A 47,513-nucleotide genomic window follows, 5' to 3' on the forward strand; every position below is an offset into this window, starting at 1 on the left:
ACGGTAGGGTCGCCCGCATGGGTTTTCCCGAAGAGACCACCCACGAAAGCACCCCCCGCCGCGGCAGGCGCGCCGCCGAGGAACCCCCGGCGCCCCGTGGCAAGCGCGGCGCTGAGGAGCCCCCGGCGCCCCGTGGCAGGCGCGCCGCCGAGGAACCCCCAGTGCCCAGTGGTAAGGGTGCCGCTGAGGAGCCCTCGGCGCCCCGCAGCGGCATGTGGAGTCCCTATGACGAGGGCAGCAGGCGCTTCCGAGGGCCGCTGTTGTTCGCCATCGGCGGCGTCGCGGTGCTCGCCCTGCTCGGCGGTGGCCTCTTCGTGATGTGGAACATGGACAGCCCCGCCCCCGCCTCGTCCGACGCGGCCCGCCGTACGTCCGCGCCTCTCCCTTCGGGGCCGCAGGGCAAGTACGGCTATGCCGCGTCGAGAGACATGGACTCGGAGCCGCTCACGCTCAAGGAGGTCTTCCCGACCAAGAAGATCGACGTCTCCGGGCGGTCGTACGTGATGACGATCACCGCCAAGGACAAGAAGTGCAGCGATGCCGTCCTCGGCGACAAGCTGCAGAAGGCGCTCAAGAAGGGCAAGTGCACCCAGCTGCTGCGCGCCAGCTTCCGCGACAAGGACGGCAAGGTCATCGGCACGATCGGGGTCGCCAACCTCGGCTCCGGCAAGGACTCTTCCAAGGTGGCAGCCGCCGGGAGCAAGTCGGACTACGTCAAGCCGCTGCCGGGCAAGGACTCGGTGACCAAGCTGCTCGGGCAGGGCAGCGGGGGCGCGCAGGTGCGCACCCACGGGCACTACGCGGTCATGTACTGGATCCAGAAGAAGGACGGCACCAAGCCCGACAAGAAGGGCTTTAAGGCCCTTTATCAGGCTGTGGACGACATCACCCAGGCGACCGTTTTCAAGGCATTGGACGCACGGTCGCTGACCGGCAACCCGGCAGGGTGAAAACGGTCATCCATCGCCTTAGGGGTATCAATGGGATGGCCGATCCGGCCGGGAACGCCCATACCGGCATGACGATCTCCTGACTCTCGCTAGGCTCCCCCTTATGCGTGGCCAGGAACCCGGGTCTGAGCACGAGCGTAGGGACGACGACGGCTCGGCCGCACCGGCGACGCCGCCGCCGAGCTTCGGTCAGCTCGTGGAGCCCGTCATCGGCAGCGACGGGGCGTCTGCGGAGCCTCCTCATCCCATTCCCGTCTACCCGGGGCCGCCGCCGGGCCTGCCGGATCTGCCGGTGTTCCCCGGCGCCCAGTCGTGGGAGGTGACCGGCGGCGACGCCGCGCCCTACGACTGGTTCTCCGAGCCCGGCCCGGCCGACTGGCAACCCCCTCAGCCATCTCCCGGCTCCGACTCGCCCGGCGGATCCCAGGGTGCTCGGCCGTCTCCCTCCGACTCGCCCGGCGGGTCCCAGGGCGCTCGGCCGTCTCCCGGCTCCGGCTTCGGCGGGTCGCAGGTCGCTCTGCCGTCCGACGGGTCCCACGCCCGGCCGCTGGACGTTCCTCCAAGCGGCTGGGAGCCCAGTGCCGACGCCTGGCAATCCCCGGGCACGGAGGCCCCTTCCGGCTGGTCCGTGGTGCCCGGCGCCCCACCGTGGGAGCCGCCGCCCGCCTTCACGGCCGCGGCGGCGGACATGAACGTCTGGCCCGCCCCCACCCCCGACGCCGTCATGCCCCCGTGGCCCGCGGCCACCGGCGAGCTCGCCCCTGACGACACCCCGTCCCCCCACGACGCCCCGTCCTTCAACGACGACCTTTCCCCCCACGACGACCACGACATCCTCGCTCCCAACGCGCCCTCAACGCGATCGCCGGAGCCCTCGGCGCGCTCGTCGGAGCCCGTTGCCTTCGACGCGAACCGAACCCTCCCGGACGACCGCGCCGCCGAGCCCGGCGACGTCCCCGTCTGGCCGCTCCACCAGGCCCCCCAGGACCAGGACCGCATCCCCGACCTCCCCTTCGGCCCCGAGGTCTGGGCCAAGAAATCCCCCAAACCCACCCTCCCGGCCGACCCCACCACCCCTGCCCACCTCACTGCGCAGGGCGAGCCCACCACACCCGCGCAGGCCGCATCCCCGGGCGAAGCCACCACGCCTGCCCACCTCACCACGCAGGGCGAGCCCACCACGCCTTCGCACGCCGTATACCCGGGCGAAGCCACCACGCCTGCCCGCCTCGCTGCGCAGGGCGAGGCCACCACGCCCGCGCGTTTCCATGCACAGGGCGGCGAGCCCGGCGCACCTGCGCACCTCGGTGCGAACGACCAAGCGGGGACCGCCAACTCTGCCTCCCTCGCAAGCACGGCCGCCGACCCCGCGCAGGCCAACCCGGCATCCGCCCAAGCGGGCTCGACCGCTGGTCCCACGGCCCCACCCCAGGCGGCCCCCACCCAAGCCCTCTCGGCGCCCGGCTCGGACGCCCTGGCCTCCGAACAGACCACCCCGGCACCAGGCCACCCCGCGCCCGGCGCAGCCACCTCAGCTCCCGGCCAGGCCACCCCGATGCCGGCCACTCAGGCATCCGACCAGGCCGCCCCAATACCCGGCCAGGTCACTCCCCCGCCTGATCAGGCAACCCCGACGCCCAGCCAGGGCACTCCCGTGCGCGGCCAGGACACTCCGATACCCGGCCAGGGCACTCTTCCACCCGACCAGGCCACCTCGACACCCGCCCAGGGCGCTCACTCGCCGAGCCAGGCCACCCCGATCCCCGGTCGGGACGCTCCCCTGCCGGGCCAGGCCGCCCCCACGCCCAGTCAGGGCGCTTCCATGCCGAGCCAAGGCACCCCAGCGCCCGGCCAGAACGCTCCCCTGCCGGGCCAGGCCACCCCAACGCCCGGCCAGAACGCTTCCTCGCCGAGCCAAGGCACCCCAACGCCCGGCCAGAACGCCCCCTTGCCAGGCCAGGCCACCCCAACGCCCGGTCAGGACGCTCCCTTGCCAGGCCAGGGCACCTCGATGCCCGGTCACGGGCAGGCTCCTGCGCCTGGTGACGGTGCCAAGCCTGGGGAAGCCTTCGCCCGTCCGGGCGCTACGCCGGCGCTGCCCGCCGTACCGGGCCAACCTTCACCGCATGGACCGGGTCAGCCCTCGCCCGCCGTACCGGCTCAAGCCTCACAGACCGGACCCGGGCAGCCCGCCGGACCTGGGCAGAACTTGCCTGCCGTACCGGTTCAAGCTGCGGGCGGGCGGCCCTTCGCTCCCTTCGGCGGGGTGGACGGTCCGACGCCGCCGAACGGCGCGCCCGCCTACCAGCCGGACCAGGGCTTCGTGCTCCCGAAGGCGGCGGTCAAGCCGCCAGGCAAGAGCAAGAAGGCGCTGTTCGCGGTGCTGGGCGTGCTGGTGCTCACGGGCGTGGCGACCGGCGGCTTCTTCGCCTACCGCTCGATGAAGGCCGCCTCGCCCACGCGACCGACGGCCGCCAGCGCCCATCCCACCACGCAGCAACCTTCCGCGGAGCCCACCACGGCCCAGCCCACGGTGACCCCGTCCACGGACGCGGCCGGGACCATGCTCAACTCCGTGCAGACGGACCCGAAGAAGCTGTCGCTCACGGAGGCGTTCCCGCAGAAGAAGATGTCCCTGGCCGGGACCTCGTTCGCGCGCGTCAGCACGGACATGCAGAACAACTGCGACAAGGCCGCCACGGGTCCCTTCGCCGACGCCCTCAAGGCCCAGAAGTGCACCCGCGTCCTGCGAGCCACCTACGTGGACGCCAAGCGCCTCTACGCCGTGACGACCGGCATCGCCGTTCTCCCCACCAAGGACGCCGCCCTCCAGGCGGACCAGGCCAAGAACCTCTCCAAGAACCTGTGGTTCAGAGCCCTCCCTGGCGCCGCGGGCTCGGGCGCCGACCGCGTCGGCATCGCCGGCGGCTACGCTGCCGGGCTGGTCTGGGGCCGCTACATCGTCTTCAGCTACGCCACGTACGCCGACGGCCACACCCCCGCTCCCAAGGAGAAGACCCTCGGCAAGGTAAGCGGCGCCTTCCGCGACCAAACCTCCAAGGTCCTGGAACACCGCCTAACCCACCACTAACCCCGCCCAAGCACCGCCGCGGTGGGGTGTGGGGCGGTGGGAGGGGGCGGCCGGGGTGCTACGAGGACGTCGGGCGTGACGGTGGGTCAGTGGCATCGACTCGCCAGGGGCGCCGGGCACGGGTCGTCAGCCGAAGTGCAGTGGGCGGCCGGTGGCGGCGGCTTGCCGTACGAGAACAAGAAGCCGGTGGGTTGTCGTACGAGGGCGGAGTGGCGGACGGCGAGGAGGGCGGCCCGCAAAGGTGGGAGCTGGCTAGAGGGTGCGGAGGCGGCGGGTGGAGTGGGCTCGGGTGGCGAGGTGTTCGGGGGCCGGGTAGGTGACCTCCTCGAGGCAGAGGCCGTGGGCGGGGGCCACGTGGACGCCGGAGTCCCTGACCGCGCGTGACAGCACCTCGCCGGGCCACTCCACGGGGCGGCGCCCGTCGCCGGCCGCCAGGAGGCTGCCCACCAGGGCGCGCACCATCGAGTGGCAGAACGCGTCCGCCACGACCGTGGCGACCAGGATCCCGGACGGCTCGCGGACCCAGTCGAGGCGCTGCAGTTCCCTGATCGTCGTCGCGCCCTCGCGCTTCTTGCAGAAGGCCGCGAAGTCGTGCTCCCCCAGCAGGTGTACGGCTGCCGCGTTGAGGGCGTCCAGAGCGAGCGGCCGGTTGTGCCAGATCACCTCGTGGCGCCGCAACGGGTCCACGCCACCGGGGGCGTCGCTGACCCGGTAGGCGTACCGGCGCGACAGCGCGGAGAAACGCGCGTCAAAGCCCTCAGGAGCCACGGAGACCCGATAAATCCGTACGTCTGGGCCCAGGACCCCGGCCATCCTTCGCAACAGCGCAGAAAGCCACTCATCCACGCCCAGACCCATCTCACCGGACGAGTCAGGCGAGGCGGAGGTACGGCGGGTGAGGGTGGAGAGGGCTTCGAGGGTGACGTCGACGTGGGCGACCTGCCCGCGCGCGTGCACTCCCGCGTCAGTACGCCCCGCGACCGTGAGCTCCGGCGGCTCGATCCGCAGGATCTTGCCCAGCGCCAGCTCGATCTCCCCCTGGACGGTGCGCCGCTCCGGCTGGCGGGCCCACCCGGAGAAGTCCGTGCCGTCGTATCCGAGGTCAAGGCGGAGCCGTACCACGATCACCCTCCAGCGAAATGGGGACGGGCCCGGTGCCCCCGCGAGGGAGCCCGGGCCCGTCCGGTGTGGCCTGACGAATCAGGCCTCGTCCTTCTTCTCAGCCTCGCCGGCGGCCTCAGCGGCCGGAGCCTCTTCGGCGGCAGCCTCAGCGGCGGGAGCCTCGTCAGCGACCTCGGCGGTCTCCACAACCGGAGCCTCAGCGGCCGGAGCGGGCTTGCGGGACACGGTGACCGCGTTCAGCGGCTCGCTCACCAGCTCGATGACCGCCATCGGGGCGTTGTCGCCCTTGCGGTTGCCGACCTTGGTGATGCGGGTGTAGCCACCGGGACGCTCGGCGAACGTCGACGCGATCTCGGTGAACAGGTGGTGGACAACGCCCTTGTCGCGGACCACGGTGAGCACCTGGCGACGGTTGTGGATGTCGCCCTTCTTGGCCTTGGTGATCAGCCGCTCCGCGAGGGGGCGGAGCCGCTTGGCCTTGGTCACCGTGGTGCGGAGCTTGCCGTGGCGGAACAGGTCGGTGGCGAGGTTGGCCAGGATCAGCCGCTCGTGCGCCGGGCTGCCGCCAAGACGAGCGCCCTTGGTGGGCTTGGGCATGTGAGTCTCCTTGTGGGTTAACCCGCCCCGGCCGTACCAGGTACCGGGGTCGGGCTGGGGACCGTACAGCCCCCATCAGCAAAAATCAGTACTGCTCGGTCTCGACGTACGCGCTGTCGTCGTCGTCGTAACCGGCGCCGGCCACCGCGCTCGGGTCGAACCCGGGCGGGGAGTCCTTGAGCGCCAGCGTCATCTCGTGCAGCTTCTGCTTGACCTCTTCGATCGACTTGGCGCCGAAGTTCCTTATGTCGAGCAGGTCCTGCTCGCTGCGGGCGACGAGCTCACCCACGGTGTGGATGCCCTCGCGCTTGAGGCAGTTGTAGGAGCGGACCGTGAGGTTGAGCTCCTCGATCGGCAGCGCCAGGTCGGCGGCCAGGGCGGCGTCGGTCGGCGACGGGCCGATGTCGATGCCCTCGGCCTCGACGTTGAGCTCGCGCGCCAGGCCGAACAGCTCGACCAGCGTCTTACCGGCGGAGGCCACCGCGTCGCGGGGCTTCATGGCCGGCTTGGTCTCGACGTCCAGGATCAGACGGTCGAAGTCGGTGCGCTGCTCGACACGGGTCGCCTCGACCTTGTAGGTGACCTTGAGCACCGGGGAGTAGATCGAGTCGATCGGAATACGACCGATCTCCTGGCCCGGCTGCTTGTTCTGCGCGGCGGAGACGTAGCCGCGACCGCGCTCGACGGTCAGCTCCATCTCCAGCTTGGCCTTGCCGTTGAGCGTGGCGATGCGCAGCTCGGGGTTGTGCACCTCGACACCGGCCGGAGGCGCGATGTCGGCGGCGGTGACCTCACCGGGGCCCTGCTTGCGCAGGTACATCACGACCGGCTCGTCGTGCTCGGAGGAGACGACCAGCTCCTTGAGGTTCAGGATGATGTCGGTGACATCCTCCTTGACCCCGGGAACGGTCGAGAACTCGTGCAGCACGCCCTCGATGCGGATCGATGTCACGGCCGCGCCCGGGATGGACGACAGCAGCGTGCGCCGCAGCGAGTTGCCGATGGTGTAGCCGAAGCCCGGCTCCAGCGGCTCGATGACGAAGCGGGACCGGGTCTCGTCGATCGACTCTTCGAGAAGAGTCGGACGCTGAGCGATCAGCATGGTGTGGGTTCTCCCCTTTTCGTGTGGCGACCGCTATATGACGCCACTCCGATAAACCAGTCTAGGTGCTGTACGGCATGCACCACCGGACAGCACCTAACCCCCGGCCGGAAAAGCCGGGGGTCAGAGGCGGGGCAGCTTACTTCGAGTAGTACTCGACGATGAGCTGCTCCTGGACCTGGGTGTCGATCTGCTGCCGGACGGGCAGCTGGTGCACCAGGACGCGGAGCTTCTCGGGCACGACGCCCAGCCAGGCCGGAACCGTGCGCTCGCCGGCGGTGGCGCGGGCCACCTCGTAAGGCAGCAGGTTGCGCTTGGTCTCGCGGACCTCGATGATGTCGTGCTCGCGAACGCGGTACGACGGGATGTCGACCTTCTTGCCGTTCACCGTGATGTGGCCGTGGCGCACCTGCTGGCGAGCGGCGTCACGCGACTGGGCGAACCCGGCGCGGTAGACGACGTTGTCGAGGCGGCTCTCCAGGATCTGGAGCAGCACCTCGCCCGACTTGCCGGTCTTGCCCGCGGCTTCCTCGTAGTAGTTACGGAACTGCTTCTCGAGGACGCCGTAGATCCGGCGGGTCTTCTGCTTCTCACGAAGCTGAAGCTGGTACTCGGACTCCTTGGGACGTCCGCGACCGTGCTCACCCGGCGGGTAAGGACGGATCTCGATGGGGCACTTCGCGGACTCGCACTTGCTGCCCTTGAGGAAGAGCTTGGTCTTCTCGCGACGGCAAAGCTTGCAGTCCGCACCCGTGTAACGAGCCATTTCTCAATCTCTCCTGGGTGTCAGACGCGGCGGCGCTTCGGCGGACGGCAGCCGTTGTGCGGAACCGGGGTCACGTCCTGGATGGAGCCGACCTCGAGCCCGGTCGCCTGAAGCGAACGGATCGCGGTCTCACGGCCGGAGCCGGGGCCCTTCACGAAGACGTCGACCTTGCGCATGCCGTGCTCCATGGCACGACGTGCGGCGTTCTCGGCAGCCATCTGAGCGGCGAACGGGGTGGACTTGCGGGAGCCCTTGAAACCCACGTGGCCGGCGCTGGCCCAGGAGATCACGTTCCCGCTCGGGTCGGTGATCGAAACGATCGTGTTGTTGAACGTGCTCTTGATGTGGGCGTGCCCGTGAGCGACGTTCTTCTTTTCCTTGCGGCGCACCTTCTTCGGTGCGCCCTGACGGCTCTTAGGAGGCATTGCTTGCCATTACTCCTGAGGTCTTCGGTCCAGCGGCTGCGCGGACTACTTCTTACCGGGCTTCTTCTTGCCGGCGACGGTCTTCTTCTTGCCCTTGCGGGTGCGCGCGTTGGTCTGCGTGCGCTGACCGTGCACGGGCAGGCCCTTGCGGTGCCGGATGCCCTGGTAGCAACCGATTTCGATCTTGCGACGAATGTCGGCCTGGACCTCGCGGCGCAGGTCACCCTCGATCTTGAAGTTCGCCTCGATGTAGTCACGCATCGGGACGAGCTCAGTGTCGGAGAGCTGGTGCACACGCAGGTCGCCGCTGACGCCCGTAGCCTCGAGGATTTCCTGGGCGCGGGTGCGGCCGATTCCGTAGATGTAGGTGAGAGCGATCTCCAGCCGCTTTTCGCGGGGGAGGTCGACGCCAACCAGGCGAGCCATGGTCGGGCATTCTCCTTCTCTGTGGCGGAGGTCTTACGCCGCACGACCCCTCCCCATGCCCGGGGTGAGGGCCCCGGCCTCCGACCGGGGGTCTCCTGGGTGGTCCGGCATGCCGTACGGCTGCCGCCTGCCCAGGTGTGGGCGCTTCCTGTTACAGGCTTCTCATGCGTCGAGCCCGCAACCCGATATGGTGCGGACTCGGAGAAGCCTTACGTAGCGACTAGCCCTGACGCTGCTTGTGGCGCAGGTTGTCGCAGATCACCATGACGCGACCGTGCCGGCGAATCACCTTGCACTTGTCGCAGATCTTCTTGACGCTCGGCTTTACCTTCATTGTCCTTTTGTCCTCAGACGCTTACTTGTATCGGTAGACGATCCGCCCACGACTGAGGTCGTAGGGGCTCAGCTCCACGACAACCCTGTCGTCAGGCAGGATCCGGATGTAGTGCATCCGCATCCGTCCGCTGATGTGGGCCAGGACCTTATGGCCGTTGTCGAGCTGCACCCGGAACATGGCGTTCGGGAGCGACTCGACCACAGTGCCCTCGATCTCGATGGCGCCGTCTTTCTTGGCCAAAATCCCTCGCGTTTCACTGATCGGTCGTCTGAGGTTTCGGTCCACTAAGCAGCCGCGACCTCACGCTTCGAAGAGAGCGGCGATCCGCAAGACCGCCGACGCGTGATAGTCATAGTGAGCCGACTAAGGAGTGTACGACACCTGAGCCGCAAATGCGAAACGCACGTGCCAGGTGTCCTGACACAACCACGTTAAAGGGTACCTCATGCGGGCGGTCACCGTGCCCGCCCAGCGCCATCGGCCGCCGACACGCGGCGCTGGGCGGGCACGAGCCAGTCGTCCGGGCGGGCTAGCGACGCCGCCTGCGGACCACGACAACTCCGGTACCGGCCACGATGAGCAGGACGGCCATCGCTCCAGCGAGCCACGGCATTCGCGCCGTGGCCGTCAAAGCCAGGCAGGCCAGCATCGTCCCCCCATTACGCCGGTTCCATCGTTAATGATCAGCTACCCTGCCCCATCCGCGCCAACTACCCCAGGCGGTAAAGAGTGCGTCTTTTGCCCGCGGCCCGCCGTACCAGGACAGACATCACGAAGGCCCGCCGAAGCGGGCCTTCGTTGCCGGAGCGGGGGATCAGTAGATGCGGAATGAGGCGCCGCAGTAGCTGGTGGGGCTGCCCCAGCAGGTGTAGGTGAAGATCTTCTTGATGCCGCTGCCGGACCAGGTCTCGCTGTAGGAGCCGTCCCACTTGCGGTAGAACTTGTGCCAGCTGCCGCCCGAGTAGTACTTGAACCAGACGTAGCCGTACTTCGGCGTGAACTCCTTGCCGTACCACTTGGTGTAGACGCGGCCGTGCGACTCCCACGTGTAGCCGTAGTCGTAGGCCTTGTGGTTGCTGGAGTAGTACTTGCCCCAGTTGTGGACCGAGGTCTGGCTGGCGGTGGACGCCTGCGCGGCGGGGGCCGCGACGGCCAGGCCGGTGAGGGCGACGGATCCGGCGAGGGCAGCGGCTGCAAGGACCTTGCGCATTGGATTCCTCCGGTGAGTGGTGTTCTCAACACCGCTCACGCTAGGAAGGATCGTTCATCCCTTCTGCGCAGGAATGCACACAGTGCAGTAGTGCACATTCAGGGCCTGCGATGGCCCGACCCGAAGATCGTGCTCATCAGCAGGATCGCGCCCCACGGGCCCATCACCCACAGCGGCCAGGGGTAGATCAGGTGGCCGCTGGTGACGCTGACGATCAGCCAGATCACCCAGTTCACGGCGCCGGCCGCGGCCCAGGCACCCCAGGCCGCCCGCATGCCGGTGTGCATCCCCTGCTTGGACTGCGGCGTGGGCGTGATCTTGGCCGGGCGCGCCCGCAGGTCGACGTCGGGCAGGTCGGCGGTGAGCTTGGCGAGGTCGCCGTAGGTCTTGCTCTGGTAGAGCTGCTCGAGCCGCTCGTTGAACTCGTCCATGTTGATGCGGCCCTGTGCGGTGTGTTCCCGCAGTACGGCCGCCACGCGGTCGCGGTCGGCGTCGGAGGCACGCATCTCGGGACTCTGCGCCATGTTCACCACTCCCGGGGGGACTAGTTCTGGAGGTGCGCCAGGCGTTCCTTGCCCCCGTCGAGGGCTGTCAGCACCCAAGGACCATTATGTGTCACGGCGACGCTGTGTTCGAAGTGCGCGGAGGCCTTCCCGTCGATCGTGACCACGGTCCAGTCGTCCGACAGGACGCGGGTGCGCTCGCTGCCCAGGTTGACCATCGGCTCGATGGCCAGGCACATGCCCACCTCGAGCACCGGACCCTTGCCGGGCCGGCCGTGGTTGGCGATCCACGGGTCCATGTGCATCTCGGTGCCGATGCCGTGGCCGCCGTACTCCGGCGGGATACCGAACCTGCCTTGCGACTTGACGTACTTCTCGACCTCGTAGCCGATGTCGGAAAGGTGGCGGCCGACGGTGAGGGCGGAGATGCCCGCCCACATGGCGTCCTCGGTGATCCGCATCAGCTCGGTCAGGCGCGGCTCCACCTCGCCCACGGGGACGGTGACGGCCGAATCGCCGTGCCAGCCCTCCAGGATCGCGCCGCAGTCGATGGAGATGACGTCGCCCTCGCGCAGCTTGCGGGCGTTGGTCGGGATGCCATGCACGACCTCGTGGTTGACCGAGGCGCAGATGGTGGCGGGAAAGCCCTGGTAGCCCTTGAACGACGGGATCGCACCCGCGTCCCTGATGGCCTTCTCGGCGATGACGTCCAGATCGAGCGGTGTCATGCCGGGCTCGACGGAGCTTCTCAGCAACTCCAGCGTGCGCCCGACGACCAGACCGGCCGCCCGCATCTTCTCCAGCTGCTCGGGCGTCTTGATCTGGATTCCATGCCGGTTCTTCTTGAACAACTTCGGCACCCCCCGGGGTGTGTCAACGGGCGGACGTGGGAGGTCAATTCCCCCCACAATAGCCCCAGGGAACTTAGCCCATGAAAGGGCGAATGGCCTCCATTGCCCGCTGTGTCACTTCTTCGACCGGACCAGTGGCGTCGACGCCGACGAGGATGCCCTCGTCCGCGTAGAAGGAGATCAGCGGCGACGTCTGCTCCTGGTAGACCTCCAGGCGGTGCCTGACGGTGTCCTCCTTGTCGTCGTCACGCTGGAACAGCGTGCCGCCGCAGGCGTCGCATCGGTCGTCCTTCTTGTCGTCGAACTCCACGTGCCAGATCCGGCCGCACTGGCTGCAGGTACGGCGGCCCGCCAGCCTCCTGACCACCTCGTCGTCGTCGACGACCAGCTCGAGCACGAGATCGAGCGCCTGTCCCCAGTCCTTGAGCATGTCGCGCAGGATCTCGGCCTGCGGCACGTTCCTGGGGAACCCGTCGAGCAGGAAACCGTCCTGCGCGTCGTCCTCGGAGAGGCGGTCACGGACCATGGCGATCGTGACCTCGTCGGGCACGAGATCGCCACGGTCCATGTAGGTCTTGGCGAGCTTGCCGAGCTCCGTGCCTCCGGAGACGTTGGCACGGAAGATGTCACCTGTCGAGATCTTCGGGATGGACAGGTTCGACGCTATGTACTGGGCCTGTGTCCCCTTGCCCGCACCGGGGGGCCCAACCAGAACCAGCCTCACTAGCGCAGGAAGCCTTCGTAGTTACGCTGCTGGAGCTGGCTCTCGATCTGCTTGACCGTGTCCAGGCCGACACCAACCATGATCAGAATGCTCGTCCCTCCGAACGGGAAGTTCTGGCTAGCCCCGGCAATCGCCAGCGCGACGATCGGGATCATGGCGATCAGACCCAGATAGAGCGCGCCAGGCGCGGTCAGGCGAGTGAGCACGTAGTTCAGGTACTCAGCCGTCGGCCGGCCCGGGCGGATGCCCGGAATGAACCCACCGTACTTCTTCATGTTGTCCGCCACTTCAGTGGGGTTGAAGGTAATGGACACGTAGAAGTAGGTGAAGAACACGATCAGCAGGAAGAACGTGACCATGTAGGTCGGGTGGTCGCCCTTGGTCAGGTTCGCCGAGATCCACTGCACGATCGCGTTCGGGTTCTCCGCCTTCGCGAACAGCGAGGTCAGCAGCTGCGGAAGGTACAGCAGCGAGGAGGCGAAGATGACCGGGATGATGCCCGCCTGGTTGACCTTCAGCGGGATGTAGGTGGCGGTGCCGCCGTACATCCTGCGCCCGACCATCCGCTTGGCGTACTGGACCGGGATGCGGCGCTGCGCCTGCTCGACGAAGACGACCGCTGCGATCATGAAGATGCCGACCACCATCACGACGGCGAAGGTGAACTTGTTCGCCGAGAAGATGTTGGACAGCTCGGAGGGGAAGACCGCGATGACCTGAGTGAAGATCAGAATCGACATGCCGTTGCCGACGCCGCGGTCGGTGATCAGCTCGCCCAGCCACATGATGACCGAGGTGCCGGCCGTCATGATGACGACCATCGTCACGATCATGAAGATGTTGTCAGGCTCGAGCAGAACGTCCTGCTGGCAGTTCGGGAACAGCTGCCCAGAGCGGGCCAGGGCGATGAAGGCCGTCGACTGCAGAATGCCCAGACCGATGGTCAGATAACGGGTGTACTGCGTGATCTTCGTCTGTCCGGCCTGGCCCTCCTTCTTGAGTGCCTCAAGGCGCGGGATGACCACGACGAGCAGCTGCAAAATAATGCTCGCGGTGATGTACGGCATGATGCCCAGCGCGAACACCGACAGCTTCAGCAGCGCGCCGCCGCTGAACAGCTGGACCATCCCATAGATGTTGCCGGTGGTGGCGTCGTTGCGGGCCTGTGCGAAACAGGCCGCCAGGTTCTGGACGTGGACGCCCGGAGTCGGAAGAACCGAGCCGAGACGGAACAGCGCGATGATGCCCAGGGTGAAGAGCAACTTCTTGCGCAGGTCCGGCGTCCGGAACGCCCGGGTAAACGCGGTCAGCACGGTCCCTCCTGCGCGCCTCTACGGCGGGATAGGTATGCGATGGTGCGGGGATCTGCCATCTGAAGTCTCAGGTCGTACGTGGCGAACTCTAACGCACTACAGGCGTGGGGGCCCATCGACGGAACCCCCACGCCTCGTCATAGCGGTGCTACAGCTCGGTAACGGACCCACCGGCAGCCGCGATCTTCTCCTTCGCGGAGGACGAGAAGGCATGCGCCGTCACGTTCACCGCGACCGAGATCTCACCGGTACCGAGGACCTTCACCAGCTGGTTCTTGCGGACAGCACCCTTGGCGACCAGCGACTCGACGGTGACCTCGCCACCCTCGGGGAACAGCTCGCCGAGCCTGTCCAGGTTGACGACCTGGTAGGTCGTCTTGAACAGCGCGTTGGAGAAGCCCTTGAGCTTCGGCAGACGCCTCTGCAGCGGCACCTGGCCACCCTCGAAACCGAGGTGGACCGTGGTACGGGCGTGCGTGCCCTTGGTACCGCGACCGGCGGTCTTACCCTTGGACGCCTCGCCGCGACCCTTGCGGATCTTGGACTTGTTGGCACCCGGGGCAGGACGCAGGTCGTGAATCTTGAGCGGAGCCTTGTCAGTCATGACTAGTCGACCTCTTCCACCTCGACGAGGTGCGTCACCACGGAGACCATGCCACGAATCTCGGGCCGGTCCTCCTTGACGACGACGTCGCCGATTCGCTTCAGGCCAAGCGAACGCAGCGAGTCACGCTGGTTCTGCTTGCCACCGATCTTCGAGCGAACCTGAGTGATCTTCAGGCGTGCCATGACTAGCTCACCGCCTTCGCGGCCGCCGCCTCGGCGAGACCCTCGCGCTGAGCCTTCAGCATCCGGGCCGGGGCGACGTCCTCGATCGGCAGGCCACGGCGGGCGGCGATCTCCTCGGGACGCGAGAGCCCCTTCAGAGCCGCCACGGTGGCGTGCACGATGTTGATCGGGTTGTCCGAACCGAGCGACTTGGACAGCACGTCGTGGATGCCCGCGCACTCCAGGACCGCGCGCACCGGGCCACCGGCGATGACGCCGGTACCGGCCGAGGCGGGACGCAGGAAGACGACGCCGGCCGCCTCCTCACCCTGCACGGTGTGCGGGATGGTGCCCTGGATCCGCGGGACCTTGAAGAAGTGCTTCTTGGCCTCTTCGACACCCTTGGCGATGGCCGCGGGGACTTCCTTGGCCTTGCCGTAGCCGACGCCGACCAGGCCGTTGCCGTCACCGACGACGACGAGGGCGGTGAAGCTGAAGCGACGACCACCCTTCACGACCTTGGCCACTCGGTTGATCTTCACTACGCGCTCGATGTACGAGACGCCCTTGTCGGCGGCGCCACCGCGGCGATCGTCACGACGGTCCCGCCGCTCGCCACCGGTGCCGCCACCGCGACGCGGAGCTGCAGCCATCAGTGGTTCCTCATCTCAACAGTTGCCATCAGAACTCGAGCCCGCCTTCGCGGGCGCTGTCCGCCAGAGCCGCGATGCGGCCGGCGTAGCGGTTTCCGCCACGGTCGAAGACGACCGAGGAGATCCCGGCTTCCTTGGCCCGCTGAGCGAGGAGCTCGCCGACCTTCTTGGCCTTCGCGGTCTTGTCGCCCTCCGCGGAACGCAGCATGGCGTCCATGGTGGAGGCGCTGACCAGGGTGTGGCCCTTGGCGTCGTCCACGATCTGGACGAACAGGTGCTTGGTCGAACGGTTGACGACGAGGCGCGGACGCTCCGCCGTGCCGACGACCTTCTTGCGCACGCGGGTGTGTCGGCGGGCCCGCGAGACGGCGCGGGCGGCCGTGTGCTTGCCGAACGCAGTCTTCGGAGCCATGCCTACTTACCAGCCTTTCCGACCTTGCGGCGGATCTGTTCGCCCTGGTACCGCACGCCCTTGCCCTTGTACGGGTCGGGCTTGCGCAGCTTGCGGATGTTCGCCGCGACCTCGCCGACCTTCTGCTTGTCGATGCCGTCCACGTGGAACAGGGTCGGCTTCTCGACGCGGAAGGTGACGCCCTCAGGGGCGTCGATGATGACCGGGTGGCTGAAGCCCAGCGAGAACTCCAGCTGCGACGGGCCCTTGGCCGCGACGCGATAACCGACACCGACGATCTCCAGGGACTTGGAGTAGCCCTGCGTCACGCCCTGCACCATGTTGGCGATGAGCGTGCGGGACAGGCCGTGCAGCGCACGCACCTTGTTCTCGTCGTTGGGACGCGAGACCGCGATGGCCCCGTCGTCGTCGCGCACCACCGAGATGGGCTCGGCGACCGTGTGAGAAAGCGTGCCCTTCGGGCCCTTGACCTGGACATCCTGGCCGGTGATCGTGATGTCTACGCCACTGGGCACAGGGATGGGCAGCCGTCCGATTCTCGACATGCTGTGTTCCTCCCCTCTACCAGACGTAGGCGAGGACTTCCCCGCCCACACCACGCTTGCCGGCCTGCTTGTCGGTCATGAGACCGGCGGACGTCGAGATGATCGCGACGCCCAGCCCGCCCAGGACTCGAGGCAGATTGTCCTTCTTCGCATAAACCCGCAGACCGGGCTTGGAAACCCGGCGCAGGCCCGCGAGCGAACGCTCACGGGTCGGCCCGAACTTGAGCTCCACCACGAGGTTCTTTCCAACCTTGGCGTCTTCGACGGTCCAAGACTGGATGTAACCCTCCTGCTGGAGGATCTCGGCGATGTGCGCCTTGATCTTCGAATACGGCATCGTCACGCTCTCGTGGTACGCCGAGTTCGCATTTCGCAGACGCGTCAGCATGTCTGCGATCGGGTCGGTCATCGTCATGGCCAGTGGCCTTCCTCGCCGCGGTTTCCAGTCGGTGAAGACGAGCTCTACCGGTGGACCTACGGCGTGGTCAGGGGCGCTCTACGAGAGCGCCCTCGTTTGACATTTCTAGATGTACGGCTGGCGGAGGCGACACGCAGGCCGCCTCCTTAGGGTATCTACCAGCTCGACTTGGTGATGCCAGGCAGCTCGCCCCGGTGCGCCATCTCGCGGAAGCACACGCGGCACAGGCCGAACTTCCTGTAGACGGCGCGCGGACGGCCACAGCGCGTGCAACGCGTGTACGCCCGGACCTCGAACTTCGGCTTGCGCCCCGCCTTGGCGATCAGCGACTTCTTCGCCATGATCAGGCCTCCTTGAAGGGGAAGCCGAGAAGCTTGAGCAGCGCCCGGCCCTGGTCGTCGTTCTTCGCGGTGGTCACGATCGTGATGTCCATGCCCCGCGGCCGGTCGACCTTGTCCTGGTCGACCTCGTGGAACATGACCTGCTCGGTCAGACCGAAGGTGTAGTTGCCGTTGCCGTCGAACTGCTTGGGCGACAGACCGCGGAAGTCCCGGATACGGGGCAGCGCGAGCGCCAGCAGACGGTCGAGGAACTCCCACATGCGGTCGCCGCGCAGCGTCACGTGCGCGCCGATCGGCATGCCCTCACGCAGCTTGAACTGCGCGATGGACTTGCGTGCCCGGACGACGGCCGGCTTCTGGCCGGTGATCACGGTCAGGTCGCGGACAGCGCCCTCGATGAGCTTGGAGTCGCGGGCCGCCTCGCCGACACCCATGTTGACCTTGATCTTCACCAGGCCGGGGATCTGCATGACGTTCTCGATGCCGAAGTCCTTGCGAAGCTGCGCCGCGATCTCCTCGCGGTACTTCGTCTTCAGGCGCGGCGTCGGGCGCTCGGTCTCAGTGGTCGTGGCGGTCATCAGCTGTCCTCACCCTCCGCAGCGTCGGCCTTCTTCTCGTCGGCCTTCTTCTCGGCGGGCTTCTCGTCCTTGAGCTTCTTCACGTTGGAGACGTGAATGGGAGCCTCCATGGTCTGCACACCGCCGGTCTTGGCGCCGCGCGGACCCTGGTGGGTCTCCTTGGAGTGCTTCTTGATCATGTTGACGCCCTCGACCACCACGCGGTCCTCCCGCGGGTAGGTGGCGATCACGTGACCCTTGGCACCCTTGTCCTTGCCGGCGATGACCTGGACCATGTCACCCTTGCGCACGTGCGACTTCGACATCACAGCACCTCCGGAGCGAGCGAGATGATGCGCATGAACTTCTTGTCGCGCAGCTCACGGCCGACCGGGCCGAAGATACGAGTGCCGCGAGGGTCACCGCTGTCCTTGATGATGACGGCGGCGTTCTCGTCGAAGCGGATGTAGGAGCCGTCCGGACGGCGGCGCTCCTTCACCGTGCGGACGATGACGGCCTTGACCACGTCGCCCTTCTTGACGCCGGTGCTACCGGGCAGGGCGTCCTTGACAGTGGCGACGATGACGTCGCCGATTCCCGCGTAGCGCCGACCCGAGCCACCGAGCACACGGATGCAAAGGATCTCCTTGGCACCCGTGTTGTCGGCGACTTTGAGTCGCGACTCCTGCTGGATCACAGTTACTCCTGTTAGTCGCGCCAGTTCTCATTACTTCTGAGCTTGGCGGAACCTATCTGGTCTTGTTCCCACGGAAACAACCCTGGGGTCGCACCGCAGGCGACGTGAGGGTCTCCCACGTCCTTGGACACCGTCATGGGGGCTGTCTCCAGCCCCCACGAGGCGCGGTATATCCGAGAAGGGCTACTTGGCCTTCTCGAGGATCTCCACGACCCTCCACCGCTTGGTGGCGGAGAGCGGGCGGGTCTCCATCAGGAGCACGCGGTCGCCCACGCCACAGGCGTTGGCCTCGTCGTGCGCCTTGTACTTGGTCGTACGGCGGATGACCTTGCCGTACAGACGGTGCTTGACGCGGTCCTCGACGGCGACGACGACGGTCTTGTCCATCTTGTCGCTGACGACCAGGCCCTCGCGGACCTTGCGGAAGTTCCGCGCGTCTTCGGTTGTCTCGGTGGTCTCGGTCTCAGCCATCGCTCGTCTCCTTCTCGACCGTGACGATGCCCAGCTCGCGCTCGCGCATCACGGTGTAGATACGGGCGATCTCGCGGCGGACGGCACGAAGCCGCCCGTGGCTCTCCAACTGACCGGTCGCTGACTGGAAGCGGAGGTTGAACAGCTCCTCCTTGGCTTCCTTGAGCTTCTGGACCAGGGTGTCCTGGTCCTCCACTCGCAGCTCGCCGGCGGTCAGGCCCTTAGCCATCACGCCTCACCCACTTCACGCTTTACGATCTTGCACTTCATCGGGAGCTTGTGGATCGCCCTGGTGAGCGCCTCGCGCGCGATCGGCTCGGCGACACCGGACAGCTCGAACATCACCCGACCGGGCTTGACGTTCGCGATCCACCACTCCGGCGAACCCTTACCGGAACCCATGCGGGTCTCGGCGGGCTTCTTGGTGAGGGGGCGGTCCGGGTAAATGTTGATCCACACCTTGCCGCCACGCTTGATGTGGCGGGTCATGGCGATACGAGCCGACTCGATCTGGCGGTTGGTCACGTAAGCGTGCTCAATCGCCTGAATGCCGAACTCACCGAACACGACCCTGGTGCCGCCCTTGGCGGCGCCGCTGCGGTCGGGCCGGTGCTGCTTGCGGTGCTTGACCCTGCGCGGGATCAGCATGGTCAGCTCCCTTCAGCACCCGGCTGCGCAGCCGGGCCGGTCTCGGGGGCAGCCTGCGCGGCCGCCTCAGTCCTGGGCGCGCGGTCGCCACGGCCGCCACCACCGCGACGGGCGCCACCGGCGCCACCACCGCGACGGGGACGGTCGCCGCCACCACCGCGACGGTCGTCACGCTCGCGACGCTGGCCGGCGCGGGCGCCGGCGGCGGCCGCCTCGCGCTCGGCGCGGCTGGTCGGAGCCTCACCCTTGTAGATCCACACCTTCACGCCGATCCGGCCGAAGGTGGTCCGGGCCTCGTAGAAGCCATAGTCGATGTCCGCGCGGAGCGTGTGCAGGGGCACACGGCCTTCGCGGTAGAACTCCGACCGGGACATCTCGGCGCCGCCCAGACGACCCGCGCACTGGACACGGATGCCCTTGGCGCCGGACTTCATGGCCGACTGCATCGCCTTGCGCATGGCACGGCGGAACGAGACACGGCTGGACAGCTGCTCGGCGACGCCCTGGGCGACGAGCTGCGCGTCGATCTCGGGGTTCTTGACCTCGAGGATGTTCAGCTGAACCTGCTTCTTGGTCAGCTTCTCGAGGTCGCCACGGATACGGTCCGCCTCGGCGCCGCGGCGGCCGATCACGATGCCGGGACGCGCGGTGTGGATGTCCACCTGCACGCGGTCCGTCGTGCGCTCGATCTCGACCTTGGAGATGCCGGCCCGCTCCATGCCCTTCTGCAGCATGCGACGGATCGCGACGTCCTCCGCGACGTACGACTTGTAAAGCTTGTCGGCGTACCACCGGCTCTTGAAGTCGGTCGTGATGCCGAGGCGGAACCCGTGCGGGTTAACCTTCTGGCCCACTAGCGGGTCCTTCCCTTCGGCTCGCGGGATTCCACGATCACAGTGATGTGGCTCGTCCGCTTGTTGATCCGGTAGGCGCGACCCTGGGCACGCGGGCGGAACCGCTTCAGCGTCGGGCCCTCATCGACCCACGCGCGGCTCACGAAGAGCGTCTGCGGGTCGAGATCGAAGTTGTGCTCGGCGTTCGCCATCGCGGACGAGAGCACCTTGTAGATCGGCTCGCTCGCCGCCTGGGGAGCGAACTGCAGCACGGCCTGCGCCTCCGAAGCGGGCAGCCCGCGAATAAGGTCCACCACGCGGCGGGCCTTGAGGGGCGTGACACGGACGAACCGCGCCTGAGCCCTGGCTTCCATCGCTTTCTCCTACTTCCGGGACGCTACCGCCGGCTGCGGCGGTCTTCCTTGACGTGGCTGCGGAACGTACGCGTCGGGGCGAACTCCCCGAGCTTGTGACCGATCATCGACTCGGTGACGAACACCGGGACGTGCTTGCGGCCGTCGTGCACGGCGATCGTGTGCCCGAGCATGTCGGGAATGATCATGGATCGACGCGACCACGTCTTGATGACGTTCTTGGTGCCCTTCTCGTTCTGAACATCCACCTTCTTCTGAAGGTGATCGTCCACGAAGGGGCCCTTCTTAAGACTACGTGGCATTGTGGCTGCTCCTACCGCTTCTTCCTCTTGGACCGACGGCGGATGATCAGCCTGTCACTGGCCTTGTTCGCCTGACGGGTACGGCCCTCGGGCTTGCCCTTGGGGTTGACCGGGTGGCGACCACCGGAGGTCTTACCCTCACCACCACCGTGCGGGTGGTCGACGGGGTTCATCGCGACACCGCGGACGGTCGGGCGCTTGCCCTTCCACCGCATACGGCCGGCCTTACCCCAGTTGATGTTGGCCTGCTCGGCGTTGCCCACCTGGCCGACCGAAGCGCGGCAGCGGACGTCCACCATGCGCATCTCGCCCGAGGGCATACGCAGCGTGGCGTACTGGCCCTCCTTGGCGAGCAGCTGGATCTGCGCGCCCGCGGAACGGCCCAGCTTGGCGCCACCGCCCGGCCGCAGCTCCACCGCGTGGATGAAGGTACCGGTCGGGATGTTGCGCAGCGGCAGGCAGTTGCCCGGCTTGATGTCGGCCGAGGGGCCGTTCTCGATCCGGTCACCCTGCTTGAGGCCGGTCGGCGCGATGATGTAGCGCTTCTCGCCGTCGGCGTAGTGCAGCAGAGCGATGTTGGCGGTGCGGTTGGGGTCGTACTCGATGTGTGCGACCTTGGCCGGAATGCCGTCCTTGTCATGCCTACGGAAGTCGATGATCCGGTAGGCGCGCTTGTGACCGCCGCCTTGGTGGCGTGCGGTGACCCGGCCGTGTACGTTCCGGCCGCCCTTGCTGTGAAGGGGCGCAAGCAGCGACTTCTCGGGCGTGCTGCGGGTGATCTCGGAGAAGTCCGAGACACTCGAGCCGCGGCGACCCGGGGTCGTCGGCTTGTACTTACGGATGCCCATCTTTTTCGTTCATCCTTTGTCGGTTACATGGGACAGCCCGCCGCACTGACGTGCGGCGGTTTCCCTTACTAGCTATGTACGGCGAGCGTTCAGCCGATCTGACCGAAGATGTCGATCCGGTCACCCTCGACCAGGCTCACGATCGCGCGCTTGGTGTCGGGCCGCTTGCCGAACCCGGTGCGGGTCCGCTTGCGCTTCCCCTGCCGGTTGATCGTGTTCACGCTGGTGACCTTGACCCCGAAGATCTGCTCGACCGCGATCTTGATCTGGGTCTTGTTCGCGGTCGTCTTCACCAGGAACGTGTACTTGTTGTGCTCGTCGATCAGGCCGTAGCTCTTCTCGGAGACCACCGGCTTGACGATGATGTCGCGCGGGTCGGCGACCCTCTCGAGCCTGCCCAGAGTCTCAGTCATCAGGCTTCCTTCCCGCTCTGGCTCAACCTGGCGACAACCTGGTCGTACGCCTCCTGGGTGAAGACCACGTCGTCGTGGACGAGCACGTCGTAGGTGTTCAGCTGCCCGGAGTCCAGCAGGTGGACCTCGGGAGCGTTGCGCAGGCTCAGCCAGGTCAGCTCGTCGGCCTCGTCGACCACGATGAGGACGCTCTTGGCCTGAGTGATCTTACGCAGTGCCTCGAGCGCGGCCTTGGTCTTCGGCGTCTCGCCGGTGACCAGCCCGCTCACCACGTGCACGCGACCGCCGGTCGCCCGGTCGGACAGGGCGCCACGCAGCGCGGCGACCTTCATCTTCTTGGGCGTCCGCTGCGAGTAGTCGCGCGGGACCGGACCGTGGACGACGCCACCGCCGGCGAACTGCGGCGCACGGGTCGAGCCCTGACGGGCGCGGCCGGTGCCCTTCTGGCGGTAAGGCTTCTTACCGCCACCGCTGACCTCACCACGGGTCTTGGCCTTGTGGGTGCCCTGCCGGCGAGCGGCGAGCTGGGCCACGACCACCTGGTGGATCAGCGGAACGTTGACCTTGGCGCCGAAGATGTCTTCGGGCAGGTCTACAGTGCCGGCCTTGGCGCCGCTGGCGTCGAGGACGTCAATAGTGGTGCTCACTTGGCAGCCCCCTTCTTGGCAGCGGTGCGAACGAGGACCAGGCTTCCGTTGGCGCCGGGGATCGCACCCTTGATCAGGATGAGGCCCTTCTCGGCGTCCACGGAGTGAACCTTCAGGCTCTGCACGGTGGTGCGGACGTTACCCATCCGACCAGCCATACGCAGACCCTTGAAAACGCGGCCCGGGGTGGCGCAGCCACCGATGGAACCCGGCGAGCGGTGCTTGCGCTGCGTACCGTGCGACGCGCTCAGACCCTTGAAGCCGTGACGCTTCATGACACCGGCGAAGCCCTTGCCCTTGCTCTTGCCCGTCACGTCGACGAACTGGCCGGCCTCGAAGGTGTCGGCCAGCAGCTCCTGGCCCAGGGTGTAGTCGCTCGCGTCGTCGGTGCGGATCTCCGCGAAGTAACGGCGCGGGGTGATGTCGTGCTTGCGCAGGTAGTCGCCGAGCGGCTTGTTGACCTTCCTGGGGTCGACCTGCCCGAAGCCGAGCTGGATGGCGGAGTAGCCGTCCTTGTCGGCGGTGCGGACGCGGGTCACCACGCACGGACCGGCCTCGACCACGGTCACCGGTACCATCCGGTTGTCCGCGTCGAAGACCTGGGTCATGCCGAGCTTCTTGCCCAGGACGCCCTTGATCGTCTTAGCCATGTCAGTGCGTTCCCTCAGAGCTTGATCGAAATGTCGACGCCCGCGGGGAGGTCGAGCCGCATGAGCGAGTCGACGGTCTTGGGCGTCGGGTCGATGATGTCAATCAGCCGCTTGTGCGTGCGCATCTCGAAGTGCTCGCGGCTGTCCTTGTACTTGTGCGGCGAGCGGATGACGCAGTACACGTTCTTCTCGGTCGGCAGCGGCACCGGGCCCGCGACCTTCGCGCCAGTCCGCGTCACCGTCTCGACGATCTTCTTGGCCGAGCTGTCGATGACCTCGTGGTCATAGGCCTTAAGCCGGATGCGGATCTTCTGTCCCGCCATAGTGGCCTCGGTGTCCTTCGCTGTCGTCTGAAAAAGTATCGTGCGGCAGGTTGCCGCTGAATTGACCCCACGTGACAGACGTTGGTGATCTGCCGTTTGATTCCGTGATCCGGCAGTTTCTTCGGTCACTGGCCGAAGCCACTGCTGGATCACGGCTGTTTCGTGGAGCCGCGGGGCGGAAGCCGTACGGACTCCTGCCCCGGTCACGCGATGGCGGTCGGTCCCTGGTCTCCCGGGGGCCGACCGCCCCGCGGTCGTGCTACTTGAGGATCTTCACGACGCGACCGGCGCCGACGGTGCGGCCACCCTCGCGGATCGCGAACTTGAGGCCTTCCTCCATGGCGATGGGCTGGATCAGCTCAACGCGCATTTCGGTGTTGTCGCCCGGCATGACCATCTCGGTGCCCTCGGGGAGGTTCACAACACCGGTCACGTCAGTCGTACGGAAGTAGAACTGAGGACGGTAGTTGTTGAAGAACGGCGTGTGACGGCCGCCCTCGTCCTTGGACAGGATGTAGACCTGGCCGGTGAACTCGGTGTGCGGGGTGGTCGTGCCCGGCTTGATGATGCACTGGCCGCGCTCGACGTCGTCGCGCTTGATGCCGCGGAGCAGCAGCGCGGCGTTGTCGCCCGCGTGACCCTCGTCGAGCATCTTGTTGAACATCTCGATGCTGGTGACGGTGGTGGTCGTCTTCTCCGGCTTGATGCCGATGATGTCGACCTGCTCGTTGACCTTGACGATGCCGCGCTCGATACGACCGGTGACGACGGTGCCGCGACCGGTGATCGAGAAGACGTCCTCGACCGGCATGAGGAACGGCTTCTCCGTGTCACGCGGCGGCTCGGGCACGTTCTCGTCGACGGCGTTCATCAGCTCGATGATGCTGTCGGCCCACTTCTCGTCGCCCTCGAGAGCCTTGAGAGCGGATACGCGGACGACGGGCAGGTCGTCACCGGGGAACTCCTGAGCCGAGAGCAGCTCGCGGACCTCGAGCTCGACGAGCTCCAGGATCTCCTCGTCGTCGACCATGTCGGCCTTGTTGAGGGCCACGACGATGTAGGGGACGCCGACCTGGCGGGCCAGGAGGACGTGCTCCTTCGTCTGCGGCATCGGGCCGTCGGTGGCGGCGACCACGAGGATGGCGCCGTCCATCTGAGCAGCACCGGTGATCATGTTCTTCACGTAGTCGGCGTGACCGGGGCAGTCCACGTGGGCGTAGTGCCGCTTCTCGGTCTGGTACTCGACGTGCGCGATGGAGATCGTAATACCGCGAGCCTTCTCCTCGGGCGCCTTGTCGATCTTGTCGAACGGCGTAGCCTGGTTCAGCTCGGGGAAACGGTCGTGAAGCACCTTGGTGATCGCCGCGGTCAGCGTGGTCTTGCCGTGGTCGATGTGCCCAATGGTGCCGATGTTCATGTGCGGCTTATTCCGCTCGAACTTGGCCTTGCCCACTGGTTCTCTCCTTGAGAATCTGACTGACTTTCGTCTACACACTCGGGCCCGGGAGTTCCCGAACCCCTAGCGGTGGTACGGCTCGCGCCGTGCCACCAGAGTCGCGGCGGTTTCCCGCCGCAGGGGTCCCGGAGCATCTGCACCCCGAAACCCTTCGGCAGCGGGGCGACGATCTCTCGTCGCCCCCGCCATAGGGGTCCCGGAGTTATTCGCCCCGAACCTTCGCGACGATCTCCTTGGCGATGCCGGGCGGCACCTCCGCGTAGGAGTCGAACTGCATGTTGTAGCTCGCCCGCCCCTGCGTCTTGCTACGCAGGTCGCCCACGTAGCCGAACATCTCCTGCAGTGGCACGAGAGCCGTGATGACCCGGGCGCCGGAGCGCTCGTCCATCGACTGGATCTGTCCGCGGCGACTGTTGAGGTCACCGATGACGTCACCCATGTAATCCTCGGGCGTGGTGACCTCAACGGACATCATCGGCTCGAGAAGCACTGCGTCCGCCTTGCGCGCGGCCTCCTTGAAGGCCATCGAGCCGGCGATCTTGAAGGCCATTTCCGAGGAGTCGACGTCGTGCGCGGCACCGTCGGTCAGCGTCACCTTCACGCCCACCATCGGGTAGCCGGCCAGCACGCCGAACTCGGCGGCCTCCTGAGCGCCCGCGTCCACCGACGGGATGTACTCCCTGGGGATGCGGCCACCCGTGACCTTGTTCGCGAACTCGTAGCCGTCGTTGCCCTCGCCCAGCGGCTCCAGGTTGATGATGACCCGCGCGAACTGACCGGAACCACCGGTCTGCTTCTTGTGGGTGTAGTCGACCTTCTCCACCGTGCGGCGGATGGTCTCGCGGTAGGCGACCTGCGGACGACCGACGTTGGCCTCGACCTTGAACTCGCGGCGCATCCGGTCGACCAGGATCTCCAGGTGGAGCTCACCCATGCCCCAGATGACCGTCTGACCGGTCTCCTCGTCGCGCCGGACCTGGAAGGACGGGTCCTCCTCGGCCAGCCGCTGGATGGCGGTGCTGAGCTTCTCCTGGTCGCCCTTGGTCTTGGGCTCGATCGCGACGTTGATGACCGGGGCAGGGAACGTCATCGACTCGAGGATCACCTGGTTCGCCGGGTCAGACAGGGTGTCACCCGTGGTGGTGTCCTTGAGACCCATGACGGCGACGATCTGACCAGCGGTCGCGGACGGGCGCTCCTCGCGCTTGTTCGCGTGCATCTGGTAGATCTTGCCGATCCGCTCCTTCTTCCCCTTCACGGAGTTGACGACCGACGAACCGGCCTCGAGCGATCCCGAGTAGATGCGCAGGTAGGTCAGCTTGCCCAGGTGCGGGTCGCTCATGATCTTGAAGGCCAGCGCGGCGAACGGCTCGTCCGGGTCCGCGTGACGCTCGATGGTCGCCTCCTCGTTGCCGACCGCGTGGCCCTTGAAGGCCGGGATGTCGATCGGCGCGGGGAGGTAGGCCACGATCGCGTCGAGCAGGGGCTGCACGCCCTTGTTCTTGAACGCGGTGCCGGTCAGAACCGGGTTGATGGCGCCCGAGATGGTCGCGCGCCGGATGGCGGCCACCAGCTGCTCCTCGGTCGGCTCCTGAGCCTCGAGGTAGAGCTCCATCAGCTCGTCGTCGTTCTCGGAGACGGTCTCGACCAGCTTGTCGCGCCACTCGCGAGCGGCTTCCGCGTGGTCGGCCGGGATGTCGACGGTGTCGTACATCTCGCCCTTGGCCGCGTCCTCGCTCCAGAGCAGGCCCTTCATCTTCACCAGGTCGATGACGCCCTTGAAGCCGGCCTCGACGCCCCAGGGAAGCTGGATGACGGCCGGGGTGGCGTCCAGGCGGGACACCATCATGTCGACGCAGCGGTGGAACTCCGCGCCGACCCGGTCCATCTTGTTCACGAAGCAGATGCGGGGCACGTTGTAGCGGTCAGCCTGCCGCCAGACCGTCTCCGACTGCGGCTCGACACCCGCGACACCGTCGAACACGGTGACCGCACCGTCGAGGACGCGCAGGTTGCGCTCGACCTCGATGGTGAAGTCGACGTGGCCCGGGGTGTCGATCAGGTTGATCGTGTGACCGTCCCACTCGCAGGTCGTCGCGGCGGACGTGATCGTGATGCCGCGCTCCTGCTCCTGCTCCATCCAGTCCATGGTGGCAGCGCCATCGTGGACCTCACCGATCTTGTAGTTGATACCGGTGTAGAACAGGATGCGCTCGGTCGTCGTGGTCTTGCCCGCATCGATATGGGCGATGATCCCAATGTTGCGGACCTTGGCCAGGTCTAGAGCGGTCGTTGCGGCCACTTCTCTCGCGTCCTCGTCGTCTCGTCGAACCCGCCGGGTTACCAGCGGTAGTGGGCGAAGGCCTTGTTGGACTCGGCCATCTTGTGGGTGTCCTCGCGCTTCTTGACGCTCGCGCCGAGGCCGTTGCTGGCGTCGAGGAGCTCGTTCATGAGGCGCTCGGTCATGGTCTTCTCGCGGCGGGCGCGCGAATACTGCACCAGCCAGCGCAGGGCCAGCGTGGTGCTGCGCGCGGCGCGCACCTCGACGGGCACCTGGTAGGTCGCGCCACCGACGCGGCGGCTGCGGACCTCGAGGGTCGGCTTGACGTTGTCAAGCGCACGCTTGAGGGTGACGACCGGGTCGTTGCCCGTCTTGTCCCTGCAGCCCTCGAGGGCGCCGTACACGATCGACTGCGCGATGGAGCGCTTGCCGTCCAGGAGCACCTTGTTGATCAGTGCGGTGACAAGCGGCGAGTTGTAGACCGGGTCAGACATGAGCTGACGGCGGCCGGGAGAACCCTTACGAGGCATAGTTAGCTCTTCTCCCTCTTCGCGCCGTACTTGCTGCGGGCCTGCTTGCGGTTGCGGACACCCTGGGTGTCGAGCGAGCCGCGGATGATCTTGTAGCGAACACCCGGCAGGTCCTTCACACGACCGCCGCGAACCAGCACGATCGAGTGCTCCTGCAGGTTGTGACCCACACCCGGAATGTAGGCCGTGACCTCGATGCCGTTGGTGAGGCGCACACGGGCGACCTTACGCAGTGCCGAGTTGGGCTTCTTCGGGGTCGTGGTATAGACGCGCTGGCACACGCCGCGTCGCTGCGGATTCCCCTTGAGGGCAGGAGTCTTGGTCTTTGCGACCTTGTCCTGCCGGCCCTTGCGGACCAACTGCTGAATAGTGGGCACTGCCACTCCGTCCTTGGCCGGTCTTACGTCAGTTGTTGCATTTTGCAGGTTCTGCCGGTGTCATGACCTGCGGTTTTCCCCTGTCTCCGCGCCCCCGCGCTCGGGCGTGTCGCGCTCTTCGCACAGACACATCCGCAGGGACAATCGAGCCAGGGAGTCGTCCCGCGCTCCAATATGAGCGCACGGCCGAAAGCCCGTCAGGGACGGGCGCGAGTCACAAGACTACCCAGGCCCGCGCGACACGTCAAAGAGACCCGTGTCACTACGGCCGGTGCAGCCGCGGCTCAGGCTTACTGCTCCCGCATAAGGATATCCGCTCTCGGGAGTGTTTCCACGAGATTGCCGAGGAACCGCGGAAGGCGGGTGGCGTGGATGTCCGTCATGGGAAGGGGTGAGGGTGCGGATTGGGGGCGGCGGGGAGCCGGGACAGGCCGGCCGTCCTGCGGTGGTGGTGGCCGAAGGTCATCGGGATCGCGCCGGGGACGAGGACCTTGACGCAGGAGAAGTCGCGCGCCCGGTGTTCCGGCGTGGTCTGGTCGACGACCACGACGTCGGGGAACCTGGCGAGGATCTCGGGCAGGTCCTCGGTGATGTACGGCATGTCGGGCAGCGCCCGGGTCGCGGTGCCCTCGGTGAGGAAGGACAGCCGGTCGAAGGCGGCGTCGGCGCCGTAGAGGGTGGAGTGATCGTGCATGGTCTCCACCAGATCCGGATTTTTCACCATCTGGAGTGCTCTGTCGGCGTCGTCCGGGTAGCGGCGGATCAGGTCGGCCAGCAGCGGGCCGAGCTCGCTGAGCGCCCCCATCACCGCCTTCTCCGGATCCAGGTGCGCCCCGGCCGCGCACACCATCCTCGGCCTGGCCGGGTCGTCGTCCATCCGCACCGCCAGCGCCCACACCGACGCGATCCCGTATTCGGTGGTCGTGTCGTACAGCTCGACCCGGTAGCCGGTCTCCGCGGTGATCGCCGCCGCCTGGACCGGGATCATCCGATCCCGTGCCGTCGACAGGTCGATCCTGGGCGCGGGCCGCCTGCCGTACCAGGTCATCAGGAACGCGTCGCGCTCGACGGTCTCCAGCAGGCCGTACAGGATCGCCTCCGCCTGGCTGCCGCCCAGCGCGCAGCCGTTGGAGATCTCGTAGACGAACGGCTTCTCCCGGCCTCGCACGTGGTAGTACGCCAGGCTCTCCGGCACCAGGATCGGCGCCCGCCGGGCGAAGGAGTATCCCCACACCCACTCGCACGGCACGTCCTCGGCGAAGGGGCGGAAGGCGAACCCCTCCCTGTCATAGGACTCGTGCACGCCCAGCACGCGCGGGTCGAGCGCGTCGGGAGCCAGGTCGCGGTAGGCGGCCCTGACCGTGGTGCGCCTGCCGCCCGGCTCGACGCCTCCCCACCGTTCGAGCGCCTCCAGCATGGCGGTGACCTCGCTGGACCGGTAGCCGCGGGTGCGTCCCACGCCCGGCTCGGTCCCGCCCTCGAATCGCAGCGGCAGCATCGCGCCCGCGATCACCAGGCCCCCGAGCGTGTCCCTGACCAGCGGTCTGATGAGCCCGCACTCCCCGTCCACGTAGGTGTCGAGCAGGGCCTGGTGCTCCTCCAGCACGTTCCGCACCCGGTAGCCGGAGCCCCAGCGCGTCGGCCCGAGCTCGATCGGCTCCGGCGCGTCGTCGGGCAGGTCACCGCAGTCAGGGCAGAGCGGCTCGGGCAGGAAGGCGTGCCGCTCGACGGCGAGCGTCCGCAGGTCCACGTACCAGACGGCGTCCCCGGGGTCGGCGATCAGGTGCCCGGTGAGCGCCGCGATCGTGCGCGCGCCCAGCTCGTCCAGGTACGGCGAGGCCGCCTTGGCCAGCTCCCGCCCGTGCACCGCCAGGATGGCCTCGCGCGCCTCGGTATCCGTCCTGGCCCTGTGCCGCCGGGTCTCGAAGCAGGTCACGCAGCCCGGCCTGCCGGGACGTTCGAGCGGGCCTACGACGGCGGTGCCGTGCTCGACCCTGACCGGCAGCCACGGCCGTCCGGTGCGCCTGGCGCGCTCGTGGTCGGAGTCGTCCCAGCCGTCGGCGGCCACCACCAGCACCGGCTGCTCACCTATCTCCTTGGCCAGCAGGCCGTTCCCCCAAGCCTCAGGCATCAGCGGTTCCCGTGGTGGGCCCCGTGGTGGGCTCTGCGACAACGCGGATGACGTGCGGCATCAGGGCATGCACCTCCGGATCGTGGTCGAGCGTGACTACCGCGGGCCGCCTGCCCGCGCGGGCCAGCGCGGCCACCAGGCGGGACGCCTCCACCCGTGCCGTCCCCAGCGGCGTCTCCCCGCCGACCTGGACCTCCAGGTCGGGCACCGGGACGTCCTGAGGGATGCCCTGGAGCGCGCGCAGGATCCCCTCCAGCACCGCCTCGGCGGCCTCGGCCGGTGTCGTGCCCGCCGCGCAGGTCACCAGGCGTCCGTCCAGGGTTCCCGCCAGGATGGGCACGCCCGTCTCGCCGGAGGCGTCCACGATCCCGTACGGCCGGCCGTACGACTCCAGGAGCGTCAGCGACCGAGAGGGCCCGGGCACGGCGACGGCGGGCAGCGCCCGGTCGAAGCGGGCAAGCCCGGCGCAGAGGGACAGCAGGCCCGCGAGCAGGGCGTCGGGCGTGGAGTAGGCGGCCGCCGCGCCGGGCGGGAGCCTCCGCTGAGGGGTCAGGGCGAAGACGCGGTCGGCGGGCACGAGCACGGTGGAGCCGTCGACGAGGTCACGGCCCCGCACGCGCCCGTCGCTGAGGCGGCGCGGGTCGAGGGCGAGCAGCGCGTGGGCGGTCAGCGCCCGCAGGGCGGCGCGGTAGCGGGAGGTGGCGAAGTCGGGGCCGACGCCGAGCACCTGGATCCGGTCGCCGCCGAGCAGGCCCATCGGATCGGCCACGGTCGCGGCGGAGACGTGCAGGGGAAGCTGGCCGTAGGGGCCCTCGTCGAGGGCGGTGAAGACGCCGGTCCTGTCGTCCATGAGGCTCGCGGCCCGGCGGGAGAACTCCTCCTCGCCCAGCGGCTCGCCCGGCGCGCCCTCGCCGGGCGGTTGGGTGGCCGGGTGCGGCAGGTAGGCGTGGCTGTGGGTGCTCAGCGTGGCCAGGTCGAGCGCGCGCAGCACCCGCGAGCCTCCTGGCGTGCCGGTGAACCCGCGGCCGAGGTCGGCCACGACCTGTCCGGCGATCACGGTGGCGGCGACCTGCGAAACGTGGGGGTCTGCCGGGGGCTCGGGCGGGCGCATGGCCTGCAGCCGCCGCCAGCCGGGGGCGAGCGGTCCCGCGCCCCACCACACCTCGCCCTCGCCGACCAGCACGTGCGTGGCGGGAACACCCGCCGCGTCGAGGCGCTCCGCGGCCCGCAGTCCCGCCTGGTCGGCTGCGGCCACGTGCACGACGACCTCGCCGACGATCGAGCTCGACGGGCCGCGCCAGACGTCGAACCCGAGCCTGCGCATGGCCTCGGCCAGCGCGTCCGTCAGGGCGGCGCAGCGCTCGTCGTCGGCCAGCAGCGCGCCGACGGTGCCCTTTCTGATCCGCAGCGGCGCGGGGGTGGAGGCGTCCTCGACGATCCCCCGCTCGCGCAGCGCCGTGATCAGCCCGGTCACGAAGGCGCGCCGGTCGTCCGGCATCCCCGCGGTCAGCTCGTCCAGGGTGGTGGCGCCGTCGAGGTGGGCGGCCAGCCGGTCCACCCACTGGTGGATCGAGCGCCCGTTCAGCTGCACCACGCCCTCCTCGGTCAGGAAGGCCACCCCCGCAGGTGTGGGGGCGTAGCGGACGTCGTCGGGCAGTCTCGGCTTGAACGTCATGTTTCCACGCTTCCGATCATGAATTCGCCGACCGCGCACTCGCGCAGCGGGTCGCGTCCCGTGGCCTCGGCGAACGCGACCGAGTCGCCGCCGCCCAGCCCGCACGCCGCCAGCCCCATCGCGGTGGCCACCAGGTAGAGCGTCTGATAGAGCACGCCGACGTGTTTGAGCATGAGCGCGTACCCCATGCCCTCGTACTTCCACAGGATCCGTCCGGCCCTGGCGGAGATCGCGAGCAGGACCTGGGGGCGGCGGCCGGTCGCCGCGCCGTGGCCGGCGACGGTCAGCAGCCTGCGCACCGCCGGGTGGCCGGCTTCGCGCACCTGTCTGAGCACGTGGTCGTGGGCGTCGTAGTGGTACATGCCCGGCGCTATCCCCGCGGCGTGCCTGATCACGGGGTAGATCTCCAGCTCGTACACCGAGCCGCCGGAGGGGTAGGGCTTGCTGGTGTACTCCACCCCGTCGGCCGTCCACTGCTCCCTGACCCGGGCCGCGCGGTAGAGCAGCTCTCCCAGCTGCGCCAGGCCGACGGGCCGCTCGTCGTCGCACTCCCTGCGCGAGCGCCGCCCCTCCAGGACGTCGGTGAGTGCCGGATCCTTCAGCTCCGCCAAGTCCGGGCGCGGCAGCTCCACGACGATCCCCTGGTAGGGCTCGGGCCTGGCCGGTTCGGGCTCGAAGCGCCCCTGGGCCCAGAACGTCCCCCCGAAGCCGTCACCGAGGTATCCGCGGAACCCGACGCGGCTGCGGTCGTGGAACTCCAGCTCCTGCGGGCTCCACTGCGCCGACCGCAGCTCTCCCTCCTCACTCCCCTCCGGTACGGCCAGCCCGGCCCAGACCAGGTCGCCCAGGAGCTCGCCACCGGGCTCGACCACGTCAGGCAGGAGGGAGTGATCGTGGATCCACAGGTCGCACCAGGCCAGCGGGGACCGCACGACGACCCCGCCCGCCTCCCTGCGCAGCGCGGCGAACTTCGACAACACCCATCGGCCCGAGATCTCGGGACGCGGGGGCGGCGCCTTGAGCGGGTCAAGCGTGTAGCGGGGCCGGTCGTCCCGGGTGATGGTGATCTTGAGCCAGCCGCCCGCGAGCAGCCGGTCCACCAGTGGGCCGCTCGCGTTCCTCGGCCCTGAGGCCAGCTCGCGCAGCAGACCGAACTCCTCCTCGCCCAGCTCCCCCAGCGACTCGGCGTGCGGCCAGGCGAACAGCCGCGCCCCGCTGTCCAGCCGCGCCAGGTGGACGCCCGCCCGCAGGTGGTACAGCGTCATCGGGCCACCGCCTCCAGCACGTCGTCGGCGGCGCACGCGGCCAGGTAGCAGACCAGGAAGCGCCGGTCGGGCGTCAGGCCCAGCCTGGTCAGGTGCAGGTAGGTGCAGTTGAGTACGAGCCGGTAGGCCGCGAAGCCCGGCGAGTCGCGCAGCTCCAGCCACCCCGCGTCGTCCTCGAGGGCGCGGTGGAACCCGGACACCTCCGTGAGCGCCGACAGCCCGGGGGCGGCCGCGGCCGTGCCGTACTCCAGCGTGATCCTGCCCTGGTCGATGAGCGCGCGGCCGCGCTCGCGCAGCGGCGTCATCAGGTCGACCCACTCGCGGGTGCCCGCCGGCCAGGCTCCGCCGGTGATCGCGGTGACCCTGGCGGTCAGCGCGTCCCTGTTGGCCAGGTACTGGGCCTGCCAGCGGGCGCGGACGTCGCCCTGCCGGGCCAGGTAGGCCTCGGCGTGCGAGCGCAGCGATCTGCGCGAGGCCGCCAGGCCGCTCTCGGAGAGCCGGTGCGCGGTGGCGACCACCAGGTCGAAGGCCAGAGACGGCAGTGGCGCGCCCGCCCTGACCCGCTCGAGCGCGTCGAAGGCGGCGGGGGTGGCGGCGGCGTAGCAGTCCGCGAGGAGGTCGCCGAGGTCGTCTCGCGGCTCGACAGGTTCCTCGGTGACGGTGTTGTCGGGCTGCCAGGGCGTCAGCGGGCCCTGCTCGTCCTCGAGCTCGGCCAGTCGCCGGTGCAGCGGCAGCAGCGCCTCGGAGTCGGCGCCCGCTGACGGATGTTCCTTGATGTAGCGGCGGATCTTCTCGGCGACCGGTCCCGCCGGGCCGTCGACGTACACCCGCAGGTGCGGCCCCCGCACCCAGTGCCTGACGAAGTAGGCCCGCCCGCCCTCGATCGCGGGCCGCACCCCGTCCAGGATCAGCGGGTCCATCGGCCCGCCGTGGTAGTCCACCCGCAGCCGTGTCCAGCTCATGCCCGCACCGCCCGCCGTCCCATGGCGCGCAGCCGCGCCTCCTCGTGCACCCGGATGCCGAGCCGGTTGGCCAGCAGGTGCGCGCACAGGTCGACCGTCCTGGCCACCCGCTCCTGTTCGAACCCGGCCCGCTCCAGCTCCCCCGCCAGCTTCCGCACCGACGCGTGCCACCCGCCGACCACCCCGCCGGACGTCCCCTGCGCGACGACCTTCCTGGCGTGTACGGCCAGCGATGCCAGCCGCTCGTCCGCCGGCGCGACGGGTCCCGGCTCGGGTCCGGTGACCTCCCAGGCGGCCAGCAGCATGGTCAGCCAGGCGGTGTCCCGCCTGCCGTGCGGGAGCCTGGCGGCCAGGAGTTCGAGCGCGATCCTGCTCGACTCGTGGAAGTGCCCTTCGACGGCCTCGAGCGAGGCGCCCGTGCCGTACCTGTCGTGTTCGGGGCGGTAGGGGATGAGCTGAACGGAGTCGTTGGGGAACATCCCGCGGGCGTAGTCGGGCACGCCCTCCCTGGCGGCCAGGGTCTCGGCCAGCCTGGCGTACTCCTCGGGGTCGATGACCGCCTCGGACGGGTGGTCGCGCAGCCAGGACTCGGCCTGTTTGACCACCACCTCGGCGGCCGTGTCGCGCACCCTGATGCGCAGGTGCGGCCCGCCCTCCCAGTACCGCAGGAAGAATCCGGTCTCGCCGAGCAGTGGCCCGGCCAGCTCGACGATCATGTCGTCGAGGGAGCCCTGGGAGAACACGTGGGCGCTGACCCAGCTCATCGGCCCACCTCGACCAGGTACTCGGTCACCCGGTCCGCGACGTCCAACGGGTCCGGCAGCGCCTCCTCGAACAGGGCGAACGCGCATCCGCGCGCCTGCCGTTCGAAGACCTTGACCAGGAACAGGTCGCCCAGGTCCAGGTACAGGGGTTTGCGCGCCTTGTCCTGTCCTGCGCCGGTCTGCTCGGGCCAGGCCCGGACGAACGTCCGCTCAGGGATCCCGTGCTCGCGGAACCATCCGGTCAGCCGCAGCAGGAACGCCGCGTCGCCCTCACCCTTGGCCCGCACCGGCAGGTCGGCGGCCGGTGACAGCCAGCGCCTGCGCTGCACCACCACCCGCCCGGCCTCGACGCGCGGGTAGCGGGTGACCGTGGCGGGCACCCCGTCCATCGTGACCAGCGGGGGCGAGCTTGGGTGCAGCAGGAAGCCGGGGCCGAAGACGCGCTCGATGAAGCGGGCGGCGGGGGGCAGCTGGAACTCGGCCGCCATGCCCAGGTGGAGCGGGACGACCCTGAGGCCGAGCCGGTCCGACCAGAGCGCCGGCAGCCCGCTGGAGGGGTCGATGACGACGTGCAGGTCGCGCAGGGCCAGACGGTTTTCGCTCCGCCCCGAGCCCGGGGAGTGCGGGTAGTCGATCTGGTAGCGGGTGCTCGGTGGGCGGTCGTTGAGCGTGGAGCCGAGCGACCCGGTCAGCTCGGCGTAGACGGCGCCCTCGGGGTCCTCCAGCAGGGGCGGCGCCGCGGCCACGCCGGCCGCGCGCTCGATCAGGTGGTCGAGCCTGCGCAGCGCGCGCCCGTGCCCGCCGTGGATCACGTTGAGCACCAGGTCGTCGTCGGCGACCTGGACGTAGCAGGCCGACGAGCGCGGGGTGGCGATCCAGGCAGGCCGCTCGGCCAGCTGGGCCTCAAGTGCCTCGATCGGGACGCGGCAGGTGCCGGTGGCGTCCTCGGCCGACAGCGCCAGGGCCCTGGCCTCCGCTCTGAACCTGTCGAGCTCGCGTACCAGGGGCAGCGACGACCCGGCCAGCGGCTGGGTCCACGTCGCCGCCAGGAACGCGCTCAGTTCGGGGTCGCCTGCGGCCACGGCCTCCTGCACGTGGCGGTGGAGGGTGAGGAACGGGACCTTGGGCGCCGTGCCGTACCTCTTGTGGAGCAGGTCCGCGACGGCCAGCCGCATCGGGGACTTGGCGTCGAAGACGGCCAGCCAGCGGCGCACGACGTCCAGGTCGTGCAGGCGCTCATGCCACACGTCCCGGCTCAGGGTGGCCATCGGGGCGGCGGAGACGGCGACCTCGTGGAGTTCGCCGGGGATCCCGGCCAGGAGCGCGCGGAACCGTGCCGGATCAGTGGCGCGCTGCGCGCCGGCCAGGTGGGCGTGCCTGGGCTCGTCTGGATGCGGCTCGAGCAGGCCCGCGCGGAGCAGGGCGCCGGCGAAGCGGGCGACCGAGGCGTGGTCGGCGCCGAGCGCGGCGGCCAGGTCGTCGAGCGAGGTCCATTCGGCGCCCTCGACCGCGCGCAGGCACGCGCGGACCGCGTCGGTGAGCCCGAGGCCGACCAGCGGCTCGCCGGGCGGCGGGCCGACGAACTCGACGCGATCGCCGATGACGGTGGCCGACGGGTTCAGCCTGACCAGCGCAGGCAGCGTCTCGGGCCGCGGGTGTCCGGCGGGTTCCAGTACCGGCATCAGCTCGGTGTCGCGCACGGACTCGCTGTCGCCCCAGACCGCCGGTCCCGTGCCGGTGAACATGCTGTAGGGGCTGGTCTTGGCGGCGGCCCGCGCGACGTACTTGGCCAGCCGGATCAGCTTCTGCGGCTTGGGCCTGCGCGCGGGGTCGGCGATCCACCGATCCAGCTCTGCCGCCAGCTCGGGCCCAGCCAGCGCCAGCCCTCTGCGGAAGCCGGGATCGGCCGCGATTGCGCGCAGCTCGCCCTCCTTGGCCGCGCTCTCCCGCTCCACCAGGTCGGGCAGCCGCGCCAGTTCGTGCCCGTGCGCGGCCATCGTCCGCGTCCATACCTCGATCCGGTCCGCGATCCCCTCCGGCAGTGCGGCGCTGACCGCGGCGTTCCACTCCTTGGGGGTACGGCCGGCGTGCAGCGCCCTGCGTAACCCGATCACCACCGGCCGCAGCGCGGACCCGTCCAGCTCGCCCACGACACCGGTCAGCTCCTCGGCCAGGCGCTCACCCTCGACCGCCAGCCGACCGGCCTCCGCGAGCAGCCGCAGCACCAGGGCATGGGACTCCTCCCAGCGCAGCGACCGCAGGGCGGCGGCCGGCAGACCGCAGCGCCTGACCGCGACCTCGGGCGCGGCGGTGAGCTGCTCGATGACCGTCATGGATCTCCTCGCGTCGGTACCGCGCGGGCGCCGCCGAGGCGGCGCCCGCGCTCATGGATCAGGCGCTGCAGGAGCAGCAGATGTAGCAGAAGCAGTTACAGGAGGCGCCGACCTCCGTCATGCCGTGACCGGCGGTCAGGGACTCGACCGCGGTGCCGGCCTCCGGGAGTTCGAACACGTCCATGGGCAGGTCGTTGAGGTCCATACGGACACTCCTTCCGGGGTTAATGGCTGGTTGACCATTTCAGCACAATGGCGCGCAACTGCCATCGCAGACATAAACGCACCCTTGCGACATGGCCGACGCTAGGTGTAAATATGGAAACCGGTCAAGATTCGGAAACTCGCTGACTAAATTTGAAATTTAGTCAGCCAGGAGGGGAGGCCCGAATATTCCAAGTGTCAACAAAACTGGATATGGGGGGAATGGCCAGCCCACGTGGGGTGACAGGCCGAGCCGAGCCCTCGTGTCACGCGGAACGGACGTTGACAAGCACCAGCTCTCACGGGGAAGGAGCTCGCCGGCCATGAGCCCTGTCTCGACACGGGGACCCGCTCGCACCAGCGATGACCGGGTCAGGCGCACCATGGATGTGACGCGGAGCCTGCTGCTGCGCTCCGGATACAAGCGCACCACCATGGACGAGATCGCCCGCCGCGCCGACGTCGGCAAGGGAACGATCTATCTCAGCTGGGACACCAAAGACGACCTGATCAGAACACTTGTCACGCACGAAATCGTATCGGTTTGCGAAGAGATCGGGCGCCTGGTTCGGCTGCGCCCCGCCGTCAGCCGCGTGTCGGAATTCTGCGGGGAGATCTTCACTCTGGTCTTCAAATATCCGCTCTTCCGTGCCCTTTACACCTATGACAAGGAAACGATCGGCCGGGTCTGTGAAGATCCGACACTCGAATTCCACCCCTACAGAATCACCGGCTTTTCGCCATTCAATGAATATCTCCGCATGCTGTCCGAGCACGAGCTCTGGGATCACCGCAGCGACTTCTCGCTCGACGCCGTGATGTCCGGATTCGTGAAGTCCCATCTGCACGCGGAGATCGTCGACCCCCGCCCGTGCCTGGACGCGCGCGCCGCCGACCTGGCGCACGTCATCAGGAGTTCCATGGAGCCGGACGCGTGGCCGGCCGAATCCCACGCCGACCGCACCGCCGCGATCTTCACGCAAGCCGCCGAGAAATACCGGGCAAAACTCATTCCGACTCTGCCTGCGAGGAACCCATGACGAACGACGGCCCCACCATGACGATGCCCGCGGACGCGCGCCCGCGAATCAGGGACGGCGGCGGAGAACTCCTGCAGTGGCTCGGCAAGATGCGGAACGAACAGCCCGTCTGGCGGGATTCCTATGGGATCTTCCACGTTTTTCGGCATGCCGACGTACAGCGCGTTATGTCCGACTACGCCACATTTTCTTCGGACATCAACAGGTTGCGTCCGGGCGGGGATCCCTTCAGCGCCGGGAGCCTGATGCTCACCGACCCGCCGGAGCACCGCAAACTACGCAAGCTCATCAGCCAGGCCTTCACCCCCAAGATGTCCTCGGACATGGTCCCCCGCATCCGCGAGCTGACCCTCCAGCTGCTCGACGAGATCGACGGGGACGAGTTCGACCTCGTCGAGAAGCTCGCCCACCCGCTGCCCGTCATGGTGATCGCCGAGCTGCTCGGCATCCCCATCCACGACCGCGAGCTGTTCCGTGGCTGGGCCGACAGGCTCGTCGCCCTGCACGTCGACGACCCCACCGACATCGAGATCGGGCGGATGGTCGGCCACGCCATGCGCGAGATGGGCGAGTACGTCATGACCCACGTGCGCGAGCGCCGCGTCACCCCGCGCGATGACCTGGTCAGCCAGCTCATCGCGGCAGAGGTCGACGGCGACAGGCTCACCGACGCCGAGATCGTCAACTCGGCGTGCCTGCTGCTGCTCGCCGGGCAGATCACCAGCACGATGGCGCTGGGGAACGCGTTCCTGTGCTTCAGGGACGCGCCCGGCGTGGAGCAGGCCGTACGCCAGGATCCCGAGCTGCTCGGGCCGGCCTTCGAGGAGGTGCTCAGGCTGCGGCCGCCGCTGACGCAGGCGGCCAGGCTGCCGACGGCCGACGTGGAGGTCGCCGGGGTCACGCTGCCCGCGGGGTCCATGGTGATCAACTGGCTGCTGTCGGCCAACTACGACGAGCGCCAGTTCCCCGACCCCTTCACCCTGGATCTGACCAGGCAGCCCAACCGGCAGTACGCCTTCGGCCACGGCATCCACTTCTGCCTCGGGGCGCCGCTGGCCAGGGTGGAGGGCAAGGTCGCGCTCGAGCTGATCTTCGAAAGGTTCGCCGAGGTCACCGTGGACCCCAGCGCGAAGCTGGAGTTCTACGAGGACCCCATGTTCGGCGTCAAGAGCCTGCCGGTGCGTGTCCGGTGATCCCTTCGCGTGCTGACGGTGGGCGGGCGCTGTTCGGCTGGCTCCGCGAGATGCGGGACTCCCAACCGGTCTGGGTGGACTCCTTTGGGATGTACCACGTCTTCCGATATGACGACGTGCGCGCGGTGCTGGGCGACCACCAGCGGTTCTCCTCCGACAGGACCCGGCTGATGCCGGAGGCCGACGGGTTCGGCAAGGGCGGCATCACCATGATCGACCCGCCCGAGCATCGGCGTCAGCGCAAGCTGATCACCGCCGCGTTCACACCGCAGTCGATCGCGGCGCTGGAGCCGCGCGTCGGGCAGATCGCCGACGAGCTGCTCGACGCCCTGCCCGGCCCGGACTTCGACCTGGTGGCCGAGCTGGCCTACCCGCTGCCCGTCATCGTGATCGCCGAACTGCTCGGCGTGCCCGCCTCCGACCGCGACCTGTTCCGCGCCTGGTCCGACCGGCTGATGTCGCTGCAGGTGGCCGACTACGCCGATCCCGGGCTGGCGCGCACGGTCGCCGAGGCCATGGCCGAGATGAACGACTACCTGCGCGAGCACTGCGCGCGGCGCCGCCGGGACCCGCGCGATGACCTGCTCACCCGCCTGGTCCAGGCCGAGGTCGACGGCGAGCGGCTGGACCCCGAACAGGTGGTCAACACCGCGAGCCTGATCCTGCTCGCCGGGCATGTCACCAGCACGGTGATGATCGGCAACACCGTGCTGTGCCTGGCCGGCGAGCCCGAGGCCGAGCGCAAGGTCAGGGCCGACCCGACGCTGATCCCGCAGGCGCTGGAGGAGAGCATGCGCCTGCGCTCGCCGTTCATGCAGGCAGGCCGCGTCACCACGACCGAGGTCGAGGTGGCCGGGACCACGATCCCGGCCAACAGGTTCGTCATGGCCTGGCTGCTGTCGGCCAACCACGACGAACGCCACTTCGACGACCCCGAACGCTTCGACCTGGGACGCGGGCTGACCGGCCAGCTGGCCTTCGGCCACGGCGTGCACTACTGCCTGGGGGCGCAGCTCGGCCGCCTGGAGGGCCGCATCGCCCTCGAACGCCTGCTGGGCCGCTTCAGCAGTGTGCGGCCGGGCGTCCCGGTCTTCTACGAGAGCCAGATCTTCGGCGTCAGAACGATGACCGTGAGAGGTGCGGCATGACCCAGCCCCTGCTCATCTACGCCAACATCCCCTTCTGCAACTCCAAGTGCCACTTCTGCGACTGGGTCGTCCAGGTCCCCGTCCGTGACCTGCGCCTGGGCGAGCAGTCACCCGCCCGCCAGTCCTACCTGGAGGCGATCAAGACCCAGATCCGCGTCCAGTCGCCGACGCTGCGCGAGCTCTACCACCCCGACATCGTCTACTGGGGCGGCGGTACGGCCAGCATCCTGTCGACCGGCGAGATCGAGTCGCTGTACGGCGCGCTGGCTGACCAGTTCGCGCTGGCTGACCAGTTCGACCTGAGCACGGTCAGGGAGGCCACGATCGAGGGCAGCCCGGAGTCGCTCACCCCGGACAAGCTCCGGGTGCTGCGCGGGGTCGGCTTCAACCGGATCAGCATCGGCGTGCAGTCCTTCGACGACGCCCGGCTGCGCCGCATCGGCCGCGCGCACGGAGCCTCCCAGGCGATCCAGGCCGTGCGCGACGCCCACGAGGCGGGCTTCGGCAACATCAACATCGACCTGATCGTCGGCTTCCCCGGCCAGAGCTCCACTGAGGTGGCCGAGTCGGTCCGCACGGCGCTCAGCCTGCCGGTCAACCACTTCTCCATCTACCCCTACCGGGCCAGCCCCGGCACGATCCTCCGCAAGCAGGTGCACCGGGGCGGGCAGCTCGATCTCAACATGCAGCTGTCGGCCTACGAGCTGACCAGAGAGCTGCTGACCGGCGCCGGGTTCCCCGAGTACGCCATGTCGTACTTCGGCGCCCCGCGCTGCCAATCCGACGAGGCCTACTACCAGCTGCGCATGGACTGGATCGGGTTCGGCTCCGGCGCCAACTCGCTGATCGGCCGCCGCTACCTCACCTACGACAAGGGCAAGCTGGCCCGCTACAACGCCAACCCGCTGGCCTTCGACGTCAACGCGCCCGCCGACTCGCCACAGCTCACCCTGCACTTCCTGTCGCAGGCGCTGACAACCGTGGAGGGCATGGACGCCCGCCTGTTCCAGCAGCGCACGGGCACCCCGCTGCGCACGGCCTGCGAGCAGCCGGAGGTCATGTCCTACCTGCTGAAGATGAACGACCACGGCCGCGTCATCGTCGACCGCGACGGCATCCGCATCCACCCCGACGACATAGCCCGCGTCTTCATCGCCCTCAACTGGATCGACACCCCCGACACAGACGACCGCGAAGTAATCCAACTAACCACCCGCCCCTGACGCATGGCGCCCCCGGCCCCGGCGTCCACCAGGCGCCGGGGCGGCGGGACGTCCATCTGGCATAACGGCGCCCCCAGGACCGGCACCCACCAGGCGCCGGGTCGGCGGGGAGTGGGGCGGCGAAGTCGGCGCCCTGTGCGGTGGGAGGGCCGGGGCCGTGGGACGTCGGTCTGGGGTGGCGTAGTGGCGCGCGACCCCGTATCACCGGAGGAGCGTCTCCCTGGACGGGGGCCGGCCGGAGTGCGGCGGGTGGCGGAGGCGGCGGCTTGCCGTACCGCCGCCAGAGGAGAACAAGCCTTACCGCTCAGCGAGGAGAGCAAGGGATATCGCAGGGGTAGACGCGAAGACGCCCAGTCCCCGGAGGGGCTGGGCGTCTTACGTGTGATGGCGGATCAGCGGTTGTACTGGCCGAAGTCGTACTCCTCCAGCGGGACCGCCTCGCCGGAGCCGGTGCCGAAGGTGTAGTCGGCCGCGGAGCCGTCGTAGCCGCCGACCGTGTACATCGCGGCCTTGGCCTCCTCGGTGGGCTCGACCCGGATGTTGCGGTACTGGGGCATGCCCGTGCCGGCCGGGATGAGCTTACCGATGATGACGTTCTCCTTCAGGCCCAGGAGCGAGTCGGACTTGGCGTGGATCGCCGCGTCCGTCAGGACCCTGGTGGTCTCCTGGAAGGAGGCCGCCGACAGCCACGACTCGGTGGCCAGCGACGCCTTGGTGATGCCCATGAGGACCGGACGGCCAGCGGCGGGCGAGCCACCCTCGGCCACGGTCTCGCGGTTCATCAGCTCGAAGCGCGGACGCTCGACCAGCTCGCCGGGGAGCAGGTCGGTGTCGCCGGACTCGAGCACGTTCACCCGCTTGAGCATCTGGCGAACGATGATCTCGATGTGCTTGTCGTGGATCGACACACCCTGCGAGCGGTACACCTGCTGGACCTCGGCCACCAGGTGCAGCTGCACGGCCCGGGGGCCGAGAATGCGCAGCACCTCGTTGGGGTTGACCGCACCGGCGATCAGCTGCTGGCCGACCGCCACGTGCTGACCCTCGGAGATCAGCAGCCGCGAGCGCATCGAGACCGGGTAGGCGATCTCCTCGGAGCCGTCGTCCGGCGTGATGACGAGCTTCCTGGCCTTGTCGGTCTCGTCGATGCGGATGCGGCCCTCGGCCTCGGAGATCGGGGCGACACCCTTGGGGATGCGCGCCTCGAAGAGCTCCTGGACACGGGGCAGACCGTGGGTGATGTCGGCGCCCGCCACACCACCGGTGTGGAAGGTCCGCATCGTCAGCTGGGTGCCGGGCTCACCGATCGACTGGGCGGCGATGATGCCGACCGCCTCGCCGACGTCCACGAGCTTGCCGGTGGCCAGCGAACGGCCGTAGCAGGTCGCACAGACACCGATCTTGGCCTCGCAGACGAGCGCGCTGCGGGTGCGGACGGTCTCGATGCCGGCCTCGACCAGCGCGGTGACGTGGTTGTCGTTGATGTCGACACCAGCCGCCGCGATGACCTTGCCGTCGACCTCGACGTCCTCGGCCAGGATGCGGCCGTGCACGTTGGACTCGGCGTTCTCGGCCTTGACCAGGTTGCCGGAGCCGTCGCGCTCGCCGACGTGCAGCGGGACCGCACGGTCGGTGCCGCAGTCGATCTCGCGCACGATGACGTCCTGTGCCACGTCCACCAGACGACGGGTCAGGTAACCCGAGTCGGCGGTGCGCAGCGCGGTGTCGGCGAGACCCTTCCGCTGGCCGTGGGTGGAGATGAAGTACTCCAGCACCGACAGGCCCTCACGGAAGGAGGCCTTGATCGGACGCGGGATCGTCTCACCCTTGGTGTTGGACACCAGGCCACGGATACCGGCGATCTGCCGGACCTGCATCTTGTTACCGCGGGCGCCGGAGTTGACCATCATCCAGACCGGGTTCGTCGCCGGGAACGCGTTGACCATGTCGGTCTCGACGTCCGCGGTGGCGTGGGTCCAGATCTCGATGAGCTCCTGGCGGCGCTCCTCGTCGGTGATCAGACCGCGCTCATACTCGCGCTGGACCTTGTCGGCCCGGCGCTCGTAGTTCTCCATGATGTCGGCCTTGTTGGGCGGCGCGACGACGTCATCGATCGAGATCGTGACGCCGGAGCGGGTCGCCCAGCGGAAGCCGGCGTCCTTGAGCGCGTCGAGCGAGGCGGCGACCTCCACCTTGGGGTAGGTCTCGGCCAGCTCGTTGACGATCGTGGACAGCTGCTTCTTGCCGACCTGGAAGTTAACGAACGGGTAGCTCTCCGGCAGGGTCTGGTTGAACAGGCACCGGCCGAAGGTGGTCTCCATCCGGATCGGGTCGCCCTGCTCCCAGCCCTCCGGCGCGACCCACTCGCGCGGCGGCAGGACGTCGGTGAGCCTGATCTGGATCTTGGCCTGGATCTCCAGCTCGCGACGGTCGAAGGCCATCTGGGCCTCGGCGATGGAGCCGAAGACCCGGCCCTCGCCGACCGCGCCGTCCTTCTGCGTGGTCAGCCAGTACAGGCCGATGACCATGTCCTGGGTGGGCATCGTCACGGGCTTGCCGTCGGCCGGCTTGAGGATGTTGTTGGTCGAGAGCATCAGGATGCGAGCCTCGGCCTGGGCCTCGGCCGACAGCGGCAGGTGCACGGCCATCTGGTCACCGTCGAAGTCCGCGTTGAACGCGGTGCAGACGAGCGGGTGGATCTGGATGGCCTTGCCCTCGACCAGCTGCGGCTCGAAGGCCTGGATGCCCAGGCGGTGCAGCGTCGGTGCGCGGTTGAGCAGCACCGGGTGCTCGGTGATGACCTCTTCCAGCACGTCCCACACGACCGGGCGGGCACGCTCGACCATCCGCTTGGCCGACTTGATGTTCTGCGCGTGGTTGAGGTCCACGAGCCTCTTCATCACGAACGGCTTGAACAGCTCCAGCGCCATCTGCTTGGGCAGACCGCACTGGTGCAGCTTCAGCTGCGGGCCGACGACGATGACCGAACGGCCGGAGTAGTCGACTCGCTTGCCCAGCAGGTTCTGACGGAAGCGACCCTGCTTACCCTTCAGCATGTCGCTGAGGGACTTCAGCGGCCTGTTGCCGGGACCGGTGACCGGGCGACCGCGACGGCCGTTGTCGAACAGCGCGTCCACGGCCTCCTGGAGCATCCGCTTCTCGTTGTTCACGATGATCTCGGGCGCGCCGAGGTCGAGAAGCCTCTTGAGGCGGTTGTTCCGGTTGATGACCCGGCGGTACAGGTCGTTCAGGTCGGAGGTCGCGAACCGGCCACCGTCGAGCTGCACCATGGGGCGCAGGTCCGGCGGGATGACCGGGATGCAGTCGAGCACCATGCCGCGCGGCGAGTTCGTCGTGTTGAGGAACGCCGAGACGACCTTGAGCCGCTTGAGCGCGCGAGCCTTCTTCTGACCCTTACCGCTGCGGATGGTCTCGCGCAGGTTCTCGGCCTCGGCGTCGAGGTCGAAGCTGATCAGGCGGTCCTGGATCGCCTGCGCGCCCATGCCGCCCTTGAAGTAGCGGCCGAAGCGGTCACGCATCTCGCGGTAGAGCAGCTCGTCGCCCTCGAGGTCCTGGACCTTGAGGTTCTTGAAGCGGCTCCAGACCTCCTCGAGCCGGTCCAGCTCACGCTGGGTCCGGTCGCGGAGCTGGCGCATCTCGCGCTCGGCACCCTCACGCACCTTGCGGCGCTGGTCGCCCTTGGCGCCGGCGGCCTCGAGCTCGGCCAGGTCGGCCTCGAGCTTCTTCTGGCGCGTCTCGATGTCGGCGTCACGGCGCTGCTCGATGTGCTGCCGCTCGACGGAGATCTTCGCCTCCAGCGAGGGCAGGTCACGGTCACGCATCTCGGTGTCGACATGCGTGATCATGTAGGCCGCGAAGTAGATGACCTTCTCCAGGTCCTTCGGGGCCAGGTCGAGCAGGTACCCCAGGCGTGAGGGCACGCCCTTGAAGTACCAGATGTGGGTGACGGGCGCGGCCAGCTCGATGTGGCCCATCCGCTCACGCCGCACCTTGGCGCGAGTCACCTCGACGCCACAGCGCTCACAGATGATGCCCTTGAAGCGGACACGCTTGTACTTACCGCAGTAGCACTCCCAGTCGCGGGTCGGGCCGAAGATCTTCTCGCAGAAGAGTCCGTCCTTTTCCGGCTTGAGAGTCCGGTAGTTGATGGTCTCTGGCTTCTTGACCTCGCCGTGCGACCACTGGCGGATATCGTCGGCAGTCGCGAGGCCGATCCGAAGCTCGTCGAAGAAGTTGACGTCGAGCACTATTTATCCCCTCAGCTTCCAGATCAGACTTCGTCGACGCTCATAGCGCCCTCGTTGGGACGCCGCGAGAGATCGATGCCGAGTTCCTCTGCCGCGCGGAAGACGTCCTCGTCGGTGTCGCGCATCTCGATGGACATGCCGTCGCTGGACAGCACCTCGACGTTCAGGCACAGCGACTGCATTTCCTTGATGAGGACCTTGAACGACTCGGGAATGCCCGGCTCGGGGATGTTCTCGCCCTTGACGATGGCCTCGTACACCTTCACGCGGCCGAGCACGTCGTCGGACTTGATCGTGAGCAGCTCCTGCAGGGCGTAGGCGGCGCCGTAGGCCTCCAGCGCCCACACCTCCATCTCGCCGAACCGCTGGCCACCGAACTGCGCCTTACCACCCAGCGGCTGCTGGGTGATCATCGAGTACGGGCCGGTCGAGCGAGCGTGGATCTTGTCGTCGACCAGGTGCAGCAGCTTCAGGATGTAGATGTAGCCGACCGAGATCGGGTACGGGAACGGCTCGCCGGAACGCCCGTCGAACAGCCGCGCCTTGCCGCTCTGCTGGACCATGCGGTCCCCGTCGCGGTTGGCGACCGTGTTGCCGAGCAGGCCGACGATCTCCTCCTCGTGCGCACCGTCGAAGACCGGGGTGGCCATGTTGGTACGCGGCTCGACCCTGTCGAAGCCCTTGTCGCGCAGCCGCTCGGCCCAGGCCTCCTGGATGCCGGAGATGTCCCAGCCGCGCGCGGCGATCCATCCCAGGTGGGTCTCCAGCACCTGACCGACGTTCATCCGGCCGGGCACGCCCAGCGGGTTGAGGATGATGTCGACCGGGGTGCCGTCCTCCAGGAACGGCATGTCCTCGACCGGCAGGATCTTGGAGATGACGCCCTTGTTGCCGTGCCGGCCGGCCAGCTTGTCACCATCGGTGATCTTCCGCTTCTGCGCCACGTACACGCGCACCAGCTCGTTGACGCCCGGGGGAAGCTCGTCGCCCTCCTCGCGGGAGAACACGCGCACCCCGATGACCTTGCCGGACTCGCCGTGCGGCACCTTCAGCGAGGTGTCGCGGACCTCGCGGGCCTTCTCACCGAAGATCGCGCGCAGCAGCCGCTCCTCCGGCGTCAGCTCGGTCTCACCCTTCGGGGTGACCTTGCCGACCAGGATGTCGCCGGGCACGACCTCGGCGCCGATGCGGATGATGCCGCGCTCGTCGAGGTCGGCCAGGACTTCCTCGGAGACGTTCGGGATGTCGCGAGTGATCTCCTCCGGGCCCAGCTTGGTGTCGCGGGCGTCGACCTCGTGCTCCTCGATGTGGATCGAGGACAGGACGTCGTCCTGGACAAGCCGCTG

General features: G+C 68.3%; 52 protein-coding genes and 1 pseudogene. 6 read left to right on the forward strand and 47 right to left on the reverse strand.

Annotation, left to right across the window (positions count from 1 at the left end; all coding sequences use genetic code 11):
- Positions 1-17: 17 nt before the first annotated feature.
- Both ACIBHX_RS09830 and ACIBHX_RS09835 read left to right on the forward strand, forming a co-directional pair.
- Positions 18-950 carry a hypothetical protein gene (locus ACIBHX_RS09830; RefSeq protein WP_397065980.1) on the forward strand — a complete coding sequence of 311 codons (933 nt, stop codon included), beginning with the start codon at positions 18-20 and terminating at the stop codon, positions 948-950.
- Positions 951-1,053: 103 nt separating this feature from the next.
- A complete protein-coding gene (locus ACIBHX_RS09835; RefSeq protein ID WP_397065982.1) occupies positions 1,054-4,041 on the forward strand; it encodes a hypothetical protein in 2,988 nt (995 codons plus the stop codon).
- Between the two features lie 252 nt (positions 4,042-4,293).
- Here ACIBHX_RS09835 and truA read toward each other — a convergent pair whose 3' ends face one another.
- The 45 genes from truA to ACIBHX_RS10060 form a co-directional block, all read right to left on the reverse strand.
- Entirely contained in the window at positions 4,294-5,163 is an 870-nt protein-coding gene (truA, locus tag ACIBHX_RS09840) for a tRNA pseudouridine(38-40) synthase TruA (protein WP_397065984.1), read from the reverse strand.
- 78 nt (positions 5,164-5,241) lie between these two features.
- Positions 5,242-5,760 carry a 50S ribosomal protein L17 gene (gene rplQ, locus ACIBHX_RS09845; protein ID WP_397065986.1) on the reverse strand — a complete coding sequence of 173 codons (519 nt, stop codon included), beginning with the start codon at positions 5,758-5,760 and terminating at the stop codon, positions 5,242-5,244.
- An 85-nt stretch (positions 5,761-5,845) separates the two neighbouring features.
- Positions 5,846-6,862, reverse strand: coding sequence for a DNA-directed RNA polymerase subunit alpha (locus ACIBHX_RS09850; protein ID WP_397065988.1), 1,017 nt, complete (start codon positions 6,860-6,862; stop codon positions 5,846-5,848).
- 139 nt (positions 6,863-7,001) lie between these two features.
- The gene (gene rpsD / locus ACIBHX_RS09855) at positions 7,002-7,628 is read right to left on the reverse strand and encodes a 30S ribosomal protein S4 (protein ID WP_397065989.1); all 627 of its coding nucleotides are present in this window, start codon (positions 7,626-7,628) and stop codon (positions 7,002-7,004) included.
- Positions 7,629-7,648: 20 nt separating this feature from the next.
- Complete coding sequence (rpsK, locus tag ACIBHX_RS09860; RefSeq protein ID WP_012887860.1) at positions 7,649-8,053, reverse strand: 30S ribosomal protein S11; 405 nt, start codon at positions 8,051-8,053, stop codon at positions 7,649-7,651.
- Positions 8,054-8,098: 45 nt separating this feature from the next.
- A complete protein-coding gene (gene rpsM, locus ACIBHX_RS09865; RefSeq protein WP_397065991.1) occupies positions 8,099-8,479 on the reverse strand; it encodes a 30S ribosomal protein S13 in 381 nt (126 codons plus the stop codon).
- A 220-nt stretch (positions 8,480-8,699) separates the two neighbouring features.
- On the reverse strand, positions 8,700-8,813 hold the full coding sequence (rpmJ, locus tag ACIBHX_RS09870; RefSeq protein WP_003956441.1) for a 50S ribosomal protein L36: 114 nt from the start codon (positions 8,811-8,813) through the stop codon (positions 8,700-8,702).
- Positions 8,814-8,834: 21 nt separating this feature from the next.
- Positions 8,835-9,056, reverse strand: a complete 222-nt coding sequence (infA, locus tag ACIBHX_RS09875) for a translation initiation factor IF-1 (protein WP_012887858.1) — start codon at positions 9,054-9,056, stop codon at positions 8,835-8,837.
- A gap of 574 nt (positions 9,057-9,630) precedes the next feature.
- Positions 9,631-10,026: a hypothetical protein gene (locus ACIBHX_RS09880; RefSeq protein ID WP_397065993.1), complete on the reverse strand. Its 396-nt coding sequence runs from the start codon at positions 10,024-10,026 to the stop codon at positions 9,631-9,633.
- Positions 10,027-10,124: 98 nt separating this feature from the next.
- Positions 10,125-10,532: a DUF1707 domain-containing protein gene (locus ACIBHX_RS09885; RefSeq protein WP_397065994.1), complete on the reverse strand. Its 408-nt coding sequence runs from the start codon at positions 10,530-10,532 to the stop codon at positions 10,125-10,127.
- Between the two features lie 38 nt (positions 10,533-10,570).
- Positions 10,571-11,380, reverse strand: coding sequence for a type I methionyl aminopeptidase (gene map, locus ACIBHX_RS09890; RefSeq protein WP_397066076.1), 810 nt, complete (start codon positions 11,378-11,380; stop codon positions 10,571-10,573).
- 73 nt (positions 11,381-11,453) lie between these two features.
- A complete protein-coding gene (locus tag ACIBHX_RS09895) occupies positions 11,454-12,104 on the reverse strand; it encodes an adenylate kinase (RefSeq protein ID WP_397065996.1) in 651 nt (216 codons plus the stop codon).
- Positions 12,104-13,417, reverse strand: coding sequence for a preprotein translocase subunit SecY (secY, locus tag ACIBHX_RS09900; RefSeq protein ID WP_397065997.1), 1,314 nt, complete (start codon positions 13,415-13,417; stop codon positions 12,104-12,106). The genes ACIBHX_RS09895 and secY overlap by 1 nt, the downstream gene beginning before the upstream one ends.
- Positions 13,418-13,565: 148 nt before the next feature.
- Positions 13,566-14,021, reverse strand: a complete 456-nt coding sequence (gene rplO, locus ACIBHX_RS09905) for a 50S ribosomal protein L15 (protein WP_397065999.1) — start codon at positions 14,019-14,021, stop codon at positions 13,566-13,568.
- A 2-nt stretch (positions 14,022-14,023) separates the two neighbouring features.
- Entirely contained in the window at positions 14,024-14,206 is a 183-nt protein-coding gene (gene rpmD, locus ACIBHX_RS09910; RefSeq protein WP_080043226.1) for a 50S ribosomal protein L30, read from the reverse strand.
- Between the two features lie 2 nt (positions 14,207-14,208).
- The gene (rpsE, locus tag ACIBHX_RS09915; RefSeq protein WP_091090115.1) at positions 14,209-14,838 is read right to left on the reverse strand and encodes a 30S ribosomal protein S5; all 630 of its coding nucleotides are present in this window, start codon (positions 14,836-14,838) and stop codon (positions 14,209-14,211) included.
- A 28-nt stretch (positions 14,839-14,866) separates the two neighbouring features.
- On the reverse strand, positions 14,867-15,250 hold the full coding sequence (gene rplR, locus ACIBHX_RS09920; RefSeq protein WP_397066001.1) for a 50S ribosomal protein L18: 384 nt from the start codon (positions 15,248-15,250) through the stop codon (positions 14,867-14,869).
- 2 nt (positions 15,251-15,252) lie between these two features.
- On the reverse strand, positions 15,253-15,795 hold the full coding sequence (gene rplF, locus ACIBHX_RS09925; RefSeq protein ID WP_397066003.1) for a 50S ribosomal protein L6: 543 nt from the start codon (positions 15,793-15,795) through the stop codon (positions 15,253-15,255).
- A gap of 16 nt (positions 15,796-15,811) precedes the next feature.
- Positions 15,812-16,210, reverse strand: a complete 399-nt coding sequence (rpsH, locus tag ACIBHX_RS09930; protein ID WP_357624595.1) for a 30S ribosomal protein S8 — start codon at positions 16,208-16,210, stop codon at positions 15,812-15,814.
- A 158-nt stretch (positions 16,211-16,368) separates the two neighbouring features.
- Positions 16,369-16,554 carry a type Z 30S ribosomal protein S14 gene (locus ACIBHX_RS09935; protein WP_393170488.1) on the reverse strand — a complete coding sequence of 62 codons (186 nt, stop codon included), beginning with the start codon at positions 16,552-16,554 and terminating at the stop codon, positions 16,369-16,371.
- A 2-nt stretch (positions 16,555-16,556) separates the two neighbouring features.
- Positions 16,557-17,132, reverse strand: coding sequence for a 50S ribosomal protein L5 (gene rplE / locus ACIBHX_RS09940; protein WP_214326900.1), 576 nt, complete (start codon positions 17,130-17,132; stop codon positions 16,557-16,559).
- Positions 17,132-17,437 (reverse strand): 50S ribosomal protein L24, encoded by a 306-nt coding sequence (gene rplX / locus ACIBHX_RS09945; RefSeq protein ID WP_397066005.1) that lies wholly within the window; start codon positions 17,435-17,437, stop codon positions 17,132-17,134. Before rplX ends, rplE begins: the two co-directional genes overlap by 1 nt.
- The gene (gene rplN, locus ACIBHX_RS09950) at positions 17,437-17,808 is read right to left on the reverse strand and encodes a 50S ribosomal protein L14 (protein WP_026214151.1); all 372 of its coding nucleotides are present in this window, start codon (positions 17,806-17,808) and stop codon (positions 17,437-17,439) included. Before rplN ends, rplX begins: the two co-directional genes overlap by 1 nt.
- Before the next feature lie 183 nt (positions 17,809-17,991).
- A complete protein-coding gene (gene rpsQ, locus ACIBHX_RS09955; protein ID WP_397066007.1) occupies positions 17,992-18,279 on the reverse strand; it encodes a 30S ribosomal protein S17 in 288 nt (95 codons plus the stop codon).
- Entirely contained in the window at positions 18,272-18,508 is a 237-nt protein-coding gene (gene rpmC / locus ACIBHX_RS09960; RefSeq protein WP_138694754.1) for a 50S ribosomal protein L29, read from the reverse strand. The genes rpsQ and rpmC overlap by 8 nt, the downstream gene beginning before the upstream one ends.
- Positions 18,508-18,927, reverse strand: a complete 420-nt coding sequence (rplP, locus tag ACIBHX_RS09965; RefSeq protein WP_397066009.1) for a 50S ribosomal protein L16 — start codon at positions 18,925-18,927, stop codon at positions 18,508-18,510. The genes rpmC and rplP overlap by 1 nt, the downstream gene beginning before the upstream one ends.
- Before the next feature lie 2 nt (positions 18,928-18,929).
- Positions 18,930-19,781 (reverse strand): 30S ribosomal protein S3, encoded by an 852-nt coding sequence (gene rpsC / locus ACIBHX_RS09970; RefSeq protein WP_397066011.1) that lies wholly within the window; start codon positions 19,779-19,781, stop codon positions 18,930-18,932.
- Entirely contained in the window at positions 19,781-20,134 is a 354-nt protein-coding gene (gene rplV, locus ACIBHX_RS09975) for a 50S ribosomal protein L22 (RefSeq protein ID WP_214326895.1), read from the reverse strand. The genes rpsC and rplV overlap by 1 nt, the downstream gene beginning before the upstream one ends.
- 23 nt (positions 20,135-20,157) lie before the next feature.
- The gene (gene rpsS, locus ACIBHX_RS09980; RefSeq protein ID WP_397066013.1) at positions 20,158-20,436 is read right to left on the reverse strand and encodes a 30S ribosomal protein S19; all 279 of its coding nucleotides are present in this window, start codon (positions 20,434-20,436) and stop codon (positions 20,158-20,160) included.
- 11 nt (positions 20,437-20,447) lie between these two features.
- Positions 20,448-21,284, reverse strand: coding sequence for a 50S ribosomal protein L2 (rplB, locus tag ACIBHX_RS09985; protein WP_132509668.1), 837 nt, complete (start codon positions 21,282-21,284; stop codon positions 20,448-20,450).
- 89 nt (positions 21,285-21,373) lie between these two features.
- On the reverse strand, positions 21,374-21,697 hold the full coding sequence (rplW, locus tag ACIBHX_RS09990) for a 50S ribosomal protein L23 (RefSeq protein WP_397066014.1): 324 nt from the start codon (positions 21,695-21,697) through the stop codon (positions 21,374-21,376).
- Positions 21,697-22,344: a 50S ribosomal protein L4 gene (rplD, locus tag ACIBHX_RS09995; protein ID WP_397066015.1), complete on the reverse strand. Its 648-nt coding sequence runs from the start codon at positions 22,342-22,344 to the stop codon at positions 21,697-21,699. Before rplD ends, rplW begins: the two co-directional genes overlap by 1 nt.
- Positions 22,341-22,994, reverse strand: a complete 654-nt coding sequence (gene rplC / locus ACIBHX_RS10000) for a 50S ribosomal protein L3 (RefSeq protein ID WP_397066016.1) — start codon at positions 22,992-22,994, stop codon at positions 22,341-22,343. The genes rplD and rplC overlap by 4 nt, the downstream gene beginning before the upstream one ends.
- A gap of 14 nt (positions 22,995-23,008) precedes the next feature.
- Positions 23,009-23,317 carry a 30S ribosomal protein S10 gene (gene rpsJ, locus ACIBHX_RS10005; protein ID WP_012887830.1) on the reverse strand — a complete coding sequence of 103 codons (309 nt, stop codon included), beginning with the start codon at positions 23,315-23,317 and terminating at the stop codon, positions 23,009-23,011.
- Between the two features lie 259 nt (positions 23,318-23,576).
- Positions 23,577-24,770, reverse strand: coding sequence for an elongation factor Tu (tuf, locus tag ACIBHX_RS10010; protein WP_397066018.1), 1,194 nt, complete (start codon positions 24,768-24,770; stop codon positions 23,577-23,579).
- 205 nt (positions 24,771-24,975) lie between these two features.
- On the reverse strand, positions 24,976-27,075 hold the full coding sequence (fusA, locus tag ACIBHX_RS10015; RefSeq protein WP_397066020.1) for an elongation factor G: 2,100 nt from the start codon (positions 27,073-27,075) through the stop codon (positions 24,976-24,978).
- A 38-nt stretch (positions 27,076-27,113) separates the two neighbouring features.
- A complete protein-coding gene (rpsG, locus tag ACIBHX_RS10020) occupies positions 27,114-27,584 on the reverse strand; it encodes a 30S ribosomal protein S7 (RefSeq protein ID WP_214326889.1) in 471 nt (156 codons plus the stop codon).
- 2 nt (positions 27,585-27,586) lie between these two features.
- Positions 27,587-27,961 carry a 30S ribosomal protein S12 gene (gene rpsL / locus ACIBHX_RS10025; protein ID WP_214326888.1) on the reverse strand — a complete coding sequence of 125 codons (375 nt, stop codon included), beginning with the start codon at positions 27,959-27,961 and terminating at the stop codon, positions 27,587-27,589.
- Between the two features lie 379 nt (positions 27,962-28,340).
- Positions 28,341-30,092 carry a TOMM precursor leader peptide-binding protein gene (locus tag ACIBHX_RS10030; RefSeq protein WP_397066022.1) on the reverse strand — a complete coding sequence of 584 codons (1,752 nt, stop codon included), beginning with the start codon at positions 30,090-30,092 and terminating at the stop codon, positions 28,341-28,343.
- Entirely contained in the window at positions 30,085-31,767 is a 1,683-nt protein-coding gene (locus ACIBHX_RS10035; RefSeq protein WP_397066024.1) for a hypothetical protein, read from the reverse strand. Before ACIBHX_RS10035 ends, ACIBHX_RS10030 begins: the two co-directional genes overlap by 8 nt.
- Entirely contained in the window at positions 31,764-33,032 is a 1,269-nt protein-coding gene (locus ACIBHX_RS10040) for a SagB family peptide dehydrogenase (protein ID WP_397066026.1), read from the reverse strand. Before ACIBHX_RS10040 ends, ACIBHX_RS10035 begins: the two co-directional genes overlap by 4 nt.
- Positions 33,029-33,994: a lantibiotic dehydratase C-terminal domain-containing protein gene (locus ACIBHX_RS10045; protein WP_397066028.1), complete on the reverse strand. Its 966-nt coding sequence runs from the start codon at positions 33,992-33,994 to the stop codon at positions 33,029-33,031. Before ACIBHX_RS10045 ends, ACIBHX_RS10040 begins: the two co-directional genes overlap by 4 nt.
- The gene (locus ACIBHX_RS10050) at positions 33,991-34,758 is read right to left on the reverse strand and encodes a lantibiotic dehydratase C-terminal domain-containing protein (protein WP_397066029.1); all 768 of its coding nucleotides are present in this window, start codon (positions 34,756-34,758) and stop codon (positions 33,991-33,993) included. Before ACIBHX_RS10050 ends, ACIBHX_RS10045 begins: the two co-directional genes overlap by 4 nt.
- Complete coding sequence (locus ACIBHX_RS10055) at positions 34,755-37,091, reverse strand: lantibiotic dehydratase (protein ID WP_397066031.1); 2,337 nt, start codon at positions 37,089-37,091, stop codon at positions 34,755-34,757. The genes ACIBHX_RS10050 and ACIBHX_RS10055 overlap by 4 nt, the downstream gene beginning before the upstream one ends.
- A 58-nt stretch (positions 37,092-37,149) precedes the next feature.
- Complete coding sequence (locus ACIBHX_RS10060) at positions 37,150-37,296, reverse strand: thiomuracin/GE37468 family thiazolyl RiPP peptide (protein WP_214326881.1); 147 nt, start codon at positions 37,294-37,296, stop codon at positions 37,150-37,152.
- A gap of 322 nt (positions 37,297-37,618) precedes the next feature.
- On the opposite strand from ACIBHX_RS10060, the gene ACIBHX_RS10065 reads away from it, so the two are divergent.
- The 4 genes from ACIBHX_RS10065 to ACIBHX_RS10080 are packed head-to-tail and all read left to right on the forward strand — an operon-like array spanning position 37,619 to position 41,899.
- Entirely contained in the window at positions 37,619-38,335 is a 717-nt protein-coding gene (locus ACIBHX_RS10065; RefSeq protein ID WP_397066033.1) for a TetR/AcrR family transcriptional regulator, read from the forward strand.
- Positions 38,332-39,528, forward strand: a complete 1,197-nt coding sequence (locus ACIBHX_RS10070) for a cytochrome P450 (RefSeq protein WP_397066035.1) — start codon at positions 38,332-38,334, stop codon at positions 39,526-39,528. Before ACIBHX_RS10065 ends, ACIBHX_RS10070 begins: the two co-directional genes overlap by 4 nt.
- The gene (locus ACIBHX_RS10075) at positions 39,525-40,676 is read left to right on the forward strand and encodes a cytochrome P450 (RefSeq protein WP_397066036.1); all 1,152 of its coding nucleotides are present in this window, start codon (positions 39,525-39,527) and stop codon (positions 40,674-40,676) included. The genes ACIBHX_RS10070 and ACIBHX_RS10075 overlap by 4 nt, the downstream gene beginning before the upstream one ends.
- Entirely contained in the window at positions 40,673-41,899 is a 1,227-nt protein-coding gene (locus ACIBHX_RS10080) for a coproporphyrinogen-III oxidase family protein (RefSeq protein ID WP_397066038.1), read from the forward strand. Before ACIBHX_RS10075 ends, ACIBHX_RS10080 begins: the two co-directional genes overlap by 4 nt.
- A gap of 392 nt (positions 41,900-42,291) precedes the next feature.
- Here ACIBHX_RS10080 and ACIBHX_RS10085 read toward each other — a convergent pair whose 3' ends face one another.
- On the reverse strand, positions 42,292-46,167 hold the full coding sequence (locus ACIBHX_RS10085; RefSeq protein WP_397066040.1) for a DNA-directed RNA polymerase subunit beta': 3,876 nt from the start codon (positions 46,165-46,167) through the stop codon (positions 42,292-42,294).
- Between the two features lie 23 nt (positions 46,168-46,190).
- Positions 46,191-47,513, reverse strand: a pseudogene (locus tag ACIBHX_RS10090) (DNA-directed RNA polymerase subunit beta); the annotation flags it as partial.

The organism is Nonomuraea sp. NPDC050536 (assembly GCF_044457685.1).
GTDB lineage: Bacteria > Actinomycetota > Actinomycetes > Streptosporangiales > Streptosporangiaceae > Nonomuraea.

What these genes read in the sequence shown, in the direction of transcription:
- ACIBHX_RS10055 (WP_397066031.1), bottom strand. Translation starts at nt 37,091, where the DNA reads ATGACGGTCATCGAGCAGCTCACCGCCGCGCCCGAGGTCGCGGTCAGG.
- ACIBHX_RS10030 (WP_397066022.1), bottom strand. Translation starts at nt 30,092, where the DNA reads ATGCCTGAGGCTTGGGGGAACGGCCTGCTGGCCAAGGAGATAGGTGAG.
- rpsM (WP_397065991.1), bottom strand. Translation starts at nt 8,479, where the DNA reads ATGGCTCGCCTGGTTGGCGTCGACCTCCCCCGCGAAAAGCGGCTGGAG.
- rpsQ (WP_397066007.1), bottom strand. Translation starts at nt 18,279, where the DNA reads ATGGCTGAGACCGAGACCACCGAGACAACCGAAGACGCGCGGAACTTC.
- ACIBHX_RS09885 (WP_397065994.1), bottom strand. Translation starts at nt 10,532, where the DNA reads ATGCGTGCCTCCGACGCCGACCGCGACCGCGTGGCGGCCGTACTGCGG.
- ACIBHX_RS10035 (WP_397066024.1), bottom strand. Translation starts at nt 31,767, where the DNA reads ATGACGTTCAAGCCGAGACTGCCCGACGACGTCCGCTACGCCCCCACA.
- rpsG (WP_214326889.1), bottom strand. Translation starts at nt 27,584, where the DNA reads ATGCCTCGTAAGGGTTCTCCCGGCCGCCGTCAGCTCATGTCTGACCCG.
- rpsS (WP_397066013.1), bottom strand. Translation starts at nt 20,436, where the DNA reads ATGCCACGTAGTCTTAAGAAGGGCCCCTTCGTGGACGATCACCTTCAG.
- rplF (WP_397066003.1), bottom strand. Translation starts at nt 15,795, where the DNA reads ATGTCGAGAATCGGACGGCTGCCCATCCCTGTGCCCAGTGGCGTAGAC.
- rplQ (WP_397065986.1), bottom strand. Translation starts at nt 5,760, where the DNA reads ATGCCCAAGCCCACCAAGGGCGCTCGTCTTGGCGGCAGCCCGGCGCAC.
- rpmD (WP_080043226.1), bottom strand. Translation starts at nt 14,206, where the DNA reads ATGGCACGCCTGAAGATCACTCAGGTTCGCTCGAAGATCGGTGGCAAG.
- ACIBHX_RS10045 (WP_397066028.1), bottom strand. Translation starts at nt 33,994, where the DNA reads ATGAGCTGGACACGGCTGCGGGTGGACTACCACGGCGGGCCGATGGAC.
- rpmC (WP_138694754.1), bottom strand. Translation starts at nt 18,508, where the DNA reads ATGGCTAAGGGCCTGACCGCCGGCGAGCTGCGAGTGGAGGACCAGGAC.
- rplC (WP_397066016.1), bottom strand. Translation starts at nt 22,994, where the DNA reads ATGGCTAAGACGATCAAGGGCGTCCTGGGCAAGAAGCTCGGCATGACC.
- rpsJ (WP_012887830.1), bottom strand. Translation starts at nt 23,317, where the DNA reads ATGGCGGGACAGAAGATCCGCATCCGGCTTAAGGCCTATGACCACGAG.
- rpsH (WP_357624595.1), bottom strand. Translation starts at nt 16,210, where the DNA reads ATGACGATGACCGACCCGATCGCAGACATGCTGACGCGTCTGCGAAAT.
- ACIBHX_RS10080 (WP_397066038.1), top strand. Translation starts at nt 40,673, where the DNA reads ATGACCCAGCCCCTGCTCATCTACGCCAACATCCCCTTCTGCAACTCC.
- rpsE (WP_091090115.1), bottom strand. Translation starts at nt 14,838, where the DNA reads ATGGCTGCAGCTCCGCGTCGCGGTGGCGGCACCGGTGGCGAGCGGCGG.
- rplV (WP_214326895.1), bottom strand. Translation starts at nt 20,134, where the DNA reads ATGGAAGCCAGGGCTCAGGCGCGGTTCGTCCGTGTCACGCCCCTCAAG.
- ACIBHX_RS10050 (WP_397066029.1), bottom strand. Translation starts at nt 34,758, where the DNA reads ATGAGCTGGGTCAGCGCCCACGTGTTCTCCCAGGGCTCCCTCGACGAC.
- ACIBHX_RS10065 (WP_397066033.1), top strand. Translation starts at nt 37,619, where the DNA reads ATGAGCCCTGTCTCGACACGGGGACCCGCTCGCACCAGCGATGACCGG.
- rplO (WP_397065999.1), bottom strand. Translation starts at nt 14,021, where the DNA reads ATGACTGACAAGGCTCCGCTCAAGATTCACGACCTGCGTCCTGCCCCG.
- rpsK (WP_012887860.1), bottom strand. Translation starts at nt 8,053, where the DNA reads ATGCCTCCTAAGAGCCGTCAGGGCGCACCGAAGAAGGTGCGCCGCAAG.
- rpsD (WP_397065989.1), bottom strand. Translation starts at nt 7,628, where the DNA reads ATGGCTCGTTACACGGGTGCGGACTGCAAGCTTTGCCGTCGCGAGAAG.
- rplR (WP_397066001.1), bottom strand. Translation starts at nt 15,250, where the DNA reads ATGGCTCCGAAGACTGCGTTCGGCAAGCACACGGCCGCCCGCGCCGTC.
- ACIBHX_RS09935 (WP_393170488.1), bottom strand. Translation starts at nt 16,554, where the DNA reads ATGGCGAAGAAGTCGCTGATCGCCAAGGCGGGGCGCAAGCCGAAGTTC.
- ACIBHX_RS10070 (WP_397066035.1), top strand. Translation starts at nt 38,332, where the DNA reads ATGACGAACGACGGCCCCACCATGACGATGCCCGCGGACGCGCGCCCG.
- rplB (WP_132509668.1), bottom strand. Translation starts at nt 21,284, where the DNA reads ATGGGCATCCGTAAGTACAAGCCGACGACCCCGGGTCGCCGCGGCTCG.
- rplX (WP_397066005.1), bottom strand. Translation starts at nt 17,437, where the DNA reads ATGTCGAAGTCGCACGTGCGCAAGGGTGACATGGTCCAGGTCATCGCC.
- rplW (WP_397066014.1), bottom strand. Translation starts at nt 21,697, where the DNA reads ATGACTGAGACTCTGGGCAGGCTCGAGAGGGTCGCCGACCCGCGCGAC.
- ACIBHX_RS09830 (WP_397065980.1), top strand. Translation starts at nt 18, where the DNA reads ATGGGTTTTCCCGAAGAGACCACCCACGAAAGCACCCCCCGCCGCGGC.
- ACIBHX_RS09850 (WP_397065988.1), bottom strand. Translation starts at nt 6,862, where the DNA reads ATGCTGATCGCTCAGCGTCCGACTCTTCTCGAAGAGTCGATCGACGAG.
- rpmJ (WP_003956441.1), bottom strand. Translation starts at nt 8,813, where the DNA reads ATGAAGGTAAAGCCGAGCGTCAAGAAGATCTGCGACAAGTGCAAGGTG.
- ACIBHX_RS09835 (WP_397065982.1), top strand. Translation starts at nt 1,054, where the DNA reads ATGCGTGGCCAGGAACCCGGGTCTGAGCACGAGCGTAGGGACGACGAC.
- ACIBHX_RS10060 (WP_214326881.1), bottom strand. Translation starts at nt 37,296, where the DNA reads ATGGACCTCAACGACCTGCCCATGGACGTGTTCGAACTCCCGGAGGCC.
- ACIBHX_RS10040 (WP_397066026.1), bottom strand. Translation starts at nt 33,032, where the DNA reads ATGACGCTGTACCACCTGCGGGCGGGCGTCCACCTGGCGCGGCTGGAC.
- rplP (WP_397066009.1), bottom strand. Translation starts at nt 18,927, where the DNA reads ATGCTGATCCCGCGCAGGGTCAAGCACCGCAAGCAGCACCGGCCCGAC.
- rplE (WP_214326900.1), bottom strand. Translation starts at nt 17,132, where the DNA reads ATGACCGCCACGACCACTGAGACCGAGCGCCCGACGCCGCGCCTGAAG.
- ACIBHX_RS09880 (WP_397065993.1), bottom strand. Translation starts at nt 10,026, where the DNA reads ATGCGCAAGGTCCTTGCAGCCGCTGCCCTCGCCGGATCCGTCGCCCTC.